This is a genomic window from Streptomyces sp. NPDC032472 (genome assembly GCF_040636955.1).
Taxonomy (GTDB): domain Bacteria; phylum Actinomycetota; class Actinomycetes; order Streptomycetales; family Streptomycetaceae; genus Streptomyces.
Genome location: NZ_JBEZVK010000026.1, coordinates 53,947 through 106,144 on the forward strand (window position 1 = coordinate 53,947; position 52,198 = coordinate 106,144).

Genomic DNA, 52,198 nt, shown 5'->3' on the forward strand with positions numbered 1-52,198 from the left:
TCCTCAACGAGCGCTCCGGCAGCCACGAGGACCGGCTCGACTCCCTGGCCGGCTGGCACCACCACTTCGAGCTGCTGGAAGGCGCCCTCCAGGGCCACCCGGCGGACTGGACCCACTGGACCGACGCCCGCTGGGCGGAGCTGCGCGCGTCCTACGCGGCGTTCTCCCACCGGTAGAGCGGCGGCGGCCCCTGCCGCTCGCCATGCCGCACCCGGCCGACGGGCCTGACCTGGAACAGGACGTACGTCCACGGCGCGCGATCCGCGAAGACCCTGCCGTTCACGCTCAAGGGCAAGGCCGGGACCTGACCGGCTCAGGTCATGACGACCGGTCGTCCTTGTCGCCGCCGTCCCTGCGGTCCTTGTCGTCGCGGTCCCGGTCCTCGCCGAGGGACCGCAGGAACTCCGGGTTGTCGTCGGGCGCCACCCACTGCGTCCGGCGCGCCCTGCCCCCGCCGCCGCCCACCGCGGACCGCTGCCGCCCGGCGAACAGCCACACCACGGGGCCGACGATCGAGAAGAGCAGGATGATCAGCACCCACACCACCTTCGGGAGGTGCTTGACCTCCTCCTCGGGGGTGTTCAGGCAGTCGATGAAGGCGTAGATGGTCAGCGCGATGATCAGCAGGAACGGCAGATAGCGCAGCACGGTGTGGGACCGACTCCCCGGCAGTGGCGGGGGACCCGCGTGGGGCCCCGGTGACACCCACAGGTTAGTCGGTGACGGATACTGGCCCCTATGGCTTACGACGATCTCCGCTCGCTGCTCCGGGCTCTGGAGCGGGAGGGCGACCTCAAGCGCATCAAGGCCGAAGTCGACCCGTACCTGGAGGTCGGGGAGATCGTCGACAGAGTGAACAAGGCCGGCGGCCCGGCCCTGCTCTTCGAGAACGTCAAGGGCTCCTCCATGCCCCTGGCGATGAACGTCTTCGGCACCGACCGCCGCCTGCTGAAGGCCCTCGGCCTGAAGTCGTACGGCGAGATCAGCGAGAAGATCGGCGGCCTGCTCAAGCCGGAGCTGCCGCAGGGCTTCATCGGGGTCCGCGAGGCCTTCGGCAAGCTCGGCTCGATGGTCCACGTGCCGCCGAAGAAGGTGAAGCAGGACGCGGCCCCCGTCCAGGAGGTCGTCCTGACCGGCGACGACGTCGACCTCGACGCGCTGCCCGCGCTGTTCACCTGGCCCAAGGACGGCGGCTCCTTCTTCAACCTGGGCCTGACGCACACCAAGCACCCGGAGACGGGCGTGCGCAACCTCGGCCTGTACCGGCTGCAGCGCCACGACAAGCGCACCATCGGCATGCACTGGCAGATCCACAAGGACAGCCGCAACCACTACGCCGTCGCCGCCGCGCGGGGTGAGCGGCTGCCGGTCGCGATCGCCTTCGGCTGCCCTCCGGCCGTGACCTACGCGTCCACCGCGCCGCTGCCGGGCGACATCGACGAGTACCTGTTCGCCGGGTTCGTGGCGGGCAAGCGGATCGAGATGGTCGACTGCAAGACCGTCCCGCTCCAGGTGCCGGCCAACGCCGAGGTCGTGATCGAGGGCTGGCTGGAGCCCGGGGAGATGCTCCCCGAGGGGCCGTTCGGCGACCACACCGGCTTCTACACGCCGCAGGAGCCGTTCCCCGCGCTGAAGATCGACTGCGTGACGATGCGGAAGCGGCCGCTCCTTCAGTCGATCGTGGTCGGCCGACCGCCGACGGAGGACGGCCCGCTGGGCCGGGCGACGGAACGCTTCTTTCTGCCCCTGCTGAAGATCATCGTCCCGGACATCGTGGACTACCACCTGCCGGAGTCGGGCGGCTTCCACAACTGCGCGATCGTCTCGATCGACAAGAAGTACCCCAAGCACGCCCAGAAGGTCATGCACGCCATCTGGGGCGCCCACATGATGTCGCTGACCAAGCTGATCATCGTGGTGGACAAGGACTGCGACGTCCACGACCTGCACGAGGTGTCCTGGCGGGCGCTGGGCAACACCGACTACTCCCGGGACCTCACCGTCGTCGAGGGCCCGGTCGACCACCTCGACCACGCCTCGTACCAGCAGTTCTGGGGCGGCAAGGCCGGCATCGACGCCACGAAGAAGCTCCCCGAGGAGGGCTACACCCGTGACGGCGGCTGGCCCGACATGGTCGAGTCGGACCCGGCCACGGCCGCCCTCGTGGACCGCCGCTGGAAGGAATACGGACTGTGAGTACCGCAATGGGTGGACCAGGGCTGTTCATCGGTGGCGACACGACGTTCATGCTCCTCGTGCGTCCGCGGCTCGACCCGGCGGACCCGGGTGTCCGGGCGGCGGCCGAGCAGGCCGGAGTCTCGGCGGAGGAGTTCGCGGGACCGGGTGACGTGTGGGCCCTGGTGCTGGACGACGGCTTCGAGGCCGACGGCGGCTTCGAGCTGCCCGGCGTTCGCGATGCCGAGGTCGACGACTTCGCGGAGCGTCTGCAGGCCGCGCTGGGCACCGGCGGGCCGTTCACCGTCGAGGCCGGCTCCGTGCTCCGGCTCGACGCCCGCCCGAAGACCGACGCCCGTGGGGGCGAGGGGTACGAGTTCACGGTGCACGCCACCCCGCCCGAGCCGGAAGGGGCACCCACGGTCTCCCTGACGACGGCTGCCTTGCCCACCGCCGGACTGCTGGCCGACCTCGAAGAGTTCCGCCGGAGCCTCGCATGACGACCGCCGCCGACGGGGTCATCGGCCCCGGGCCCGCGCCGCAGGCCCCCGGCCGGGTGAAGGCGTTCCTGCGACTCGTGATGATCGAGCACTCGGTCTTCGCGCTGCCCTTCGCCTACATCGCCTCGCTGACCGCGATGTACCAGGTCGACCGCACCGTGCACTGGGCCGAGCTGCTGCTCGTCACCGTCTGCATGGTGGGCCTGCGGACCTTCGCGATGGCCGCGAACCGGATCATCGACCGGGAGATCGACGCCCGCAACCCCCGCACCGCGGGCCGCGAGCTGGTCACCGGCGCGGTGTCCGTGCGCTCGGCGTGGACCGGGGCGGGCATCGCGCTGGCGGTGTTCCTCGGGGCGGCGGCGCTGCTGAACCCGCTGTGCCTGGCGCTGGCCCCGGTCGCGGTGGTCCCGATGGTGGTCTACCCGTACGGCAAGCGGTTCACGAACTTCCCGCACGCCATCCTGGGCCTCGCCCAGGCCATGGGCCCGATCGGGGCCTGGCTCGCCGTCACCGGGACCTGGTCCTGGGACGCGGTGATCCTGGGCCTGGCGGTGGGCGTGTGGATCGGCGGATTCGACCTGATCTTCGCCTGCCAGGACGTGGCCGCTGACCGGGCGGACGGGGTCAAGTCGGTCCCGGCCCGCTTCGGCGTCCCGGCGGCCCTGTGGGGCGCCCGCGGCGCACACGTCGTCACCACGGCCCTGCTGGCCTGGTACGCGGTGGCCACGGACGCGGGCGTGCCGTTCTGGATCGGCCTGGTGATCGTGGTGGCCGCGTTCCTGTACGAGCACACCATCGTCACCCCGCACGACCTGTCCCGCCTGAACCGCGCCTTCTTCACGGTGAACGGTTTCATCGGGATCGTCCTCTTCGTCTGCGCCCTGCTGGACCTCGCCCTGCGGGGCCTGTCGCTCTAGCTCGACTCGCCCGACCTGATCGAGCTGGCGGTCGAGGTGGTCTTGCCGAGCAGCATCCGCAACGACTACGAGGTCAAGGACGAGGCGTACGCGCGGCGCGGCATCCCGCACTACCTGATCTTCGACCCGTACAAGGCGCACTGCGTGACCCTGTGGAACCCGGGCCCGGACGGGTACCGGGGCCGGGACACCATCCCGTACGGCGGGACCGTCACGGTCGAGACCGGCATCGGCAAGCTCGCCATCGACACCTCCGGGCTGCCCGTGGACCCCTCCGCCGTCAGCTGATCAGCCGAGGCCCCGCCGGGCGGGTCGGCGCCGGGCGGCGGTGGTGGATCGCGGTGGCGATGCCGGCCGCGAGGCCGCACAGGTGGCCCTGCCAGCTGACGCCCTCGTGGATCGGCAGGACGCCGGTGAGCATGGTGCTGCCCCAGACAGCGGCCACGCCGAGCGACACGGCGACGCCGAGGACCCTGCGCTCCACGAACCCGCGCACCAGCAGGTAGCCGAAGAGGCCGAAGACGACCCCGGAGGCGCCGAGCGTCATCGTGTTCGGCGGCGAGATCAGCCAGGTGCCGATGCCCTCGGCCAGGATGATGATCCCGCACACCGCGAGGAAGCGGCGGATCCCGGACAGGGCCGCGATGAAGCCGAGGACCAGCAGCGGGACGCTGTTGGAGGCGACGTGGTCGAAGCCGAAGTGGAGGAAGGAACCGGTGACGATGCCGGTGAGGCTGTCGGGGTCGCGGGCCACGACACCGTACTGGTCGAGGGCGTGCCCGGTGGCGTAGTCGACCGCCTCCAGGACCCACAGCAGGGCCACCCAGCCCAGCATCAGCTTGGCCGCGGCCTTGGTCCGGTCGCTCTGGCTCCATTCCGGCTCGATCGTGCTGCTGCTCATTGGCTTCGCCCCCTGTGTGTGGTGCACCGTTCCCCCGGGGAACGTCCGGCACCCCTTAACGAGTGCCCGCGCGGCGTGGCCGGATAGTCTCGTAGCCATGACTGAGCGCAAGCGCACCCCCTGGGTGGTGGGGGTTTCCGGGGCTTCCGGGACGCCGTACGCGGCTTCGGTGATCCGAGGGCTGCTGGCGGCGGGCGAGAGTGTGGACCTGGTGGTGAGCCGGGCCTCGCGGCTGACCCTGCTGGACGAGACCGGGATCGCCTTCCGCGACGCGCACTGGCGCGAGGACCTGCGGGAGTGGCTGGCCCGCGGCGCGGACGGCAAGCCGGGGACGTTCCAGGTGCCCGACGGGGACGTCCGGTACTGGGCCGCGGGGGACCTGGCGGCCGGGCCGAGCTCGGGCTCGTACCCCGTCAAGGGGATGCTGATCGTGCCGGCGTCCACGGCCTGCGTGGCCGGGGTGGCGCTCGGGCTGTCGAAGGACCTGCTCCAGCGCGTCGCGAGCGTGACGCTCAAGGAGCGGCGCCGGCTGGTGGTCGCGGTGCGGGAGACCCCGCTGAACGGGCAGACGCTGAAGCACCTGGTGGCGCTGGACGAGGCGGGCGCGGTCGTGCTGCCCGCCTCTCCGGCGTTCTATGCGGGTGCGACGCACATCCAGGATCTGGTGGATTTCGTCGCGGGGCGGGTGCTGGATGCGGCAGGGGTGCCGCACCGGCTGTACCGCCGGTGGGAGGGGGAGCTCGGTGGCTCCCGCCCCCGGGAGGCAAGCGGTGACTAGAGCGAGAGGGAGCGGCGCGACTAGCGCGAGCGCTTCTTCGCCGTGTGCGGCTTGCGGGTCTTGTCGACGCGGTGGGCGGCGGCGGGCTGGTCGGTGCGGGATCGGTTGGCCAGCTCCTGGAGCTGTCGCATGTGCGCGTAGGCCATCTCGATCGTGTACACGGGTGAACCACTCCTGAAGATCGTCATTGATCTGTTGAAAGATTCACAGGGTGTTGACCCTGTGTGCCTTTGATTCTATACGTAAACTTGCGGGATCGCCGAACAATAGAAGGGTCCAGGTAGATGGACGCGGTGGATAGGCAGCTCATCCAGGCACTCCGGGAGAACGGACGCGCCTCGTACGCGGAGCTGGGCCGGCTCGTAGGCCTGTCCGGCCCCAGCGTCACCGACCGGATCAACCGGCTGGAGTCGGCCGGCGTCATCACCGGCTACCGCGCGACCGTCGACGCGGCCTCCCTCGGCCTCGGCGTCACCGCGCTGATCGGCATCTCCCTCTCCGACGCCGCCGACCACGAGGACGTGGCCCGGCGCCTGCGCGACCTCGCGGAGATCGAGGACTGCTGGTTCATCGCGGGCGACGACTCCTACATGCTCAAGGTGCGCGCCAGCGACGTGGACGGCCTGGAGAAGATCATCCGCAAGCTCTCCGGCACCAAGGGCGTCTCCCGCACCCGTACCACCATCGTGCTGTCCACGAAGTGGGAGAACCGGGTCGGCGAACTGCCCGAGGAGCGCTGAGAGTACGGTTGCAGGATCGGGCGCGCCCCGCAGGGCGCCCCGCAGGGCAGAGCTGGACAGCAGGAACCTAAGAGGAGGCGACCGGCCGATGGACGCTGGGCTCAAGCGTGAGCTGGAGGAGAAGGTCCGCTCCGGCGAGCGGCTCACCCGTGAGGACGGCATCGCCCTCTACGAGTCCGACGACCTGGCCTGGCTCGGGGGGCTCGCCCACGAGGTGCGCACCCGCAAGAACGGCGACGTCGTCCACTTCAACGTCAACCGCCACCTCAACATGACGAACGTGTGCACCGCCTCGTGCGCGTACTGCTCGTTCCAGCGCAAGCCGGGCGAGAAGGACGCGTACACGATGCGCATCGAGGAGGCCGTGCGCCTGGCCAAGGCCATGGAGAGCGAGAGCCTCACCGAGCTGCACATCGTCAACGGCCTGCACCCGAGCCTGCCGTGGCGCTACTACCCGCGCTCGCTCTCCGCGCTGAAGGAGGCGCTGCCGAACGTCTCGCTGAAGGCGTTCACGGCGACGGAGATCCACCACTTCGAGACGATCTCCGGTCTCTCGGCGTCCGAGATCCTGGACGAGCTGATCGAGGCCGGCCTGGAGTCGCTCACCGGCGGCGGCGCGGAGATCTTCGACTGGGAGGTCCGCCAGCACATCGTCGACCACAAGACCCACTGGGAGGACTGGTCGCGCATCCACCGCCTCGCGCACGAGAAGGGCCTCAAGACCCCGTGCACGATGCTGTACGGGCACATCGAGGAGCCGCGCCACCGCGTGGACCACGTGCTGCGGCTGCGCGAGCTCCAGGACGAGACCGGAGGCTTCCAGGTCTTCATCCCGCTGCGGTACCAGCACGACTTCGTGGACATGAAGGACGGCAAGGTCCGCAACACCCTCCAGGCGCGCACGACGATGGCCACGGGCGCGGAGGCGCTGAAGACCTTCGCGGTCTCGCGCCTGCTGTTCGACAACGTCCAGCACGTGAAGGTGTTCTGGGTGATGCACGGCGTGCAGACCGCCCAGCTGGCGCTGCAGCACGGTGCGGACGACATGGACGGCTCGGTCGTCGAGTACAAGATCACGCACGACGCGGACAACTACGGCACCCCGAACAAGCTGGGCCGCGACGACCTGCTGGACCTGATCCGCGAGGCGGGCTTCCGGCCGGTGGAGCGCAACACGCGCTACGAGGTCATCCGCGAGTACCCCGGCCCGGACGCGGGCCTGCGCGAGACGCCGCAGGCGATGCGCGTCTGACGGCGACGTCGGCGCCACTGGATGGCTGATGTGGGGAAGGCCCCGGTCCCATGAGGACCGGGGCCTTCTCGCGAATTCCGTTGCCGGACACCGCGTGTAATGGATAACCTCGCCCGGTGCCTCTTACTTTCACCTTCGACCCGGTCGTCGATCCCGCCCTGCGCGAGGGGATGGTCGCGCTCTGGACGGACGTCACCAACGCCGGCGGCGCGGTCGGGTTCGTGGCGCCGGTCACCGCGGACGACATCCGCCCCGAGATGGTCAAGCACCTCGTCGCCATGGCCGAGGGCCGCCACCGCCTGGTCGTCGGCCGGGACGCGGACGGCCGGGTCCGCGCCTGCGCCTTCCTCGCCCTCAACGCGCACCGGCTGATGGCCCACTGGGCCTGGGCCTACACCGTCATGGTCGACCCCGTCCTCCAGGGCCGGGGCGCGGGCCGCGCCCTCATGGAGGCCGTGGCCGACGCCGCGCGCACCGTCGGCGGTATCGAGGCCATCCGGCTCTCCTGCCGCGGAGGCCTCGGCCTGGAGCACTTCTACGCGGCCTGCGGCTACAAGGAGGTCGGCCGCGTCCCCGACGCCGTCCGCGTGGCCCCGGGTGACGACCGCGACGAGATCACGATGCTGCTGCCGCTCCACTGAGGCGGCGGGGCCGTGGCCGTGGGGTGCCCGCACGGTGTCCGATCTGCGGCTCGTGCCCGAGGATGACCCCGGCGGCGCCCGGGGGAGGGCGGTCGTGCTTCACTGGACGGGCACCTGACGCGAGTACCGACGAGAGAGAAGGGGTCACCGTGTCCTTCAAGCCGAGCGCGACGATCCGCTACACCGCGATGCGCCTGGGCATCTTCGTCGGATGCCTCGTCCTCGTGGCCGCCCTCGTCCACGTGGGCTGGGTGCCCGCGGGCCTGGGCGACGCCAACTTCGCCTGGGTCGTGCTGCTCGCGCTGGTGCTCTCCGCGCCGCTGTCCTTCGTACTGCTGCGCAAGCAGCGCGACGAGATGTCCGAGCAGATCGCCGGGCGCGTGGCGGGCGCGAAGCAGAAGCTCGCCGCGAACCGTGCGCAGGAGGACGCGGCCGACGACGCGGCCCGCGCGTAGGACCTGTCGGCCCCGCCCCGATCGGCTCGCTCTGCCCCCGATCGGCCGGTCGGCGGGCGGTTAGCTTCCTCACATATCGAAGCGCCCCAGTACCCGGGAACACCCCGGTGCACTGGGGCGCTTGCGTTGTCCGGGGCCGGTAGCGGGGCTCTTGCGGACCTCTGGCTCAAAGTACGCCTTTGAGGTTCTCAAAGGGAAAGTGTTAGCGTGTTAAACATGTTGACCACAGTTGCGCACGAAATGACCACGAGTGTCCCGCTCGTGGCGCGCCTGCACGTCGACCTCTGCCGCCGCGTGACCGCGGCCTGTTGCGGCTGTCGCTGACCCCGCCTTCTTCTTCCCCCCTGTTTTCCTCTTTGCGCATGACCCCCCGGAGAGTGTCCGTGTCCGCGACCCCTCAGGCCCCGGCTCCCGCCACCGCCAAGGCCTCCTTCAAGTTCCCCTTCTGGGCCCAGATCGTCACCGGCCTCGTGCTCGGCGTCCTGTTCGGCTGGCTCGCCCGCAGCCAGGACGTCAGCTGGCTCGCCACCACCCTGGAGAAGGTCGGCGACATCTTCGTCCAGCTGCTGAAGCTGGCCGTCGCCCCGCTCGTCTTCTTCGCGATCCTGGTGTCCATCACCAACCTGCGGAAGGTCAACAACGCCGCCCGCCTCGCCTCGCGCACGCTGCTCTGGTTCATGATCACGTCGCTGATCGCCGTCGGCATCGGCCTCGCGATCGGCCTGCTCACCAACCCCGGCGCGGGCACCGGCCTGACCCCGCAGGACGGCAAGCTGCCCAAGCGCACCGGCTCCTGGATCGACTTCCTGACCGGCATCGTGCCGAAGGACATCGTCACGCCGTTCACCGAGCTGAACGTGCTCCAGATCGTCTTCCTCGCCGCCGTCGCCGGCATCGCCGCCCTCCAGCTCGGCGCCAAGGCCCAGCCCGTCCTGAACGTGGCCGAGTCCGTCCTCGAACTGCTCCAGAAGGCCCTGTGGTGGGTCATCCGGCTGGCGCCCATCGGCACCGTCGGCCTGATCGGCACCGCGATCGCCTCGTACGGCTGGGAGCTCATCGGCAAGTACGCGACCTTCACCGCCGACGTCTACCTCGGCTCGGCGCTCGTGATGTTCGGTGTGTACCCGCTGCTGCTCGCCACCGTCGCCAAGGTCAACCCGATCCGGTTCTTCAAGGGCGCCTGGCCCGCGATCCAGCTCGCCTTCGTCTCCCGCTCCTCGGTCGGCACCATGCCGGTCACCCAGAAGGTCACCGAGCGGCTCGGCGTCCCGAAGGAATACGCCTCCTTCGCCGTCCCGTTCGGCGCGACGACGAAGATGGACGGCTGCGCCGCCATCTACCCCGCGCTCGCCGCGATCTTTATCGCGCAGATCTTCGACGTGCAGCTGACGGTCACCGACTACCTGCTGATCGCCTTCGTGTCGGTGGTCGGCTCCGCCGCCACCGCCGGCCTGACCGGCGCCACGGTCATGCTGACGCTGACCCTGTCCACGCTGGGCCTCCCCCTGGAGGGCGTCGGCCTGCTGATGGCCATCGACCCGATCCTGGACATGATGCGCACCGCCACCAACGTCGCCGGCCAGTCCCTGGTCCCGGTCGTGGTCGCGGCCCGCGAGGGAATCCTGGACAGGAAGGCGTACGACGCCGCCTCGTCCTCGCCGCTGGACGACCGCGCCCCGGTGGCGGCCGCCGCCTGACAGGCGCACCGCCCACCGGCGCCGCAGCCCCCGCCCCCGTCCGGGCGGGCGCTGCGGCGTTCCCGTGCCGGCCGTCCTGCCGGGTCGTTCGCGTGGCCGCAGGTGATGCATTAACTTGTCTGCTCTCGCGGGAAGTTCACCCGCGAAGGTGCCTCTGAGCGGGAGGAAGCAGGGTGCTGACGGAAGCACTGGAGATGCTGGCTGCGACGGGCGGAACCGCATTGGTGAGCGCGGCCGCGACCGATGCCTGGCAGACGACCCGCTCCGGCTTCACGAAGCTCTTGGGGCGCGGAGACGCGCAGGCCGAACAGACGGCTGCCGGTCGACTCGACCGCGTGGCTGCGGAGGTGAGCCGGGCCGCCGGTTCCCACGAGCTGGAGTCCGTTCGCAGCGACCTCCGGGTGGAATGGCGCGGTCGGCTGAAGGACCTCCTGGAGGAGCAGCCCGAGCTCGCGGCGGAGCTCCGCGAACTGATCGCCCGCGTCCAGGCCGAACTGCCTGCGACCCCGCAGACCTGGGTCCAGAACAACACCGCGCACGAGGGCGGGATCCAGAACATCACCCAGGGCGGCGACATCATCGTCGGTGACGTGACCCGGCGGCCGCGGTGACCGCCGCCGACCGGACCGAGGGCCCGGCCGCTGCCAGTCAGGGCAACGCCGCGCACGACGGCGGCATCCAGAACATCACCCACGGTGGAAACGTCTTCAACACCACCGTGTACCCGCCGGACGCCGGGCGTCGGGCGCGGCGGTTATCCGGCCGCAGTCTCGCCCTCACCATCGCCGCCACCACCGTGATCGCCGTGTCGGCCGCGATCCTCGCCCTCCAGTACGGCCCCCTGAAGACCGCGAACGCCGGCGGCGCCGGTCCTTCTGCGCCCGCCTCGCCCTCCTCCGCACCCCTGGCCCCGCCCGGCGGATCCGCCGCTCCTTCGGCCGCCCAGCCGTCCGGGTCCGTGTCGCCCTCTGCGGAGATTGCCGAGCAGGCAGGCGCCGCCGGTGCCGGCGGGGCGCAGCCGGCACCAGCCACAGGGCCGACACGCCGGTCGGCGACGCCCAGCTCCCCGTACCCGGCGGCCCAGAGCGTGGCCTGCGCCACCAAATGGTTTTCGACCACCATGCAGAACGTCGACATGCAGCCCTGCACCCAGGCGGTGAGCGGGACGGGAGCCGTCCAGTTCGGGGTCATGGTGCGGAACATGTCCACCGCCCAGGCGGTCGTCACGGTGTCCGTGGGGCCCGTGGTGACGGGAGTCCAGGGATCGTGCCCGATGCATCCGGAGCCGTGGCGGGAGGTCGTCATCGACCCGGGCCAGACCTGGTACAGCCAGCTCGGCCAGTGCTCGGTCAGCGAAGGGGTCAAGGGGCACCGGGTTCAGTCCTCGGGCAGGGTCGTCCCCGCCTCCGCCGGTGACACGGAACTCGCGAACGCCACCCTCCGGTACTCGCGCTCCTTCGACATCAGCACGAACGGCACGGCCAAGGCGGCCTACTGAGGCGCCCCCGGAGTGCTCAGCCCAGGGTTTCCCCACAGATGTACGCGATCAGCCCGAGGGCGAGGGGCGGGGCGAACCACCACGGGCCCATGGTCCGGCGCACGCTCGGGATCAGCGTGATCAGCAGCCCGAGCGCGCTCAGGCAGAGGGCGAAGAAGCAGGCGGCGGAGATGTTCGTGGCCCCGCGGTCGTTCACGCCGCCGGTCGGCTGGATGACCAGGGCGCCGTAGCAGCAGTAGCCCGCGAGCAGATAGATGAGCCCGAGCGGCACCCCGAGCACCCACTGCAGGCACCCCCGGTCCTCGGGCAGGTCGATGCTCTCGCGTTGGAAGATCATCGCGGTCTTGTCCCCGTTCTCGCTCTCGGCCCGTGTCGAAGACGCGGAAGGGGATCATGCGGTTCCGATCGCCCCTGGACGGCCTCCCCTATAGTCGATCGCTGTTGATCAACTGACCTTCCATGGAGGACTGGTGACGGTACGGGAGATACGTGCGGCGGCGCAGATGATCGGGCGGCGCAACGCGCTCCGCTACCTGGCCGTCGGGATCGGGGCCTCGCTGGTCGCGGCGTGCGGCGGCAAGGCCGAGGACGCCCTGCCCGGCACACCGTCGGCCCCCGGCGCGGACCCGGCCCCGGGGGGCGCCGCCGCCTCGTCGGCGGCTCCCGCCCCGGCGCCGTCCAAGTCACCGCTCGACCGTGCCTTCGACGCCTTCATCGGGGGCGCCTGGAAGATCGAGTCGACCACGCCGGGCAGCAAGACGGTGCACGGGACGGCCACCGTGACCGCGCCGCCGGGCGGGAACGGGGGCTTCACCATCGTCTGGGACGCAGACGGCACCCCCGTCACCTGGACCGGATCCTGGCTGCTGCGCGGCGGCCACCTGCGGTGCGACGTGTTCGAGGGCGACAAGGAGCTGAAGAAGCTCAGCGGCGGCGAGGCGCTCACCGTCCCGGCGACGGTCGGGCCCACGGTCTCGGTCTCCCTCCCCTGGAAGCCGCCGGGGGTGAAGGGCACGGGCGACGGCCAGCAGTTGAACGTGACCTACAAGGACAACGTCCTGCGGATCGTCCACAACGACGGCCACAACAGCGAGTCGGTGCACGTCTGCACCCGCGTCGGCGCCTGACGGCCGCGCCGCGCCGCACAGCTTCAGAGCAGCGCGGCGCGGATCCAGGCCCACGACGACGTGGGCAGCCGTCTCGATGTCACCGCGCATCCGGTCGTCACCCGGGAAAACGGCTGGAAGGTCTTGGGCCCGGCCGGGGCGCGGGGGGCCGCGATGCGGTGGGCTTAGACGCCAAAACGCCAAGGGACTTGGGTGAGAAACCCACCCAACCCACCCCCACCGGCCCCCGTCGCCCGGATGGGTGAACTGTGCCAACTGGGCTGGATTTGGCGCTGGTTGCCGGGCATATGCTCGGGCCCGACAGCAGAAGAAATGAGACGGCCCCCGACGGGACGGCAATCCCGGGCGAGGGCCTGACCAAGTAGGAAGTAACAGGCTTCCCCATGGCTCTCCAGCACCCTAGCGCGCGTTCGCGCGCAACGTCCCGTGTTCACGCCGGGACCGCCCGATCCGGTGTCGTTCACGTCAACACGAGGCATGCCAGTCACTTCACCGTGGTCGGCAATCACCTCGCCCAGCACCGCGAACTGTCGTACACGGCACGCGGCATCGCCTTGTACATCCAGTCGCTCCCGGCAGGGGCCGCGATCGGCGTCAAGGCGCTCGCCGGGCGGTCCCAGGAGGGCGAGGTCCGGGTCGCCGCGGCCTTGCGGGAGCTGGAGCAGCACGGCTACCTGGAGCGGCGGCGCGAGCGGCTGGCGTCCGGGCGGGTGGTGACCCGTACGTTCTCGTACAACAACCCGGGGGGTGTGGGCGTGGGCGGGGCGGTGCCGGCTCCGTCCTCGGCCTCCTCCCCTGCCTCTTCCCCTGCCTCGGCTCCTCCTGCGCCGCCGCCGGACGAGGATGCCGTACGGGAATCGGCGCCCGAGTCGGAGGCCGAGCCAGAGCCGGAGCCGGAGCGGCAGTTGTCCCCGCCGCCGGTGGCGGAGCCCGGCTCGGGATGCGCCGCCGAAGCGCCCGCCGCGCACTCCGTGCCCGCGGCGCTCGCCGGAGTCGCTGCCCAGCTGCTGGCCGGGCTGCGGCGGTACGACCCGCGGCTGCTGCTGTCCGAGCGGGAGGTGCAGCGGCTCGTGCCCGGGGTGTCGGTCTGGCTGGAGCGCGGGGCCGAGCCCGAGGCCGTCGCGCGGGTGCTGTCCGCGGACCTGCCCGACGGGCTGCGCCACCCCGCGGGCTTGCTCGCGCACCGGCTGGCCGAGCTGCTTCCGCCGTACCTGCCGCCGGTCACGGCCACCGCCCCGGCCGTGCGGCCGTACGTGCCGCCGGACCCTTGGCAGGACTGCGACGGCTGCAAACGCGTCTTCCGCGCCCCCGAACCGGGCGGCCGCTGCCGCGACTGCCGAGAACCCGGCGTTGCGGGGCCCGCCGAAACGGCGGCGTAGTTGCGTCAAGCCGTGTCCGGCGCGCTCGTGGTGCCGAGCAGTCTGTCCACGAGGAGTTGCGGGTAGCCGGAGGCCGGCGGGTCGATGCCGAAGATCGCCCGCAGGTAGAGCGGTGCGATGAGCTGGTCGAGGATCTGCTCCAGGGGCGGCGGGTTCTCGCCGCGGGCTGCGGCCCGCTCGCGGATGCGCTCGATGGAGTGGAGGCGGCGCTGGAAGTGCTGCGCGCGTTCCGCCTGCGCGTGGGAGCTGTTCGGCATGGACAGGGCCACGGCTCGTACGAGGAGGCGGCCCTCGGGCGTGCGGATGCTCGCCACGCCTGCTTCCGCCCAGGCAGTGAGGTCCCCACGCAGGGTGCCGGTGTCGCTCAGTGGCCAGTCGCGTTCGAGGCGGGTGGTGACCACGTCGGCCAGGAGCGCCTCGCGACTGCCCCAGCGCCGGTAAATGCTGGTGTGGTTCACCCCGGCGCGTTGCGCGATCGCCGGGATGGTGAGCTCTGCGCCCTCGGGTGCGGACAGCAGGTCGATGACCGCCTGATGGACGGCCGAGCGGACCTGCTCGGGGCTCTTGCGGATGCGCGCGGGCGGTTGCTTCGAAGTCACCCTCACATCGTAAGCACAGATGTTTGCTTAATGGCGCTCGGCGGGGCTACAGTCCTGCCGTAAGCACAGATCCGTGCTTAACGCCTGAGGAAGGTGCGCGATGAAACCGCTGCTGTTCCCGGACAACCCCCAGTTCTGGTACGAAACCCTGCGCTCGATGAGCCACATCGCCTACGGCGGCGCCGACTTCGGGGAGGTCGTCTCCACCAGCCGGCGCATCGTCGAGGGCGACTACGACAGCTGGCACGCCGAGTGGACCGCCACCGCAGACCGCGTGTCCGACGAGGCTGTGAAGGCGCTGGAAGCCGGCCACCGGGTCAGCGCCCGGGACGGGTTCCTGCGGGCGTCCAACTACTACCGTTCGGCGGAATTCTTCCTGCACGGTCACCCCTGCGACCCCCGCCACGACCACGCCTACGACCGCAGCGTCGCCTGCTTCCGAGCCGCCGCCGCCCTCTACACCCCGCGCATCGAGCCGGTCCGCATTCCCTACGAGGGCACCACGCTGCCGGGCTACCTCTACCGCGCCGACACCACCGGCGCGCCGCGGCCGACCCTGATCATGCACTCCGGTTTCGACGGCACCGCCGAAGAACTCCACTTCAGCGGCGCGCTGGCCGCCGTGGAGCGCGGCTACACCGTTCTGGCCTTCGACGGCCCCGGCCAGCCCGGCCCCCGCCACCACCAGGGCATGGTCTTCCGCCCCGACTGGGAGAACGTCATCACCCCCGTGATCGACTTCGCCGAGACCGTCCCGGAGGTCGACAACAGCCGTATCGCACTGCTCGGTTCCAGCATGGGCGGCGTCCTCGCGCCGCGCGCGGCCGCCTTCGAGTACCGCCTGGCCGCGCTGATAGCCCTCGACGGCGTCTACGACCTCGGCCGGATATCAGTCCGCAGCATCCCCGGCGACCGCGAGGAAGCCGAACGGCTCCTGCGCGCCGACACCGCCCCCGAGCTCGACGCCGCGTTCGAACAGCTCCTCGCCCAGGACGCCACCGCGCGCTGGGCGATCAACCACGGCATGTACGTCATGGGCGTCGACACCCCCCGGGCCTTCAGCGCCTCCTACCTCGACTACACCCTCGGCGGCGGCATCGCCGAGCAGATCCAGTGCCCCACCCTCGTCTGCGACGCCGCCGAGGACGAATTCTTCAAGGGCCAGCCCGAACTGCTCTACGAACACCTCACCTGTCCCAAGACCCTCATGGTGTTCACCGCCGAGGAAGGCGCCGGAGCCCACTGCCACCCCGGCGCCATGCGCCTCTCCCTCGCCCGCATCTACGACTGGCTCGACAGCACCCTCGCCCATGCGGGCGCCTGAGGCCCCGGCCGGCTCACCGCGTACCGCCGCGCATCCCTCTCATCCGAAGCTGCCCGAAGGACTCCTCATGACCCGCACCGGCATCAAGGCTGCTCTCACCGACCTGCTCTTCAACGAGGACGTCACCCTGGAGACGGCCGCCGACCGCCATTTCACCCCCGACTACCGCCAGCGCACCGACGGAGCGTGGGCCGACCGCGCCGAGTTCCTCGACCACATAGCCCACCTGCGCACGCTCGTCGCCGGCGGCGAGGTCGAGGTCCACGAAGAGCTCTACGACGGCAGCAAGTACGCCGACCGGCACACCTGCCACATCACGAAGAAGGACGGCTCCACCGTGAGCATGGAGGTCTACGTGTTCGCCGACCTCGCCCCGGACGGCCGCTTCCGGCGCATCGAGGAGACCACCCTGATGCTCAAGGGGTCCGACGCCGACCGCAATCTCGGCAGCGCCCGCTGACCCGGCCATCCCGGCCCGGGCGGCCTCGATGTCGTCGGGGTACGCGGCGAGGACCTTGCCGAGTTCGGCGCCGTCGAGCATGGCCAGGTTGGCGCCCTCGCCGTTCGGGGCTGCGAGGTGGGCGTCACCGAGCAGGGTCACCCCCCGGCGCCCGGTCCCAGCGGTGCCCGGCCGGCAAGGCGTGGGGGCGCAGTACGGGCGGGAGGTCGGCGGTCGTGATCAACGCGGTGAGCTCCGGCGCCCAGCCTCGAACTCCCGCGCAATGCGCGCGGCTGCGGCGGGGGCATCGGTGAAGTCGATGCGGGCGAACCAGTCCTGCGGCCTGGACAGCGCCACGTACGCGTGCAGGGTGTCACCGCCCTCCCGGTGGGCGAAGATCTCCTTGCCCGGGCGCGGGATCCGGCGCAGCTCCCCTTGCTGCACCTCGGGACGTCCGCCCGTGCCGTAGTCGGCCGTCTCGTGCAGGACGGTCCCGTCCTGCTCGACGAGCCGCATCGTCTGGCGGCCCTCGATGACGATGGCGCGGAACTCGTCCATCAGGCCGGCCGCCTTGAGGGCGAGCCGCCCGTTGTGGGCGTGGATGTCGAGCATCCCGCCTCGGGGCCGACCGCCCGGTGCGCTCCGGCGGCCGTTTCCCGGAAGGCGTCAGCCCCCGCCGACAAGCCGCCGACATGGGTCCGACAGCCCCTGATGGACGACCGGCACCCACGCCACCGCTTATGAACGGAATGGTGCTACCTTCAATGGCATCATGTTGCTGAAGCTGAACACCGCGGACCACCGCCCCCTGCACGAGCAGGTGGCCGGGGCGATCCGGCGGGCCGTCGCCGAGGGGGAGTGCCGTCCCGGCGACCGGCTGCCGCCCGCGCGGGACATCTCGCAGGCGCTGGGGGTGAATGCCAACACCGTCCTGCGCGGGCTGCGCGCCCTGCGCGACGAGGGGCTGCTCGAATTCCGGCGGGGCCGCGGGGTGACCGTGGCCGAGGGGGCGGACCTCAGGTCGGCGCTGGTGGAGCGGGTCCGGGAGCTCGTGGCCGACGGGGCGCGCCTGGGGTACAGCAAGGCGGATCTCATGGAGATGGTCGAGGGGGTGCCGTGAACGGTGTGGTGAAGCGTCGGGTGGTGGCGTTCGGTTGGGGCGCCGGGGTGCTGGCGTTACTCGTGGCGATGCCGGTGGCCGCGAGCGGGCGGCTGCCGGACCGGCTGGCGACCCACTGGAGCGCGACCGCCGGCGAGCCGGACGGGTCCATGCCGCTGTGGGGTGCCGCGCTGTTCCCGGCGGTGATCTGGGCCGTGCTCGCCCTGGGTGTCGCGGTGTTCGTTCGGCACCGGCGCGCCGCCGCCGGTGTGCTGGTCGGGACCGGTGCGCTGCTGCTCGGGGCGCAGGCTTCGGTCGTACGGGCGAATCTGGACCGGGCGGACTGGCGGGATGCCCGCTCGGCGGCGGGCTCGGTGGCGGTGACCCTCGCGGTGGCTGCGGGGGTCGGGCTGCTCGCGGCGCTGGCCGCCCGTGAGGGGCCGGTCCCGGCCGAGGGGCCGGCGTACGAGTCGCCCGGCATGGACATCCCCGCCGGGGAGCGGCGGGTCTGGTTGTCCCGTGCGGCGAACCCCTGGCTCCGCCTGATCGCGGTCGTCGCGGGGGTGGTGGCGACGGGCGGCGCGGTGGTCGCGCTGGGCGGGCTGATGGCTCCGCCGTGGGCGCTGATCGCGCCCTTCGCCCTGGTGTCGGCCTCGGCCTTCGCCTGCTCCTCGGTGCGGGCCCGGGTCACGGGGGAGATGCTGGAGGTGGCCTTCGGGCCGGTGGGGTGGCCCGTACGGCGGTGGGCCGCGCGGGACATCGAGTGGGCCCGCGTGGAGAACCGCACCCCCGCCCAGGTCGGCGGCTGGGGCTACCGGCTGAGCGGGCTGGGTACGACGGTGATGCTGCGCAGTGGTGAGTGCCTGGTCATCAGCTCCGGGGGAAAGGTCTTTGCGGTCAGCGTCGACGACGCCGAGCGCGGTGCGGCGCTGCTCAACACGCTCATCTCGTCCACCAGGTGATCCGGCCGCACTCGGGGCCGTGCCCTGGTCTGTCCCCCGGTCCGTCCCCCGGTCCGTGCCCCGGTCGTGAACGAACCCGTCGGGTTCGGTGAATCGGCCTGGTCGGGGGGTGGCCAGCGGGGTTACCCGTACGTAGATTACCGGCGGTAACTCCCGTACTCCCGTGTCGAGCGGAGGAGAGCGCCGTGGATGCCGAGCCCGAGCCGAAGCTGGTCGAGCCCCTGAAGACCGTCGTCGACGGGGTGGTCCGGGAGGTGGAGGTGCCCGCGCTCGTCGCCCTGCCGGGCAGCGGCTCCCTCGGGGACATCCCCTTCCACAACGCCCGCGAGGCCCCCGGAACGGCCGTCCTCGCCCGCAAGGAGCCCGACGGGACCTGGCGGGACGTCACGGCCGCCGAGTTCGCGGCCGAGGTGCTGGCCGTCGCCAAGGGGCTCATCGCCGAGGGCCTGCGCGAGGGCGACCGGCTGGCCATCATGGCCCGCACCACCTACGAGTGGACCCTGCTGGACTTCGCCGGCTGGGCCGCCGGGCTCGTCACCGTACCCGTCTACCCCACCTCCTCCGCCCTCCAGGCCCGGTGGATCATCCAGGACTCCGGCGCCGTGGCCTGCGCCGTCGAGGACACCGCCCAGGCCCGCCTGATCAGCGCCGAGCGGTCACACCTGCCGGGGCTCGCGCACCTGTGGGAGTTCGACACGGGCGCGCTGGCCCGCCTGGCCAAGGCCGGCGAGCACGTCCCCGACGCCGTCGTGCACGCACGCCGAGCCGCCCGTACGCCCGACTCCGTCGCCACGCTCATCTACACCTCCGGCACCACCGGCGCCCCCAAGGGCTGCGTGATCACCCACGGCAACTTCTTCGCCGAGGCCGACAACGCCGTCGAACTGCTGCACCCCGTCTTCAAGTCCGTCAGCAAGGACCCCGCCTCGACCCTGCTCTTCCTGCCGCTCAGCCACGTCTTCGGCCGCATGGTCGCCGTCGGCTGCCTGCGCGCCCGCGTCAAGCTCGGCCACGCGCCCAGCATCGCCACCGAGGACCTGCTCGCCGACCTGGCCGGCTTCCGGCCCACCTTCCTGCTGGCCATCCCGTACGTCCTGGAGAAGGTGCACAACACCGCCCGCGCCACCGCCGAGCGGATGGGCCGCGCCGCCTCCTTCGACCGGGCCGCGCGCACCGCCCGGCGGTACGGCGAGGTGCTGGAGGGGGGCGGGAGGCCCGGGCTCGGGCTGCGGGCGGCCCGCGCCCTGTACGACCCCCTCGTCTACCGGCGGATCCGGGCCGCGCTCGGCGGGCGCGTGCGGTACGTCATCAGCGGCGGCTCACCGCTGGGCCGGCGGCTCGCCGCCTTCTACGCCGGGGCCGGCATCGAGGTCTTCGAGGGGTACGGGCTCACGGAGACGACCGGAGCCAGCACCGTGACCCCGCCGCAGAAGCCGCGGCTCGGGACGGTGGGCTGGCCGCTGCCGGGCACGGCCGTGCGGATCGCGGAGGACGGGGAGGTGCTGCTGCGCGGGCGGCACGTGTTCGCGGGGTACTGGAACACGCCGACGGTGGCGTATGGGGCTTACGGGGCGCAGGGGGCGCAGGGGGCGTACGGGGCGTACGGGGTGCCGGAAGGCGGTGTCCACGGCGGCGGGAACGGCGGCGGCTGGCTCGCCACCGGGGACATCGGCGAGCTCGACGCCGACGGGTACCTGACGATCACCGGCCGGAAGAAGGACCTGATCATCACCTCCGGCGGCAAGAACGTGGCCCCGGCCCCGCTGGAGGACTGGCTGCGGGCCCACCCGCTGGTCGGCCAGTGCATGGTCGTCGGCGACAACCGGCCGTACGTGGCCGCCCTGATCACCCTCGAACCGGAGGGACTCGCGCACTGGCGGGCGATGCGGAAGAAGGAGGGCGTCCCGATGCGGGAGCTCGTCCACGACCGGGACCTGCTGGCCGACCTCCAGCGCGCCGTGGACGAGGCGAACCGCCTCGTCTCCCGGGCGGAGTCGATCCGCCGCTTCACGGTCCTGCCGGGCGACTTCACGGAAGCCCGCGGCCACCTCACCCCGTCCCTGAAGCTCCGCCGCGCCGCGATAGCCCGGGACCACGAGGCCGACATCGAGGCCCTGTACCGCCGCAGCTGACCTGCCGCCCGTGACCTGCCCCGCCCTGACCTGCCCCGTCTCTGACCCGCCGGACAGTCCCGGTCGGGCGGCGGGGTGGGGCGGGGGCGCTTATGGTGGGCTGACTGGTCCGGGGGGCCGCCCGAGGAGGGTGCTGCCGTGCACCGTTCCCGTTCCTGTGCCCGGTCCCGGTCGGGCTCTCGTGGCGGTGCCGCGGTCGGCGCGGCCTGCCTGCTCGTCCTCGGCTGCATCGCGGGCGCGCCCCGCCTGGTCGGCCTGGGGGGTTCCCCCGTCCCGTCGGGGCCGCGGGGACCGGTCGTGGTCGGCTCCGACCCCGGGGTCCCCCGGATCCGGTGGGGTGCGTGTCCCGAGCAGCCCGTGCCCGACGGGATGCGGTGCGGGAAGCTGACCGTGCCGTTGGACCATGACCATCCCGGCAAGGGCACCATCGACATCGCGCTCGCCCGAATACCCGCCACCGCGCCCCGCGGCCGTCGCCTCGGCTCGCTGGTGCTGAACTTCGGCGGGCCCGGCGGCCCCGGCATCGAGACCCTCGCCGCCGATCCCAAGCCGTACGCCGAGCTCGGCGAGCGCTACGACCTCGTCGCCTTCGACCCCCGAGGCGTCGGCCACAGCGCCCCCGTCAGCTGCGGCGGCTCCCTCGAACCGGATCCCGGAACCGGCACCGGAAGCGGCACCCGTACGGCCACCGCCGACGCCGCGGCCCAGCTCGCCGCCCTCCGGGCCGTCGTCAAGCGCTGCGAGCGCGCCTCCGGCCCGGTCCTCCCGTACGTCGGCACCGTCAACGTCTCGCGCGACATGGAGCTCATACGCCGCGCCCTCGGCGACGACAAGCTCAACTACCTCGGCTTCTCCTACGGCACCCGGCTCGGCGCCGTGTACACCGCCCAATACCCAGGCCGCGTGGGCCGCATGGTCCTCGACGGCGTCGACACCCTCACCGAATCCCTCACCGAGCAGGCCCTCGTCTCCGCGCGCGGCCAGCAGCAGGCCCTCGACAACTTCCTGACCTGGTGCACCCACCGCAAGGAAGGCTGCGTGTACGGCACGAACACCCGCACCGCCAAGAAGGAGACGGCCGCCCTCGTCGCCCACCTCGACGCCCACCCCCTCGTCGACGCCGACGGAGCCCGCTTCACCGGCGAGCACGCCGTCACCGCCATCTCCGCCGCCCTCTACTCCAAGCAGTTGTGGCCCGACCTCGCCCAGGCCCTCGCCGACGTCGAGCGCAAGGGCGACCCGCGCGGGCTGCTCCGCCTCAGCACCCCGGACGGACCGGAGCCGACCGACCCCGGGCCGCCCGGCCCCGTACCCGCCGACAACGGCGAGGCCGCCCTCGCGGCCGTGAACTGCGCCGACGACCCCGACCGCGACTACGACAAGGCCGACCCCGGCGCCATCGAGAAGAAGATCGAGGGCTTGCGCGCGGAGTTCCGCCAGGCCTCGGAGATCTTCGGGCCGCGGCAGCTGATGACCGTGCTCTCCTGCTACGGCCGCCCCGCCGGCACCGACTTCATCCGCCGGATCGACCGGCCCGGCGCGCCGCGCATGCTGCTCGTCGGCACGCGCGGCGACCCGGCCACCCCGTACCAGTGGACGGAGGAGACCGCCGAACGCCTCGGCTCGGCCGTGGTCCTGGACTACAAGGGTGACGGCCACACCGGCTACACCGCCTCCCGCTGCGTGCGCGGCTACGTCACCCGCTTCCTGGTCGACGGCCGGCTGCCGTCCGGGACGCGGTCCTGCCCCGCCGGCGAATGAACGAACGAACGCCGGCGGGGCAATAAGCCACAGCCACAGGCGACGACGGTCAGCAATTGCCGCGCGCCGGGCGCCCCGCGAAGCGGTCGGCGAGCCAGGCCGCAGCCGCCGGGGAGTGGGTGATCACCCCGCTGACGTGCTCACCGACCCAGACCGTGTCCCACTCCACGTCCGCGCCCCGCGCACACCAGTCGGCGCGCAGCTGTCGCCCGACCGCGTACGGGATCAACTCGTCGCCCAGCGCGTGGTACTGGTACACCGGCGCGGCCGGCGCCGTCCGCCCGAGCCGGCTCCGGTCGAGGCGGGCCTGCCAGTCGGGCTGGTCGAGGGGGTTGCGGGTGGTGAGGTCGGAGATCCGCTTGAAGGAGCCGGCGATGGCGTCGATCGCCACGCAGTTCTCCTTCATGCCGGCCACCAGTGCGCGACCCGCCGGGTTGAGGTACGAGTCGAGCTGCAGCTCGGGGAAGGCCGCGTCCTGGCCGGCGGCCGCCATGAAGATCAGGCCGGAGCCGTAGGAGCCGTTGTTGAACGCGGCCACCTTCATCAGGTCCGCCGGGACCCCGCCCGTCGCCGTGCCCTTCACGTTCAGCTCGGGCGCGTACGAGCCCTGCAGCTCGGCGGCCCAGCTGCTGGCCTGGCCGCCCTGCGAGTAGCCCATGATGCCGACCGGGGTGTCGGCGGCAAGGGCCGCCTCCGGCAGCCGGAGCGCGGCGCGGGCCGCGTCGAGGACGGCGTGGCCGGCGGAGGGGCCGACGGTGTACGTGTGCACGCCGGGCGTGCCGAGGCCCTCGTAGTCGGTGACGACCACGGCCCAGCCGCGCAGGGTGAGCTGCTGGATGAGGTTGGCCTCGGTGGCGGTGCCGCGGGGGAGGTTGTTGCTGGGGGCGCAGGAGTCGCCCATGCCGACGGTGCCGACGGCGTACGTGACGAGGGGGCGCGGGCCGGTGCGGCCGTCCTGGGGGACGATCACGGTCCCGGAGACGGTGGTCGGGGCGCCGTCGGCGGTGGTCGAGCGGTAGTGGATCTTCCAGGCCTTGGTGTCGGTGGGCTGGCCGGGGAGGGGGTGGAAGGCGGAGGGCTCGACGCCGAGGAGATCCCCGGGCGCGGCGGCTTCCGCTTCCGCGGCGGCCCCGGACACCCCGGCCCCGAGGGCCAGACCCAGAGCCGCCAGGGCGGCGAGGACGATACGGCGACGGCGATGTTCGATACGCATGGCGGCTCTCCAGCGGCTCGTTCCGTGCGGTGCAGGTGAGGAGACGGTAGTGACGGCCCGCCGACCCGTCGCTGACCCCACAGCTCACCTTTCCTGACCGGAGAAGGCCCGTACCTTTGCGGGGTCCCGGCATGCCCGGCCCGGCCGGCCTCGGCGGCACAGCCCCGGGGGGCCGGATTCCTCGGGGTTCCGCCCCAGACCCCGCGCCTCAATCGCCGGCGGGGCTGGAATACCGACCTTCGGCTCCGAAGGCGGGTGGCGGAGAAGCCCGGGCGGCTCAGCCCGCCAGGAGCCGCGGCCGACCAGTCCGTGCTCGCCCCCGCTGCCGAAACAGGGGTCCGGCAGATTCAGCCTCGCCGGCGTTTGAGGCGCGGGGTCTGGGGCGGCGCCCCAAGGAACCCGGCTCCGCCGGGCACCGGGCTCCGCCCGGACCCTCCCCCGGACTTCGTCCGGGGGGACCCCCACTCAAACGCCGGCGAGGCTGAAAATGCCCCCCGCTTCGAAGGGGGCGGGGGTGCCCGGCCCCCAGGCTCAAGCCACGGTCAAGGGGCGGGCCGGGGTGGGCCCGGGGTCGGGCCCGCGGCCGTGCGGTAGGCGGCCGGGGTGGTGCCCGTCCAGCGGCGGAAGGCCCGGTGGAACGCCGTGTCCTCCGAGAAGCCCAGCCGCGCCGCCAACCCGGCGATAGGCTTACCCCCCTCCGCCAGCGCAGCGATGGCCGCATCGCGCCGCACCTCGTCCTTCAGCCGCTGGAAGGACGTCCCCTCCCCCTGCAGCCGCCGCCGCAGCGTCGCCGGGGACACCGCCAGCCGGGCCGCGACCTCCGCCAGCTCCGGCAGCCGCGGCGACCCCCGCAACTGCCGCGCCAGTGCCCTGCGTACCTGCTCGGCCACCGTCGTCCCGTACTCCGGCCGCGACAGCAGGTCGAACGGCGCCCGCCGCAGCATCGCCTCGAGCGCATCCTCGTCCCGCACCACCGGCGCGGCCAGCCACCGCGCGTCGAACACCGCGCCCGTCCGCTCCGCCCCGAACCGCACCGGGCAGTCGAAGAGGATCCCGTACTCGGCCGCGTGCGGCGGCGGCGGATACGCGAACGCCGCGCCCGCGAGCGGGATCCGGCGCCCGATCAGCCAACTGCTCAGCCGGTGCCAGATCATCAGCACGCACTCGGTCAGGAACCGCTCCTCGTCCCGGTCGAAGTCGTTGCGCACGCTGAAGCGCGCCTGCGCCCCCGCCACGTCGAGCGACAGCTCGGGCCCGCCCGGGAACAGCCCGTAGAACACGGCCGCCCGCTCCACCGCCGCCCCCAGATCCCGGCAGCCCAGCGAGGCATGGCACATCATCGCGAAGGTGCCCGGCCGGCTCGGCACCGCGGACAGCCCGAGGAACTCGTCCTGCGTCGTGCGGTACAGCGCCCGGAACAGCCGCACGAACTGCGCCGGCGTCACCCGCGCCCGGTCGTCGCCGAGCAGCAGCGGCGGGATCTGCGCCTCCTGCAGCAGCGGCACGGTGTCGATGCCGCTGCGCGCCGCCCCCGCGAGCACGGCACGCACATGGTGCACGGTGACCGTCCGCCTCCCCACGGCATCGACGGTAGCCGCGATGAGCGCTGGAGTCAGCGGGGCTGACGCTTCCGGTCATGCCGCTCGGGCTGCCGGGCTGCTTAGCGTCGTCCCCGTACGTACGGACGTGGGCACGCACGAAGGGCAGGCGAGCGATGGCGATGGACGCTGTACGGCCGCGGACGCTGGCGGAGTTCACCGACTGGACCGCGCAGCGGTACGGCGACGGGCCCGCCCTTCGCCACCGCGCGGCCGATGCCGGGGCCGGGGCCGGGGCGGACGGCGGCTGGGTGAGCGTTTCGTACGCCGAACTGCGCACCCGCGTACGGGCCGTCGGCCGCGCCCTGCTCGGCCCGGGGCTCGCGGTGGCCGCCGGCGAGCGGGTGGCGGTGCTCGCGGAGACCCGCCCGGCGTGGACGTACACCCACTTCGGGATCCTGGCGGCGGGCGCGGTCCTCGTCCCGGTGTACCCGACGGCGGGCGAGGAGGAGCTGGCCTGGGTCCTGGCGGACTCGGAGGCGGTGGTCGCGGTCTGCGACGACGCGGCGCAGGCGGCCCGGGTGGAGGCCCTGCGGGCGAAGCTCCCGGCGCTGCGGGCGGTGGTGCGGATGGACGAGCTCGCGGGGAGCTTTGATCCGGCCCTGGCCCCGGACCTGGCCCCGGACCTGGCCCCGGACCTGGACCCCGCCGCCGCACTGTCCGCTCGGGCCGCGGCCGTCGAGCCGTCCGCGGACGCGGCCATCGTGTACACCTCCGGCACGACGGGCCTGCCGAAGGGCTGCCGCCTCACCCACGGCAACCTCGGCGCCGTCCAGGACGCCATCCTCCCGCTGTCGGGCGGCGGAGGCCCGGGGGACTCCACGTACCTCTACCTGCCGCTGGCCCACGTACTGGCGCAGCTCATCCAGTTCACGACCCTGCTCAAGGGCGGCGAGCTGTGCTACTTCGGGGGCCGGATCGAGGACGTGCTGTCCGAGCTGGCCGTGGTGCGGCCGACGCATCTGCCGTCCGTACCGCGCCTGTTCGAGAAGCTGCACGCGGTGGTGCTGTCGATGGCCGAGTCGCAGGAGGGCGGCCGGGAGCGGCTGGAGGAGGCGGTCCGCGTCGGGCTGCTCGCCGCCGAGGGCCGGCTGTCCGAGGCCGACCGGGCGGTGTACGAGGCGGCGGAGGGGCAGCTGTACGCGCTGGTCCGCGGGGCGTTCGGCGGCCGGCTTACGTACGCGCTGACCGGCGCCGCGCCGATCGCCCCGGCGACCCTGGACTTCCTGCGGGCCTGCGGGATCGCCGTGTACGAGGGCTACGGCATGACCGAGTCCGGCGGGGTGCTCTGCGCCAACCACCCGGAGGCGGTGCGCCCCGGCACGGTCGGCCGCCCGGTCGCCGGCTGCGAGATCCGCATCGCGCCGGACGGGGAGGTGCTGGCCCGCGGGCCGATGGTCTTCCCCGGCTACCACGCGAACGCCGCCGCCACGGCGCAGGCCCTGGATGCGGAGGGCTGGCTGCACACCGGTGACCTGGGGGAGCTGGACGCGGACGGGTACCTGCGCATCACGGGCCGGAAGAAGGAGCTGATCATCACCTCGGCGGGGAAGAACATCACCCCGACGGAGGTCGAGTTCGCGGTACAGCGCTCCCGGTACGTGTCCCGCGCCGTGCTCATCGGGGACCGCCGGCCGCATCCGGTCGCGCTGATCACGCTGGACGCGGAGGAGGTCGCGGCCTGGGCGGCCCGGGAGGGCATCGACCCCGGCCCGGAGCCGGGCGCGCACCCGGCGGTGCGGGCGCTGGTGCAGGAGGCGGTCGAGGCGGCCAACGCGGGGGTGTCCCGGCCGGCCCGGATCCGGGCGTTCCATGTGCTGGCGGAGGACTTCAGCGTCGAGGCCGGCACGCTGACCCCGACGCTGAAGCTGCGGCGCGAGGAGGTGGCGAGGCGGTACGCGGCGGAGATCGAGGCGCTGTACGCGTGAGGGTTGGTCCCGAATTCGGTTCGAACGAATGTTCGCATGATCGTGTACGGTGCGACCATGAGCAACTTCGTACTCGTACCCGGCACATGGCTGGGGGCATGGGCCTGGGACGCGGTGGTCGCGGAGCTGCGGGCGGCGGGGCACGGCGCGTACGCGCTGACGCTGTCCGGCCTCGCCGAGCGGGCCGCGGCGGGCGCGTGGGCGGGCCAGCAGACGCACGTACAGGACATCGTGGGCGAGGTGGAGCGCCTGGACCTGCATGACGTGGTCCTGGTCGGCCACAGCTACGCCGGCATCCCGGTCGGCCAGGCGGCGGAGCTGATCGAAGACCACCGCCTGGCCCGGGTGGTCTTCGTCGACGCGAGCGTCCCGGTGGACGGGGAGTCGTTCGTCGCCGGCTGGCCCGAGGGGCGGGCGATGGTCGAGGCGTCGATCCGGGCCGGCGGCGGCTACTGGCCGCCGCCGGGCGCGGAGGAGTACGCGGGCCAGGGACTGGACGATGCCGCGATCGCCCGCATCCTCGCCGACGGCACCCCGCACCCGGGCGCCACCCTGACCGAGCCCGCGATCCTGGCCCGCTCGCTGCGCGAGCTCCCGGCGGTGTACGTGAAGTGCCTGCTGGACGGGGAGGACCCGGGGCGCGTGGTCACCGACCTCCTGCGCAGTGCGAGCTGGACCCTGACCACCCTGAACACGGGCCACTGGCCGATGTTCTCCGCCCCGGAGGCCCTGGCGAAGGTGCTGCTGGAGGCGGGGGAGTAGGGCTACGCAGGGGGCGGGGCCAGCCCTGTTGGGCGGGAGGGTGGAAGGGCTGGGTCACGGTGAGGCCGGGTCGGGGAGTGTCCGGGGGCGTCCCGGCCGCCCATTGTCCTTACGGTGCGGGCCGGCCCGTCAAGGGCGCTCCCTGCGGTCGCGTCGCTACGCGATCGCCTACGGCGACCCTTGACAGACCGACCCACCCCGGAATGCCAAAGAGCTGCCGGGAAGCCCCCGAAGGATGGCCAGGGGGTCATGTCCGGCCTTATCCCTCGTCAGAGAGGGAAGGTCCGGGTCCCGGTGTGCAGAATCCTTCCGCCCGGGACCACCCTCCCCGCCCGGCACCGGGCATCCGGGAAGCCGAGCCGCCAAGACCCGCAAGAGGACTCTCTCCGGAGCCGAGGGGCTCGAACCCGCGCCAAACTTCGACGAGATGGCTGCCAGGAGCGGTGAGCGCCCCAGATCGCTACCCGCTCCTCTCTTTTCGGCGTCCGGCGGCCGTCTTGGGCTGGTAGCGCACAAGATCGCTACGCGGTCCCGCACGTCTCAGCGTCCGACCGCCGTCTGGGCTGATGGGCGCCTCAGATCTCCACGCGGTCTCTCACGTCTCGGCGCCCGACCGCCGTCTGGGCTGATGGGCGCCTCAGATCTCCACGCGGTCTCTCACGTCTCGGCGCCCGACGGCCGTCAGGGGCTGGTAGACGCGACAGATCGCCACCCGCTGCCTCATTTCTCGGCGGCTGCCGACCGTCTTTGGCTGGCAGACGCAATGGACGGCTGGCCGATGGGCGAGAGGGCGGGTGATCGGCGCGCAGGAAGGTTTCTGCGATCGGCTGCGAGTCGAGAGGAGCCCCTCAGGTAGCCGAATGACAACTTTCGTGACGTCAGGCTCCGTCTGGCGCCCCTCCCTCCCTCACTTCGCGGCCAAATGGGTATATAGGGGGCGCTGGTGGGCTCGAAATCACCCACGACGGCCGTCGGCCGCTGAGACGTGAGGGGCCGCGTAGCGATCTGGTGCGCTACCAGCCACGGACGGCGGTCGGCCGCTGAGACGTGCGGGGCCGCGTAGCGATCTGGTGCGCTACCGGCCCAAGACGGCCGCCGGACGCCGAGAAAAGAGGAGCGCGTAGCGATCTGGCGCGTCTCCCCGCTCCTGGCGGTCATCTCAATGACGTCTCGTTCAGGTTGGGGCCCCTTGGCCTCGGAGCGGGCCATTGAAGGGAGGCTTGGGGGGGTCGGCTTCCCGGATGCCCGGGGCCGGGCAGCGGGGGTGGTCCCGGGAGGAATGATTCTGCACATCGGGACCCGGACCTGCCCTCTCCGACGAGAGGCCTCCCTTGTCTTGACCCCCTGGCCATCCTTCGGGGGCTTCCCGGCAGCTCTTTGGCATTCCGGGGTGGGCCGGTCTGTCAAGGGTGGCCGGAGGCCATCGCGAAGCGACGCGACGTAGGAGCGCCCTTGATAGGCCGGTCCGCACCGGAAGGACAATGGGCGGCCGGGACGCCCCCGGACACTCCTCCGACGCCGCTTGCTCGGATTCCGCTAAACCGTTACGCCGTCCAGGAACGCGGTCCAGGCCTCGGGGGCCACCGCCAGCTCCGGGCTCGCCGTCAGCTTCGAGTCCCGGATGTGGACGGTGTGGGCGCAGGTGGCCACCTCGACGCACTGGCCGCCCTCGCCGCTGCTGTAGCTCGACTTCCGCCACGCGTAGGCGACTTCGATGCACTCGCCGCCCTCACCGTCGCTATAGCTGCTCTTGAACCAGGCCAGGTTCTCGGTGTTCATCTTTCTCCCAGCGTCTTCTCAATCAGAGCCAGTGACTCGTCCGGCGAGAGTGCCTGCGCCCGGATGATCCCATAGCGCTCCGTGTAGACCCGTACCTGCTCAGGGTCAGTGATGAGGTGTGGGTGGCCGTAGCTCTCGGTGTAGGCGACCTGTTGGCGGCCCTTGGGATTAAGAAGTGTGAACGCTCCGCCCATGGCCGCGTGTTCACCCTTGTCGAACGGCATCACCTGCAGTTCCACAGTGCGCAGGCGTCCGATCGCCAAGAAGCGGCGGAGCTGTTCGTCATGGGCATCCGGCCCGCCCACCGGCCGCTTCAGCAGACTGTGATCGAGGACGAAGCTGAACGTGGGCGAGGGCCAGCGATCGAAGATCTGTTGGCGGGCTAAGCGGTCAGCTACACGCTTCTCGATCGTCGCCTCGTCCAGGAGGGGCCGGCGTTTCACGAAGATGGCCCGCGCGTGGCTTTCCGTCTGGAGCATGCCTGGCACACCTTGGTGGCCGTAATAGTGCAGCGCCACCGCCGACGCTTCTGCTTCGGCGAACCGCCGGAACCAATCCGGATGCCGAGTCCGCGCCCGCTTCAGCGCGTCCCTCACGTCCGGGATCGCCGCCCGCAGGACCCCGCCCGCCTCCAGGACCCGGTCGGCGTTCTCCAGGAAGTCCGGCTGTGGCGTCCGTACCCCCCGCTCGATCGAGGACACGAGGTCCTCGCCCACGTGCACCAGCGCGGCCAGTTCCTTCTGCTGGAGGCCTGCGCGCTCCCGCAGTACCTTGATGATTTTTCCGAGCGCCTTGAAGAGGTACGCGGTGCCGTCGACCTCCACTGGTCGCTCCGGCTGTTCCTCGCGGTCTGACAGGTCGTTCATCGGCTGAACCGCCCTCGTCCGTACGGGCCGTACACACAGCAGGCGTCGCTCCTACAGCACTCCACCGTAGCGCCGCCGCTTCTGGAAAGCGTACGGCGAACCGGACACGCTCGGTGATGTGACGACTGAAATCAGTGACATTGCATCGCGGCGTGAGAACGGCGAGAAGCGTGAGCCCCGCGAGTTCCGCCAGCTCCTCAGCGCCACCCCCCGCGGCGCCCGCCTCGCCCGGCGCCTCGCCGGGGCGCAGTTGGCCGCCTGGGGGATCCCGTACGGCTGCGCCCTCGCCGAGGACGTCGAGCTCGTCGTCGCCGAGCTCGCCGCCAACGCCGTGGTGCACGGGCTCGTGCCCGGGCGGGACTTCGAGGTCGTGCTGCGGTACGACGGCCGGCGGGTCCGGGTCGAGGTGAGCGACGCCCGCGGCGAACAGGGGCCGCCCGGGGTGCTCGCGCCCGCCGATCCGTGGTCGGCGGAGGGCGGGCGGGGGCTGCTGCTGGTGGAGGCCGTGGCTCGGGAGTGGGGAGTCAGGCCGCGGCCGGCGGGGTATCCGGGGAAGACCGTATGGGCCTGTCTGTGACGGCTGCGGCGGCGGTAGCCGTCCGTGCCGGCTCAGGACTTGAGGCTGAAGCCGCCCTTGATGGCCTTGTCGAACGGTGCCGGGGCCATGCACTTCGACAACGTCATGTCCGCCGGCCCCGACAGCCCGACGCGGGCCGGGCCGCCGCCCTTGCCGGGGACGTAGAAGCTCATGCCCATCCGGACGTGGTCCTTCAGCATCGCCTGGAAGGGGTCGTCCACGGGGAAGTCGGCGTCCTTCGGGTTGTTGCTGGCGGCGACGATCCGGCCGGTCACCGTCGCGTTGAGGCCGCCCTTGGTCACGCAATCGACCTCCATGTCGGCCCAGTACGTACGCGACACGCCGTTCGGGCGGACCATCTTGTGGGACAGGCGCAGGGTCCCCTCGGACTTCACCGGGAACCACGGGCTGTCCTTGGTGTAGGTTCCGCGGGCGTCGACGGTGACCTGGATGTCGTCGGCGGGTTCGGGGTATTCGAGGCGCGCCCACCCCTTGATGTGCGCGGTGGTCTCCGCCGCCGGAGGCGGCGGGGTGGCGGCCGAGGCGCTGGTCACGGGCACGGTCAGGGCGGCGGCCACGGCGAGGAGGGCGGCGATCCGGACGGTCTTGCTGCTGCGTCGCACGGTGGTGCTCCGATCGATGGAAGGAGAAGGCTGTCCCTCGATCCTCGTGAGCGGCGCTCTTCGGTACGTCCTCCGCCGGCAGGAAGTGCCTCCCCCGTACGGGGGGGTCGGCTGCTGCTCAGGGTGTACGCGACCCGCCGGTCAGGACCTCGTCCAGGTGCGCCAGGATCTGGTGCCAGGCCGATTCGTGCCGGTCGCGGGCGGCCTCGTCGTAGAACCCCGCGTGCGTCAGCCGCATGCGCATGCCGATCTGGTGGGGGGCCATCCGGACGGTGACCACCGTCTCCGCGCCCTCCGTGCCGCCGCGCCCCGTCACCCAGGTGAGCTCCACGAGCCGGCTGGGCTCCAGCCGCAGGAAGCGGCCGTAGTGCGGGTGTCGGGTCGGCGGTGTGCCCGGCTCCTGTGCGAACTCCGTTTCGAAGAAGAACGGCGCGTTCACCTCGGCCGTCATGACCACCGAGCCCGGAGCGGCGAACCAGCGGTCGAACTGCTCGGTCCACGCCACGTAGACCGTGTGCGGATCGGTCATCATCACGCGCTCCGCGGTGAGCTGGTGCGGGCGGTCCGACAGGTCGGGGACGCGGATCGGGTCGGTGGGCGCGGTAGGCACGGCACCGCAGCCTAGTGAGCCGGAGGCAGCGGGGGTGGGCACCACGCGGAAGAGCGAGGCGGGCGAGGCAGGCGCGGCGCGCAGGGCGGGGCAGGCGCGGCTGGCGGCGCGCAAGACGGTCCGGTCAGTCAGTACGACTGGAGCTCCCAGAGGTTGCCCTCGGGGTCGCGGACGTGGGCGCTGCGCAGGGTGGGGCCCCACTCCGGGCGGTCCGCGGGCGGGCCGGCCGGGGTGGCGCCGTGGGCCAGGCAGGCGGCGTAGGCGGTGTCGACGTCGGGTACGCGGCTGACCAGCATGGCCCGGTCGTCCGGGCCTGCCCCGGCCCCTGCCCCCGTCCCGTTCAGGGTGACCGTGGCGGCCATCGCCGCGCGGTCGAAGAGGGCCAGTACGCCCTGGCCGTCCACGTCCCAGGAGGCGTACGGGCCTTCGGCGGATCCGCGGGAGCGGGTCGCGCCGAGGAGGGCGGGGAGCAGGGCGTCGTAGAAGCGGAAGGTCTCGCCGAAGCGGCCGACCAGCAGCCGGGTGTGCAGGGCGTCCATGGGGGGCTCCGTTCCGTGGGAGTCGACTCGACATGTGCACGCGTCAGCAATTCATAGGTCGAAACCTATGATTGGTGGCAGCCTACAATGCCCCCATGGCTTCCCCCACCCCCCGACTGGCCGCCCTCACCCCCTACTTGCTCTCCAAGGTGGGCAAGACGGCCCGCACCCTCGTCGGTGAGCGGCTCGCCGCGCGCGGGCTCCGGCTGAGGGACATGGCCGTGCTCGCCGCGCTCGCCGACCGCGGGCCGCAGGCGCAGGCGCAGCGGGAGCTCGCCGGAGCACTCGAACTGCATCCGAGCGACGTGGCCAAGGTGCTCGACGGCCTGGCGCGGCTCGGGCACGTCGACCGCGAGCGCGATCCGGCCGACCGGCGGCGGGTGCTGGTGCGCATCAGCGGGCAGGGCCGCGGCCTGCTCGACGAGCTGACCGCCGAGACCGAGGCCGTACGGGACCACTTGCTGGCCCCCCTCGACGAGGCCGAGCGGGCCACCCTGCACGCGCTCCTGCTGCGCGTGTACGCGGGGACGGCGGCGGGGGCGGCGCCGGAGGCGGCAACCGGGCCGACACCAGGCTGATACCGCCCCGTACCCCCCTCAATCGGGCGTGTAGCGCCGCGCCTTGTGCGTTCGGTCGCAAGACCCGGGTGAAGCCGAGACGAATGGTGTGTCACATCTCCCGGGGCGGCGGTGAGTCGCGTCCGAATACCTGATAGACAGTGGATATTCACGGCTCGACCCGCCGTATGACTTGCCGGCCGCCTTGGGGGGATCGCCGCACTGTGAAGCCGCTTCACCGCCACCTCGTCAACACCTCGCGCAAGGTCCTGTGCACGGCCGCGCTCGCGGCCAGTCTGACGACCGCCGCCGTGGTGACCAACACCTCCACCGCCGACGCGGGCGAGTCGGAGCCGACCCCGGACAGCCCCCAGGCCACCGACCGCGGTGACGCCCGGCTCGACCTGCCGGACAACGTCGCGGACCCCGCCGTCCCGCCGGCCGCCGGTGCGGGCGAGGGGGCCAGCGGCATACCCGCGACCGCCCTCGACGCGTACAAGCGCGCCCAGACCGCGGTGGCCGCCGCGCTGCCGAACTGCAAGCTGCCGTGGGAGCTGCTCGCCGGCATCGGCCGCGTCGAGTCGGTCCACGCCTCCGGCTACGGGCTCAAGGCCGACGGCTACACCGAGCGCCCGATCCGCGGCCCCCAGCTGAACGGCCAGGGCTTCGCCGAGGTCAAGGACACCGACAAGGGAGAGTGGGACGGCGACGCCGTCTACGACAAGGCCGTCGGCCCGATGCAGTTCATCCCCTCCACCTGGGCCACCTGGGGCGCCGACGGCAACGGCGACTCCAAGCGCGACCCGAACAACATCTACGACGCCGCCCTGGGCGCGGGCCTCTACCTCTGCGCGGGCGACCGGAACCTCTCGGACGCGGCCCAGCTCGACAAGGCGATCCTCAGCTACAACAACTCGCGCGAGTACGTGAACACCGTGGTCGGGTTCATGCGCCAGTACCAGAGCGGCGCCACCCAGGTGCCCAACCCGCCGGCCGGGACCTACCAGCCGCCGACCTCCCCGGTGCTGCCGAACCCGCGCACGACGACGCCGACGCACACGACTCCCGGCCGGGGCACCTCACCGACCACCACACCGGGCAAGACCACGAACCCGACCGACCCGGCCAAGCCGACGCCGAAGCCCGAGCCGGAGAAGCCGACGCCGACGCCGACGCCCGCGCGCCTGGCGAAGCTGGAGGCGGTCGGCAGCACCGAGCTCAGGGCCGAGGCCGGCTCCGCGTTCACCGCGGTGCCGCGGATCAAGGCGGTGCTCAGCGACGGCAAGCCGGCGGCGAACCAGTTCATCCTGTTCGCGGTCGAGGACGACACGACGGACGGCACGAACTTCGGCAAGCCGGGCAAGGCCCACCTGGCGGTGCAGACCGACGCGGAGGGTGTGGCCGCCGCGCCCGGCCTGGTTGCGGGTGTGCAGGCGGGTACCTTCACGCTGCGGGCCACCGGGTACGACACCTCCAGCCAGTTCACGGTGAACTTCAAGGGCTTCGTCGCGGCCAAGCCGGCGCCGGCTCCCGCGGATCTGCTGACCCGTAGCGATGCGGGTGCGGCCAAGCCGCTGGAGGTCGTCGCCGGGCAGGCCGTGAAGGGTGTCGAGGTGCAGGCCACGGCGGGCGGCAAGGCCGTCGCCGGTACGCGGGTCACCGCCGGGCTGGTCGAGAAGAACGAGGCCGGACAGTGGGTGCCGGTGGATCCGGCCAAGGCCAAGGGTCCTTGGTTCAAGGGGGCCAAGGACGGCGAGAAGCTGTTCAGTGCGGACCTGGGGCCGTCCGGTGTCGACGGGAAGATCGTGGTGCCGGAGCTGCTGACCGGGGATGTCGCCCCGGGCACGTATCACCTGCGGTTGATCACCAAGGAGAACGTGGTTCTGGTGCTGGACGTTAAGGTCACCGCCGCCCAGGCGTAGTGGTTGTCGTGGCCTGATGCGGTGCCGTCCCGGGGGTCGGGGTGGCACCGCTCCGGCGTTTGCCGGGTCGTTCCGGGCCGGGCCCGGCCGGGCCCGGCCGTTCCGTTTCCGGTCTGGTCCGTGCGGTGCAGGGCCGGGCCCGGTGCGGGGGCGCGGGCGGGTGTGCCGCTGCGCGCAGCAGTTCCCCTCCCCGCCCCTTCCCGAAACCGGGACTCCGCCCCGGACCCCGTTCGCCTCAAACGCCGGCGGGGCTGGGATGGTCCGGCGGGGCTGGAAGACCCGGGCGCTCCGCGCCCGGTGCGCTCAAACGCCGCGCGGGCTGGATTGTGCCGCTGCGCGGCAATTCCAGCCCCGCCGGCGTTTGAGGCGCTGGGGGTCCCCCAGCGGTAGCTGGGGGAGGGTCCGGGGGCGGAGCCCCCGATCTTTGACGGGTCCGGGCGGAGCCCGGGGCGGGGAGGGGACAGGCCCCGCGCAGCGGGACCCGCGCCGCGCCGGCCCGCAGCCGCATCCCGCCCCACCCCCGGCCGGGATCCGGCCGCGGCCCGCGCTAGGCCCCGCGCCCCCCGGAGGGAAAAGGCAGGAGCCCTGCCCCTCCGCGCAAGCGGAGGGGCAGGGCTCCTTGGGTACTGCTTCCAACCGCGACGGTTGGCCCGGGTCGATTAGACCGGGGTGACGTTCTCCGCCTGGGGACCCTTCGGACCCTGCGTGACGTCGAAGTTCACGGTCTGGTTCTCCTCGAGGGAGCGGAAGCCAGACGCGTTGATCGCGGAGTAGTGGACGAAGACATCCGGGCCGCCGCCGTCCTGGGCGATGAAGCCGAAGCCCTTTTCAGCGTTGAACCACTTCACGGTTCCGGTAGCCATGAGCCCTCCTATGGGCCAAAGGGTCGCCCTGCTCCAGAACCTGCTAAGAAGTCTGAAAACTACAAAAGCCTGCGGGTCACATTCTCCGCAGGCTTCGTACTGCAAGGGAAACCAAACTGCAACTTGCCTTGAAGCCTAGCACGCACAGGGTCGCCGAGACCAGAGGGAAAGATCACGTCACCCGGACGTTTGAGACCCGCGGGAAGGCTGACGCAGGGCCTCCGGCTAGTCTCGCGATGTGGACCTCTATCGCAGCCGGCCCCGCGTGGGCCACATTCAGTTCCTGAACTGCCTTCCCCTCTACTGGGGACTGGCCAGAACCGGCACGCTGCTGGACCTGGAGCTGAGCAAGGACACGCCCGAGAAGCTCAGTGAGCAGCTCGTGCGGGGCGAGCTGGACATCGCGCCGGTCACCCTGGTGGAGTTCCTGCGCAATGCCGATCAGCTGGTGGCCTTCCCCGATCTCGCAGTCGGCTGCGACGGCCCGGTGATGTCCTGCGTGATCGTGTCCCAGGTGCCGCTGGACCGTCTCGACGGTGCCCGCGTCGCCCTCGGCTCGACCTCCCGGACCTCCGTACGGCTGGCCCAGCTGCTGCTGTCCGAGCAGTACGGGGTCCGGCCCGACTACTTCTCCTGCCCGCCCGACCTGGGGCTGATGATGCAGGAGGCCGACGCGGCCGTGCTGATCGGCGACGCCGCGCTGCGCGCCTCGCTGCACGATGCGCCCCGGCTCGGCCTGGAGGTGCACGACCTGGGGCTGATGTGGAAGGAGTGGACCGGGCTGCCGTTCGTCTTCGCCGTCTGGGCCACCCGCAAGGAGTACCTGGACCGCGAGCCGGGCGTGGTCCGCGAGGTGCACGGGGCCTTTCTGGAGTCCCGCGACATCTCCCTGGAGGAGGTCGCCAAGGTGGCCGAGCAGGCGGCCCGCTGGGAGGCCTTCGACGCGGCCCTGCTGGAGCGGTACTTCACCACGCTCGACTTCCGCTTCGGGCCGGAACAGCTCGCCGGCGTACGGGAATTCGCGCGTCGTACGGGGTCCGCGACGGGGTATCCGGCGGATGTCCGGGTGGAGCTGCTGACGGCGTCCTGACCGTTTCCGGGGCCGGTTTCGGTGATCGATTGCGTGATCGGTCCGGCGGTCGTCCGCGGTCGGTCCGGCGGTCGGTCCGCGGTCGTGTGATCGGTTTATCGGATGTCGCCGGCGGTCCGGTTTGTTTCCCGCGAATTCCGGATCTTTTCGCATTCCGGATGCCCGGCCGCAAATGAAATGGCGAGGTCCGGACCCGCGGCCCGCCCGCATGCGGAACCCTCGCCCGGGCGACACGGTGTCGTCGGCCCCGACCAGCAGGCTCGGTGCAGATGCCCGCAGGGATCCAGCCCGGCGGAACGGCCCCGACCGGTACCGGAACACCCCTAAGGTGCTGCTGGGCGGTCCGCTCCGGATCACGCCCGCCAGGCGAAGGCACACGCGAGGCACCACGGGGGAGGGGGACGCGATGCAGCCGCTCGAGGCCGACGAACCGCGGACCATCGGCGCATACCGGCTGCTGGGCCGGCTCGGCTCGGGCGGCATGGGGCGCGTGTACCTGGGCCGCAGCGCGGGCGGACGGACGGTGGCCGTCAAGATCGTGCACCCGCATTTCGCGTCCGACACGGAGTTCCGCGAGCGCTTCCGCCGCGAGGTGGATGCCGCGCGGCGGGTCGGCGGCGAGTGGACCGCGCCCGTACTGGACGCCGACCCCGAGGCGCCGGTGCCGTGGGTGGCGACCGGGTACGTGGCAGGGCCGTCCCTGGCCGGGGCGGTGGCCGCGCACGGGCCGCTCCCGCACGGCTCGGTACGGGCCGTCGGCGAGGGCCTGGCCCGCGCCCTGGTGGCCGTGCACGGCCTCGGGCTCGTCCACCGCGACGTGAAGCCCTCGAACGTGATGCTGACCGTCGACGGGCCCCGCCTGATCGACTTCGGGATCGCCCGGGCCACCGACGGCACCGCCTCCCTCACCTCCACCGGGGTCTCCATCGGCTCCCCCGGCTACATGTCGCCCGAGCAGATCCTCGGCAAGGGCGTCACCGCCGCCGCCGACGTGTTCTCCCTCGGCGCGGTGCTGGCCTTCGCGGCGACCGGGCGGCCCCCCTTCACCGGCGACAACTCGGCGACCCTGCTCTACAAGGTCGTCCACGAGGCGCCCGACCTGGACGAGGTTCCCGCTGAGGACGGGCTGCGCGAGCTGGTCGCGGCCTGCCTGGACAAGTCGGCCGCCGCCCGGCCCACCCCGGAGCAGGTCGCGGCGGCCCTCGACGGGGCCCTGCTCGCCCCCGGCCGGCTGCCCGCCCCCGTACTGGAGGAGGCCAGCCGCGCGGCCGTGGCCCTGCTCGACCTGGAGGCCGCCGCGCCCGAGGACGAGCCGAGGCAGGTGCCGTTCGCGACGCCCTCGTACGGGGACCGGGTGCCCGTCGGCGGGCCCGGCATCGGGTCCTTCGGCGCGCCCGACCCCTCCTACGGGGACCCGGCCGGGGCCTCGTACGCCGCGCCGGCGGGGCCGTACGGGACGCCGACGCCCGCGCCGGGGCAGACGCCGACGCAGACCGGCGGCGGTGCGGCCTCCGTGCCGCAGCCGCGGACCGCGCCGGGCCACGCAGGCGCCGGCGACGGCGCCGGGCGCAAGGTCACCGTCACCGCGGCCGGGCGGCGCCTCAGCTGCACGGTGGTGGTCGCCGCGGCCGCCGTACTGGCTGCCCTGTCCGGCGGGCTGTACGGGCTCGGCCTGCTGCCCGGTGGCGGCAGGGACGCGAAGGAGGGGGGAGTGACGGCCACTCCGCCGGCCGCCTCCGAGTCGGACGACACCTCCCCGACGCCCTCGGAGTCGGACTCGGACGAGTCCTCCACGCCGAGTCCGGACGCGAGCGAGAGCGAGGGCGGCGGCGGCAGCTGGGGGACCCGGCACGACGTGCCCAAGGAGATCGTCGGCACCTGGAAGGGCACGGTCACCACCGCCCGGATGGGCGTCAGCACCGAGTTCGAGATCACCATCAAGGCCGGCAAGGTCGGCGAGGTCGTCGGCCGGGACAAGTCGGTCCTCCCGGTCTTCAACACCGACTGCAGCGGCAACTGGAAGCTCGGCGCCGCCACCGACCACTCCGTCATCCTGGACACCACCGGCAACCCCAACCCCGCCCCGGGCATCTGCTCCAAGGGCTCCGACGACGAGCGCTTCACCCTCAAGGCGAACGGAAAGCTCCACTACCGCTCGGGCGACGGCGCCGCCGGCAACCCGGAGGGCGACCTGACCCGCATCCCGTGAAATCCCCGCACGGGCCCTGGCGTAGGCTGGCTCGGTCCGGACCTCTTGACACACCGCCGAAGGGTGACGCACCGGTGACCGACCAGGCCGCTCTCCAGTCTGTCCTCGACCGCGCCGCCGCAGGGGGCCGGATCACCAAGGAGGAGGCGCTCGACCTCTACCGGCACGCCCCGCTGCACGCGCTGGGCCAGGCCGCCGACGCGGTGCGCCGCCGCCGCTACGCCGGCACCGAGCACATCGCCACGTACATCATCGAGCGCAACATCAACTACACCAACGTGTGCGTCACGGCGTGCAAGTTCTGCGCCTTCTACGCGGCCCCGAAGGACACCAAGAAGGGCTGGACCCGCGACCTCGACGACATCCTGCGCCGCTGCGCGGAGACCGTCGAGCTCGGTGGCACGCAGGTGATGTTCCAGGGCGGGCACCACCCCGACTACGGGGTGGAGTACTACGAGGAGCACTTCGCCGCCATCAAGAAGGCCTTCCCGCAGCTGGTCATCCACTCCCTCGGCGCGTCCGAGGTCGAGCACATGGCCCGCATCTCCGGCGTCAGCGCCGAGGAGGCCATCCGCCGCATCCACGCCGCCGGCCTGGACTCCTTCGCGGGCGCCGGCGCCGAACTGCTGCCGGAGCGGCCGCGCAAGGCGATCGCCCCGCTGAAGGAGTCCGGCGAGCGCTGGCTGGAGATCATGGAGCTCGCCCACAACCTGGGCGTGGAGTCCACCTCCACCATGCTGATGGGCACCGGGGAGACCAACGCCGAGCGCATCGAGCACATCGCGATGATCCGGGACGTGCAGGACCGCACGGGCGGCTTCCGCGCGTTCATCCCGTACACGTACCAGCCCGAGAACAACCACCTCAAGGGCCGGACCCAGGCGACGGTCTTCGAGTACCTGCGCATGATCGCGATCGCGCGGCTGTTCCTGGACAACGTCGCCCACATCCAGGGCTCCTGGCTGACCGTCGGCAAGGAGGCCGGGCAGCTCGCCCTGCACTACGGCGCGGACGACCTCGGCTCCATCATGCTCGAGGAGAACGTGGTCTCCTCGGCCGGCGCCAAGCACCGCTCCAACCGCCAGGAGATCATCGACCTGATCCGCAAGGCGGGGCGCGTGCCGGCGCAGCGCGCGACGACGTACGAGCACCTCGTCGTGCACGAGGACCCGGCGAACGACCCGGTCGACGACCGCGTGGTCTCGCACATCTCCTCCACGGCGATCGAGGGCGGCACGGCGCACCCCGAGCTGAAGCTGATCTCGACGCAGTGATCCGGCTGCTGCTGCCACCGCCATGCTGACGCTGCACACCGCGGAGCTGCTGGTCGCCGGGGCCGGGACCGTGCCGGTGCCCGGCGGGGCGGTGCTCGTCGAGGGTGACCGGATCGCCGGGGTCGGGCCGTACGAGGAGCTCGGCGCGGCCCGGCCGCATGCGCGGGTGCGGCGCTGGCCCGGGGTGCTGACGCCGGGGCTGGTGGTGCACGGGGCGCGGGAGCTGCTGGAGGAGACGTACTACCCCGACGAGGCGTACGAGGCTGCCGTCGTCGCCGAGCCGGGGTCTTCCGAGGCCCGGTGGGGCGGTAGTGCGCGGCGGGGGACGCAGAAGCTGCTGGCCCGTGGGGTGGTGGCCGTGACGGGCCGGCTCACCGTGCCGGCGGTCCGCACGGCGGTGGCCCGGTCGGGCCTGGTTTTGCTGCCGCCGGTTGCCTCGGCGGCGGTGCCGGCCTCCCTGGACCCGTTCGCGGGCCGGGCGGCTGCCGAGGAAGCCTTCCTCGGGGGCCTGGAGCCGGGTGCCCCCGCCCGCTTCGCGGTCTTCGCGGTGCCGGGCTTGGCCGAGTTGCCGGCGCTGGGCGCCACCACCTGCGTGGCCACCGTCATCGGCGGCCGCCTCCTCCACCGCCGCCGCTGACCGGCCGTCTCCCGCTGCCGCTGCCGCTGCCGCTGCGCGGAGCCAGTCCCCTCCCCGCCCCTTCCCGAAAGCGGGTCCTGCGGCCCCGGCCCCCGCTCGCCTCAATCGCCGGCGGGGCTGAAGGACCCGGGCGCTCCGCGCCCGGTGCGCTCAACGCCGCGCGGGGTCCGGGCGGAGCCCGGTTTCGGGAAGGGGCGGGGAGGGGAACGGCTCCGCGCAGCGGGAGGTGGTGGGGGCCGGTCCAGCCCGGGCGGCGGCCTGAGAGGATGGACTCCGACCGTCAATCGGAACCCACCGCACCTGAGGGGCCCACGCCAGTGACCCGCGCTTCCCTGGACAAGCAGCCGCACGAAGTCGCCTCCATGTTCGACGGCGTGGCGGCGAACTACGACCTCACCAACGACGTGCTCTCCCTCGGCCAGGCCCGCCTGTGGCGCAAGGAGGTCGCCAAGGCGGTCGCCGCCCGCCCCGGGCACACGGTGCTGGACCTGGCCGCGGGGACCGCGACCTCCTCGCTGCCGTTCGCCGCGACGGGCGCGTACGTCGTGCCGTGCGACTTCTCCCTCGGCATGCTCCGCGAGGGCAAGAAGAAGCACGCCTGGCTCCCCCTGACCGCCGGCGACGCGACGAAGCTGCCGTTCAAGGACGACGTCTTCGACACCGTGACGATCTCCTTCGGCCTGCGCAACGTGCAGGACACCGACGCCGCGCTGCGCGAGCTGTACCGGGTGACCAAGCCCGGCGGCCAGGTCGTCATCTGCGAGTTCTCGCAGCCCACGTGGGGCCCGTTCCGTACGGTGTACATGGAGTACCTGATGCGCGCCCTGCCGCCGGTGGCCCGCGCGGTGTCCTCCAACCCGGAGGCGTACGTGTACCTCGCCGAGTCGATCCGGGAGTGGCCCGAGCAGCCAGCGCTGGCGGCGCTGCTGCAGAAGGCCGGCTGGTCGAAGGTGGCCTGGCGCAACCTCAGCGGCGGCATCGTCGCGCTGCACCGCGGCGTCAAGGCCTGAGCTGCCGTGGGGGTGCACACCGGGCCGCTCGTCCACGCGGGGCTGCTGGAGCAGATCGCCGCGGACGTGGCCCCGCTGGTCGGCAGCGGTACGCCCGCCGAGTACATCCCCGCCCTGGCGACGGTGGACCCGCGCCGGTTCGGGATGGCGGTGGCCGACCTCGACGGGAACGTCTTCGGGGTCGGGGACTGGCAGGTGCCGTTCTCGGCGCAGTCCATCACCAAGGTCTTCGCGCTGGCGCTGGCGCTCGCCGAGGGCGGTGACAGCCTGTGGGAGCGGGTGGGCCGCGAGCCGTCGGGCAACCCGTTCAACTCGCTGGTGCAGCTGGAGTACGAGAACGGCATCCCGCGCAATCCGTTCATCAACGCGGGCGCCCTCGTCGTCACCGACCGGCTGCAGACGCTGACCGGCGACGCGAGCAGTGAGCTGCTGGAGTTCCTGCGCAAGGAGAGCGGCAACCCGGACGTCTGCTTCGACGCCGAGGTCGCCGCCTCCGAGCACGAGCACGGCGACCGCAACGCGGCGCTGGCCCACTTCATGGCCTCGTACGGGAACATCGACAACCCGGTGCCGGCCCTGCTCGACCACTACTTCTGGCAGTGCTCGATCGAGATGAGCTGCGCCGACCTGGCCCGCGCCGGGCTGTTCCTGGCCCGGCACGGGCTGCGTGCCGACGGCTCGCGACTGCTGACGCGCAGCGAGGCCAAGCAGATCAACGCGGTGATGATGACCTGCGGGACGTACGACGCGGCGGGCGAGTTCGCCTACCGCGTCGGCCTGCCCGGCAAGAGCGGGGTCGGCGGCGGCATCGTCGCCGTCGTCCCGGGGCTGTGCTCCCTCGCGGTGTGGAGCCCGGGGCTGGACAGCCGCGGCAACTCGGTGGCGGGCGTGGCGGCCCTGGACCGGTTCACGACCCTGACCGGGCTGTCCGTCTTCTGACTTCCGTCTTCTGACGTCCGACCGGCGCCCTCAGAACGTGAGGGCGTAGCGGCGGCCCCTGCGGGTGCCGCCGGGGAGGGGGAAGGTGTCCTCCAGGGTCATGCCGAGGCGTTCGGCCACCGCCGACGAGCGGACGTTCGCCTCGTCGATCATCGCGACGACGCGGGGGACGCCCGCGGCGCGGACCCGCTCCAGGGTCGCCAGCGCGGCGGCGTACGCGTAGCCCTTGCCCCAGGCGGAGCGGGCCAGGCGCCAGCCGATCTCGATCTCGCCGACGGGGCCCCACGCCTTCTCGGCGGGCCACGGCTGGGCGCCGGTGAAGCCGAGGACCTCGCCGTCGTCGTCCAGCAGCGTCCACAGGCAGTAGCCGAGCTGTGCGTCGTGCATCCGCTGGCGCGCCGTGAACTCCTCGTACGCGGACAGCTCGGCCGGGCCGCCGAGGAACTCCATCACGGCGGGGTCGGCGAAGACGTGGTGCCAGGCGTGCGCGTCCTCGTCGGTGGGCACCCGCAGCTGCACCGCGGGGAGCGGCCGGGTCGACGACGTCGGCGAGGTTGTCATCTGGTAACCCTTCGGATTCGCGATCTCTCTTGCTGCATAGACTGCACATGTCCTGTGCCGCCCGGCACCCTTATTCGAGCCTTCGGGAGACCCCGCAGTGACCGAGCACCTCTCCGAACACTCCGCGGACGTGATCGTCGTCGGGGCCGGGCCCGCCGGCTCGACCACCGCCCACTACCTCGCCAAGGCCGGACTGGACGTCCTGCTGCTGGAGAAGACGGCGTTCCCGCGCGAGAAGGTCTGCGGTGACGGCCTGACGCCGCGGGCGACGAAGCAGCTGGTGGCGATGGGCATCGACATCTCCGAAGAAGCCGGCTGGCTGCGCAACAAGGGCCTGCGGATCATCGGCGGCGGGCAGCGGCTGCAGCTGGACTGGCCGGAACTCGCCTCCTTCCCGGACTACGGACTCGTGCGCAAGCGCGACGACTTCGACGAGACGCTGGCCCGTCAGGCGCAGAAGGCGGGCGCCCGGCTGTACGAGCGGTGCAACGTGGGCGAGCCGGTGCGCGACGCCCGGACCGGGCGCATCACCGGCGTGCACGCCAAGCTGGGCGAGGAGAAGACCCCGGTCACCTTCCACGCCCCGCTGGTCGTCGCGGCCGACGGCAACTCCTCGCGCCTGTCGCTGGCGATGGGCCTGCACCGGCGCGAGGACCGCCCGATGGGCGTCGCGGTGCGTACGTACTTCACCTCGCCGCGGCACGACGACGACTACCTGGAGTCCTGGCTGGAGCTGTGGGACCGGCGCGGCCCGCAGGACCGGCTGCTGCCCGGCTACGGCTGGATCTTCGGCATGGGCGACGGCACGTCGAACGTCGGCCTCGGCATCCTGAACTCCTCCTCCGCCTTCCGGGAGCTGGACTGGCGCGAGGTGCTCAAGGCGTGGTGCGCGTCCATGCCGGAGGACTGGGGCTACACCCCGGAGAACATGACGCAGCCGATCCGCGGTGCGGCGCTGCCGATGGCGTTCAACCGGCAGCCGCACTACACCAAGGGGCTGCTGCTCGTCGGTGACGCGGGCGGGCTCGTCAACCCGTTCAACGGCGAGGGCATCGCCTACGCGATGGAGTCCGGGAAGATCGCGGCGGACGTGATCGTGCAGGCCGTGGCCCGGGCGACGCCGGCGCAGCGGGAGCTGGCGCTGCACAACTACCCGAAGGTGCTCAAGGAGACCTACGGCGGCTACTACTCGCTGGGCCGCGCCTTCGTGAAGCTGATCGGGAACCCGAAGGTCATGAAGGTCGCCACGCAGCGCGGCCTGACGCACCCGGTGCTGATGCGGTTCACGCTGAAGATGCTGGCCAACCTGACCGATCCGGCGGGCGGCGACGCGATGGACCGCATCATCAACGGCCTCTCGAAGGTGGCCCCCCGGGCCTGACGGTGGCCTGCCGGGTCGCGAGGCACGAGGCCGAGCGGCCCGGCGAACGCCGGGGGAACCCTCAGGCGTTGACGATTTTCACCGTCGGCCCGCCGGGGAGTTCCCGGGCAGCCTTGCACAGGGCCGGAATGTGCGACGTGTCGGACGTGACGAGCAGCACCGGAGGTGTGCACAGCGCGGCAGTGGCCACGACGAGTGCATCCACCAGGCATTCGTGTCCGTCGAGGCCCGAAGCGTCCAGCAGCTTCGCCGCGGCGTCCGTCACCGCGTCACTGACCGGCTTGACGTCGAAACGGGACAGCAGGAACTGCAGCCGCTTGGCGGCGTCGCCGGTCCGGCGCACCTCCAAGGGGGTCAAGGCAGACAGGGCTACGCGCCGGCCGCTCTGCTGAGCAACCTCGATGCGCGCCCGCATTCCCTCGTCGCCGTCGACGTGCAGGGAAAGCCCTTGGGCGTCCAGGAAGAGCGTGCCTTCTCTCTTGGGCTTGATCTTGAGGCGCTTGCTCACCACTCCTGTTCCGCCTGCCGCCGTGCTTCGGCGGAGACGGGGCCGAACGCCTTGCGGTCGGCGGCCACGATCTCCCGGAGCTTCTGAGCGGCGAGCCACTCCTCCAAGGCTTCGGCCACGACGGAGGAGAAGCCGTTCTTGCCCGTGCGCTCCTCGACTTCCTTGATCAGCGATTGCGCCAGCGATACGGATCTCTTACCGGCCCGCTCGGTGGGCTGGGGGACTGCATGGCTGCTCATGGTTAAAACGTAACACCGCCGGTAGGAAAAATCGTGGCGGAGGAGTTGCTCAGGCGGGCCAAACCGGGGCATCCCCGGTGCGGGGCGGTTCGTCCAGTGCGGCGGGATCCTGCGGGGCGCCGGGACCGTGGACCGCGCGGATGGAGCGGGTGAGGAGGGTTGCGCCCCACAGCAGCATGGCCAGGGCCACCGTCCAGGTGAGGCCGAGCAGGGCCGGGTGGCCCGGCTTGTGCCACGGGCGGGTGGTGTTCAGCAGCAAGCCGCCGGCGGCGAGGAGGAAGAGACCGGCCGCGGCGGGGGCCGCGGTGGGATCGCCCGGGCCGGGACCGGGGCTGCCGGGGTCCTCGTACGGTCCGGTGTCCACGGGACCACCACCTCCACGGATCCGTACGCTCGACTGCACCCGGCTATCTTCGCAGGGCCTCGGCCGGTTCGACACGGGCCGCCCGCAGCGCGGGGTGAACACCGGCGAGCAGGCCGGTCAGGAGTCCGGCGAGCGGGGCGGCGGCGACCGTCAGCGGGTGGATCACGGGGGTCCAGGCGCGGGCCAAGGCGACGGCGACCACCGTGAGTTCGCCCAGCGAGGTGCCGACCAGGCCGCCCAGGGCGCCCAAAGCGGCCGATTCCAACAGGAATTGCGCCGATATGTGGCGGCCGCGGGCCCCGAGCGCCCGCCGCAGCCCGATCTCCCCGGTCCGCTCCAGCACGGCGACGAGCGTGGTGTTCGCGATCCCGACCGCGCCGATGACCAGGCAGATCCCGGCGAGCAGCAGGAACAGCGCGCTGAGGTCGGAGGTCACGGCCGAGCGCAGCATCCGGGGGTCGGGCGGCGGTACGGCCTTCAGGTGCTCGGGGTGGTCCGGGCGCAGGGCGAGCGGGGCGAGCTCGGCGACCTGCCGGGCGGCGCCGAGCTCGGTGTCGATGAGCATGGTCGCCTGCGCGGGCCCGGGCGGGCCCCACAGCTCCTCGGCGGTGGCCCGGGGCACCAGGACCGACATCAGGTGCTCCGGTTTGCGGCCGACGTCGGCGAGGACGCCCGCGACGGTGAACGGCTCCTGGCCGACGTACACGACGGGCCGGGTGGCCAGGGTGGTGATGCCGAGGCGGTCGGCGACGCCGCTGCCGATGACGGCGACGCGCTGGCGGGTCCGCTCGGCGAAGTCGTCGTAGAGCCGGCCCTGCCCGAGGACCGGGGCGAGGGCGGCGACGGCCCCCGGGGAGGCGGCCACGACGGACACCCCGCCGGTGCCGGCTCCGGCGCCGGTGCCTGCGGCGGGGCCCGCGGACGGGGGCAGGGCCGCGATCGGGGTCGTGGTGTCCAGGCGTACGGTCCACAGCACCCCGGCGTGGGCGATGCCCGCCACCTGCCGCAGCCGGGCCTCGGCGTCCGCGGGGAAGGCCGGGGCCGCGAACTCGTCGTGCTGCCCGGCCACGTCCTCGACGGTGACCTCGGTGGCGGTCAGGGCGGTGAACCGGCCGTCGATCTGGGAGGAGAGGGTGGCGGTCAGCCCCAGCACCGCCACGAAACTGCCGACGCCGAGGACGGTGCCGAGCGCGGTCAGCACCGTCCGGCCGGGGCGGCGCAGCATGCCGGCGACGGCCTCGGACACCGCGTCGCGGACCGACAGCCGGGTCAGGGGGACGGCGGCGCCCGACGGTGCGGGCGGCGTACGGGGCCTCACCCGGACACCCGCCCGTCGCGGATGGCCAGGCTGCGGCGGCCGCGGGCGGCGACCGCCGGATCGTGGGTGATGACCAGGACGGTCATGCCGGCGGCGTGCAGTTCGTCCAGCAGGGCCAGGACCGAGCCGGCGTTGGCCGAGTCGAGGTTGCCGGTGGGCTCGTCGCAGAGCAGCAGCGAGGGCTCGGAGACCAGGGCGCGGGCGATCGCGACCCGCTGGCGCTCGCCGCCGGACAGCCGGCCCGGGACGGCGTCCGCGCGGTGCCCGAGCCCGACCCGGCCGAGGGCGTCGCGGGCCCGTACGAGGCGTTCGGCGCGGGGCACTTCGGTGTACAGCATGGCGAGGGTGACGTTCTCCAGGGCCGAGCGGTGGGGCAGCAGGTGGAAGGACTGGAACACGAACCCGATCCGCCGCCCGCGCAGGGCGGTGCGCTCCCGGTCGGGCAGGGCGGCGGTGTCGATCCCGTCGAGGAGGTACCGGCCGGCGGTGGGCGCGTCGAGCAGCCCGGCGACGTTGAGGAAGGTGGACTTCCCGGAGCCGGAAGGCCCCACGACGGTGATGAACTCCCCCCGCTCCACGGTCAGCCCGCACGGCTGCAGCGCCGCCACGGGAGGCGTCCCGGGGTACGTGAGCCCGACCCCGCGGAACTCGATCACGGGCGGCCGCGTCACCGGCGGGCTTCCTTCCGGGGGCCCGCGGTGGTCCCGACGACCACCCGGGTGCCGGGGGCGAGGGCGCCCTGCCGGGTCGGGGTCACCGAGACGAAGCCGTCGCCCGTGGTGCCGGTGCGGACCTCCACCCGGTGCTGCGCGCTGCCGTCGGGGGCGACGGCGGTGACGACGGTGCGGCCGTCCGCGCCCGCGGAGACCGCGGTGACCGGCACCACCAGGGCCGCGCCGTCGGTGGCGGCGGACTCCACGGTCAGCCGTACGTCCTGCCCGGCCAGGGCCGCCGGCAGCGCCCCCTCGGCGCGGACGACCATCCGGTGGCCGAGGTCCGCCGCGCCGCTCCCGCCGCCGGGGCCGGAGCCGCCGCCCTTGGCGTCCTGGCTGCCGCCGCCCTGGCCCTGTTGCGCGCCCCCGGCCCGCCCGGAGGAGCGCTCGGCGGCCACCAGGGCCACCTTGCCCCGGAGGTCGGTGCCGACGGCCTCGGAGGAGATCACCACCGGCATCCCGGCGCGCAGCAGCTGCTTCTTGTCGTCCTTCAGGTACGCCTCCACCACCAGCTCCCCGGCCGACACGGTCAGGACCGCCCCGGTCACGGGGGCGCCGATCTGCGCCCCGATCGAGCCGACCCGGGCGGGGAAGCCCGAGAGGAACACCGCCTCGGAGGCGGGCAGCATCGGCCCGTCGGCGGCCTCCGCGGCCCGCAGCGCGGCCCGGGCCTCGACGAGGGCCTGGCGGGCCCGGGCCAGCTCCCTCGCGCCTGCGTCGGCCGCCGCCTTGGAGCCGGCGGCCGGCTCGGCCGTGGGGGCGGTGGCGGTGGCGGGCGTGGCCTGGGTCCCGGCGGCGGGCTTGCCGGCGTCCGCCTCTCCGGGCTGCACCCCGCTGCCCTGCGCGCCGGCTCCCTGTGCCCCGCTGCCCTGTGCCCCGGCGGCCTGGGCCTCGGCGTCCTCCACGGCCCACTCGGCCGAGCGGACCGCGTCGCGCGCCGCCTTCAGCGCCGCCCCGCCGTCGGCCACGGCGGGCAGCGGCTCGTAGCCGATGGCCTTGTACCGGTCCCTCAGCGCAGCCTTCGTACCCGGCCCGAAGACGCCCTTGGCGTCCCCGCCCGGGTCGTGGCCGAGCGCACGCAGGGCCTGCTGCAGCTGTGCGACGTCGTCGCCGGTGGCCCCCGGCCGCAGGTCCCGGTACATCGGCAGGCCGCCGTGCAGGGCGAACACCGGCCGCCCGGACACCTCGGCGAGCAGCTGCCCGGCCGTGACGGCGTCCCCGGCCTTCAGCGGCAGCTTGGTCACCACGGCCGCTCCCGCGCCCTCGCCGGAGCGCATGCCCTGCGGGGAGACGGCGACGCTCTGGTCGGCGGTGACGGTGCCGCGCATGACGACCCGGGTGGCGAGGACGCGCTGCTCGACCTCGGCGGTCAGCGGGCGCTGTACGGGCGGCCCGGTCTCGGCGGCGACCTGTGCGGGCGATTTCACCAGCGCGGTGGCCACCAGCCCGCCGACGGCCATCAGCGCGGCCGCGCCGACCACCGCGAGCACGGCGCGGCGCCCCCGGTCGAGTGTGCTCACCTGGCCGGGCGGCACTTCGCCAGGGCCGCGGCGTGCCGGGTCTTGAGTGCGGCCCACTGCTCGGGGGCGGCCTTGGTCTGGTCGACCTCGCCGGTGGCCGGGTCGGGGTCCGGGTACCAGGTGACGCCCTCGGCGCGCAGGCATTCGGACTGCTTGCGTGCGGCGGCCAGTTCCTCCGCGGTGGGCGGGGCCGGTGTCTTCGGTGCCGGGTTCAGGGCGGCGCAGGCCGTGTGCGCGGCTTCGTTCCAGGGCTTGGTCTTGTCCTCGCGCGGCGCCCCGGAATCGGTGTGGACGACGGCGACGCCCTGCTTTTCCAGGCAGTCGAAGTAGGCGATTTCCTGCGCGGTCGGCGGCGGACTGTCGCTCGCCTCGGGTTCCTTGTCGCCGCTGCATGCCGTCAGGGAAAGGGTCAGCAGGAGCAGGGCGGCGATATTGCGTGCGTGCACGGCTTGATTCCCCAGACCGAGAGAAATGGAATTTGCGCGTCCGTGTGCGGAGGGTGTCCGCCGGCGCGCGTCGGCCGATAGTAGGAACTTGTGTTGCGGCAGCACAAGTTACCGATCAGGCAACAGAAATGACTGTCCATCAGGTGAGAAACGCTCTTTCCTGCCGCCCTCCTCGCCTGTTGAATCCCAGGCCGGGCACGCGCGGTCATGCGGCCGTTGCGGCCTGCCGTCGAGACCACCGAGGAATGAGGAGCGCGAAAAATGGACAAGGGAATGCGGAAAATCGCCGTGGGCTGCGCGGCCGTCTTTTCGGCCTGCGCGACGGTTCTGGCCGTCGCAGGCCCGTCGGCCGCTTACGGCAAGGACGGGAACCTGGAAGTCGACGAGTTCGGCCTGTACTGGACGACGAACCGGGGCGGCTGCGTTTTCGATCTGTACGGCGAGGACCTCAACTTCAGCGACGACTACTTCAAGTCCGGCTGCTCCGGCGGCGGCCAGAAGGTCAACGACAACACCGAGTCCTACTGGAACCGGGACGTGTACGCCTGGAAGGTCGGCACCGATGCGGGCCTCGACGGCAATGTCGGCGAAATCCCCAGCAACTACTGGGGCAACGCGTCCACCAACTTCAAGAACAAGATCAGCTCTGCCACCTACACCTTCCACGCCTGATCCGGGCGAAGGAGCCTGACCCGATGCGCACCGCCCGCCGTCCCCGCCCCCGCCGACCGGGCCCGCGCCCGCGCCGGCCCCTCGCACCGGCCGCCGTCCTGCTGGCGGCCGCCCTCCTGGCCGGCTGCTCCGGCGGGGACGGCGGCGGGGCGCAGGGCGAGCCCGAGCTCGGTCCCGTCGCCGTGTCCCCGGCCACCGCCTCGATCGCGCTGCCGATGGACGCGTACACGGACACCGAGGCCGAGTCGGCCCGCATGGGCCGGGTCCAGGAGGGGCTCGTCGCGCGGTGCATGGCCCGGTACGGGTTCACCTACGAGGGCGTCTCCACCGCCGCGCCGACCGGCGGCGGCGCCCCCGAGGACCGGCACCGGTACCTGTTCGGCCTGGCCGACCCGGAGTACGCGGCGGCCCACGGGTACGACAAGACCGCGGGCGCCGGGCGTCCGGCCAAGCCGGCGCCGCCGCAGTTGAGCGACAGCGCGTACACGGTGCTGCACGGCGAGGTCCCGGGCGGCGGGCAGGGCGCGAAGGCACCCGACGCCAAGAGCGAGGAGGAGGCCGCCGGCGTGGACAGCGGGATCGAGGTCGGCGGGATGAAGGTGCCGGCCGGCGGCTGCGGGCGCGAGGGCTACCGGAAGCTGTACGCGCCGACGAAGGACAGCGTGGACCTGCTGTTCGCGTTCGGCCTGGCCTCGGAGGCGCACGAGCGCGCCAAGGGGGACTCCCGGGTCGTGGAGGTCCTCGCCAAGTGGTCGGCCTGTATGGGTTCGTCCGGATACGGCGGGATCCCGACACCGTACGAGCTGGTCGGGAAGCTCGGGTTGGACGGGGACCTGGCCGGGCCGAAGGCCGTCGCGGCCGCCAAGGCCGACGTGGCGTGCAAGCGCGAGGTGAACCTGGTCGGCATCTGGGCCGCGGTCGAGAAGGCCTATCAGGACCGGCTCGTGGAGCAGCACGCCGAGACGCTCGCGCTGTACCAGCGGCAGCGCGAGGCCCGCTTCAAGCTGGCGGCCCGGCTCGGCTGAGCCGCCGCGGCGCTGCAGCACGGCGAAGGGCCGGTACTCCACCCCCGAGCGGGGGAGTACCGGCCCTTCGCCGTGC

The 52,198-nt window shown here is 72.5% G+C and carries 56 protein-coding genes and 1 pseudogene (1 of these 57 cut by a window edge); 35 read left to right on the forward strand and 22 right to left on the reverse strand.

Features of this window, described 5'->3' with window-relative positions; all coding sequences use genetic code 11:
• Positions 1-176, forward strand: partial view of an SRPBCC domain-containing protein gene (locus tag AB0F11_RS19440; RefSeq protein WP_362174953.1) — the 3' end only. The gene continues 328 nt to the left of window position 1, outside the view; the window shows 176 of its 504 coding nt (coding positions 329-504); its start codon lies off the left edge, out of view; its stop codon occupies positions 174-176.
• A gap of 142 nt (positions 177-318) precedes the next feature.
• On the opposite strand, the gene AB0F11_RS19445 is transcribed toward AB0F11_RS19440, so the two are convergent.
• Positions 319-648 carry a PLD nuclease N-terminal domain-containing protein gene (locus tag AB0F11_RS19445; protein WP_362174955.1) on the reverse strand — a complete coding sequence of 110 codons (330 nt, stop codon included), beginning with the start codon at positions 646-648 and terminating at the stop codon, positions 319-321.
• 90 nt (positions 649-738) lie between these two features.
• On the opposite strand from AB0F11_RS19445, the gene AB0F11_RS19450 reads away from it, so the two are divergent.
• From AB0F11_RS19450 to AB0F11_RS19465, 4 genes are read left to right on the forward strand one after another with little or no spacing between them, the layout of a single operon-like run.
• On the forward strand, positions 739-2,196 hold the full coding sequence (locus AB0F11_RS19450; protein ID WP_362174957.1) for a menaquinone biosynthesis decarboxylase: 1,458 nt from the start codon (positions 739-741) through the stop codon (positions 2,194-2,196).
• The gene (locus AB0F11_RS19455; RefSeq protein WP_362174959.1) at positions 2,193-2,675 is read left to right on the forward strand and encodes a hypothetical protein; all 483 of its coding nucleotides are present in this window, start codon (positions 2,193-2,195) and stop codon (positions 2,673-2,675) included. The genes AB0F11_RS19450 and AB0F11_RS19455 overlap by 4 nt, the downstream gene beginning before the upstream one ends.
• Entirely contained in the window at positions 2,672-3,595 is a 924-nt protein-coding gene (gene mqnP, locus AB0F11_RS19460; RefSeq protein ID WP_362174962.1) for a menaquinone biosynthesis prenyltransferase MqnP, read from the forward strand. The genes AB0F11_RS19455 and mqnP overlap by 4 nt, the downstream gene beginning before the upstream one ends.
• 24 nt (positions 3,596-3,619) lie before the next feature.
• Positions 3,620-3,883: a Uma2 family endonuclease gene (locus AB0F11_RS19465; protein WP_362175097.1), complete on the forward strand. Its 264-nt coding sequence runs from the start codon at positions 3,620-3,622 to the stop codon at positions 3,881-3,883.
• Here the strand turns inward: AB0F11_RS19465 and AB0F11_RS19470 are convergent.
• Entirely contained in the window at positions 3,876-4,496 is a 621-nt protein-coding gene (locus AB0F11_RS19470) for a rhomboid family intramembrane serine protease (RefSeq protein ID WP_362174965.1), read from the reverse strand. The two genes, AB0F11_RS19465 and AB0F11_RS19470, sit on opposite strands and share 8 nt — an antisense overlap.
• A gap of 97 nt (positions 4,497-4,593) precedes the next feature.
• Between AB0F11_RS19470 and AB0F11_RS19475 the strand changes: the two genes are divergently transcribed.
• A complete protein-coding gene (locus AB0F11_RS19475) occupies positions 4,594-5,274 on the forward strand; it encodes a UbiX family flavin prenyltransferase (protein ID WP_362174968.1) in 681 nt (226 codons plus the stop codon).
• A 20-nt stretch (positions 5,275-5,294) separates the two neighbouring features.
• On the opposite strand, the gene AB0F11_RS19480 is transcribed toward AB0F11_RS19475, so the two are convergent.
• Complete coding sequence (locus AB0F11_RS19480) at positions 5,295-5,435, reverse strand: hypothetical protein (RefSeq protein WP_361909697.1); 141 nt, start codon at positions 5,433-5,435, stop codon at positions 5,295-5,297.
• Positions 5,436-5,558: 123 nt separating this feature from the next.
• Here AB0F11_RS19480 and AB0F11_RS19485 point away from each other — a divergent pair, with 123 nt between their 5' ends.
• From AB0F11_RS19485 to AB0F11_RS19515, 7 genes are all read left to right on the forward strand, one after another.
• Positions 5,559-6,014 (forward strand): Lrp/AsnC family transcriptional regulator, encoded by a 456-nt coding sequence (locus AB0F11_RS19485; RefSeq protein WP_361909695.1) that lies wholly within the window; start codon positions 5,559-5,561, stop codon positions 6,012-6,014.
• 88 nt (positions 6,015-6,102) lie between these two features.
• Positions 6,103-7,266: an aminofutalosine synthase MqnE gene (gene mqnE / locus AB0F11_RS19490; RefSeq protein ID WP_362174971.1), complete on the forward strand. Its 1,164-nt coding sequence runs from the start codon at positions 6,103-6,105 to the stop codon at positions 7,264-7,266.
• Between the two features lie 116 nt (positions 7,267-7,382).
• A complete protein-coding gene (locus AB0F11_RS19495; protein ID WP_362174974.1) occupies positions 7,383-7,907 on the forward strand; it encodes a GNAT family N-acetyltransferase in 525 nt (174 codons plus the stop codon).
• A 149-nt stretch (positions 7,908-8,056) separates the two neighbouring features.
• Positions 8,057-8,362, forward strand: a complete 306-nt coding sequence (locus AB0F11_RS19500; RefSeq protein ID WP_362174977.1) for a DUF4229 domain-containing protein — start codon at positions 8,057-8,059, stop codon at positions 8,360-8,362.
• A 377-nt stretch (positions 8,363-8,739) separates the two neighbouring features.
• Complete coding sequence (locus tag AB0F11_RS19505; protein ID WP_362175099.1) at positions 8,740-10,059, forward strand: dicarboxylate/amino acid:cation symporter; 1,320 nt, start codon at positions 8,740-8,742, stop codon at positions 10,057-10,059.
• A gap of 173 nt (positions 10,060-10,232) precedes the next feature.
• Complete coding sequence (locus tag AB0F11_RS19510) at positions 10,233-10,670, forward strand: hypothetical protein (protein ID WP_362174980.1); 438 nt, start codon at positions 10,233-10,235, stop codon at positions 10,668-10,670.
• Positions 10,667-11,557: a hypothetical protein gene (locus tag AB0F11_RS19515; RefSeq protein WP_362174982.1), complete on the forward strand. Its 891-nt coding sequence runs from the start codon at positions 10,667-10,669 to the stop codon at positions 11,555-11,557. The genes AB0F11_RS19510 and AB0F11_RS19515 overlap by 4 nt, the downstream gene beginning before the upstream one ends.
• A 16-nt stretch (positions 11,558-11,573) precedes the next feature.
• Here AB0F11_RS19515 and AB0F11_RS19520 read toward each other — a convergent pair whose 3' ends face one another.
• On the reverse strand, positions 11,574-11,894 hold the full coding sequence (locus AB0F11_RS19520; protein WP_362174985.1) for a hypothetical protein: 321 nt from the start codon (positions 11,892-11,894) through the stop codon (positions 11,574-11,576).
• 133 nt (positions 11,895-12,027) lie between these two features.
• On the opposite strand from AB0F11_RS19520, the gene AB0F11_RS19525 reads away from it, so the two are divergent.
• Both AB0F11_RS19525 and AB0F11_RS19530 read left to right on the forward strand, forming a co-directional pair.
• A complete protein-coding gene (locus AB0F11_RS19525; RefSeq protein ID WP_362174988.1) occupies positions 12,028-12,684 on the forward strand; it encodes a hypothetical protein in 657 nt (218 codons plus the stop codon).
• A gap of 494 nt (positions 12,685-13,178) precedes the next feature.
• Entirely contained in the window at positions 13,179-14,063 is an 885-nt protein-coding gene (locus AB0F11_RS19530) for a helix-turn-helix domain-containing protein (protein WP_362174990.1), read from the forward strand.
• 5 nt (positions 14,064-14,068) lie between these two features.
• On the opposite strand, the gene AB0F11_RS19535 is transcribed toward AB0F11_RS19530, so the two are convergent.
• Complete coding sequence (locus tag AB0F11_RS19535; protein ID WP_362174993.1) at positions 14,069-14,662, reverse strand: TetR/AcrR family transcriptional regulator; 594 nt, start codon at positions 14,660-14,662, stop codon at positions 14,069-14,071.
• A gap of 100 nt (positions 14,663-14,762) precedes the next feature.
• On the opposite strand from AB0F11_RS19535, the gene AB0F11_RS19540 reads away from it, so the two are divergent.
• Both AB0F11_RS19540 and AB0F11_RS19545 read left to right on the forward strand, forming a co-directional pair.
• On the forward strand, positions 14,763-15,986 hold the full coding sequence (locus tag AB0F11_RS19540; RefSeq protein WP_362174996.1) for an alpha/beta fold hydrolase: 1,224 nt from the start codon (positions 14,763-14,765) through the stop codon (positions 15,984-15,986).
• A 67-nt stretch (positions 15,987-16,053) separates the two neighbouring features.
• Positions 16,054-16,446: a nuclear transport factor 2 family protein gene (locus AB0F11_RS19545; protein ID WP_362174998.1), complete on the forward strand. Its 393-nt coding sequence runs from the start codon at positions 16,054-16,056 to the stop codon at positions 16,444-16,446.
• Between the two features lie 18 nt (positions 16,447-16,464).
• On the opposite strand, the pseudogene AB0F11_RS19550 reads toward AB0F11_RS19545, so the two are convergent.
• Positions 16,465-17,067: pseudogene (locus AB0F11_RS19550) on the reverse strand (hypothetical protein); the annotation flags it as partial.
• Positions 17,068-17,197: 130 nt separating this feature from the next.
• On the opposite strand from AB0F11_RS19550, the gene AB0F11_RS19555 reads away from it, so the two are divergent.
• The 4 genes from AB0F11_RS19555 (at position 17,198) to AB0F11_RS19570 (ending at position 22,379) form a co-directional block, all read left to right on the forward strand.
• Positions 17,198-17,545: a GntR family transcriptional regulator gene (locus AB0F11_RS19555; protein ID WP_362175000.1), complete on the forward strand. Its 348-nt coding sequence runs from the start codon at positions 17,198-17,200 to the stop codon at positions 17,543-17,545.
• Positions 17,542-18,486, forward strand: coding sequence for a DUF1648 domain-containing protein (locus AB0F11_RS19560; RefSeq protein ID WP_362175003.1), 945 nt, complete (start codon positions 17,542-17,544; stop codon positions 18,484-18,486). Before AB0F11_RS19555 ends, AB0F11_RS19560 begins: the two co-directional genes overlap by 4 nt.
• A gap of 185 nt (positions 18,487-18,671) precedes the next feature.
• Positions 18,672-20,618, forward strand: a complete 1,947-nt coding sequence (locus AB0F11_RS19565) for an AMP-binding protein (protein WP_362175005.1) — start codon at positions 18,672-18,674, stop codon at positions 20,616-20,618.
• Between the two features lie 138 nt (positions 20,619-20,756).
• Positions 20,757-22,379, forward strand: a complete 1,623-nt coding sequence (locus AB0F11_RS19570) for an alpha/beta hydrolase (RefSeq protein WP_362175008.1) — start codon at positions 20,757-20,759, stop codon at positions 22,377-22,379.
• A 49-nt stretch (positions 22,380-22,428) separates the two neighbouring features.
• Here the strand turns inward: AB0F11_RS19570 and AB0F11_RS19575 are convergent, their stop codons facing one another.
• On the reverse strand, positions 22,429-23,592 hold the full coding sequence (locus tag AB0F11_RS19575; RefSeq protein ID WP_362175011.1) for a lipase family protein: 1,164 nt from the start codon (positions 23,590-23,592) through the stop codon (positions 22,429-22,431).
• Positions 23,593-24,134: 542 nt separating this feature from the next.
• Positions 24,135-25,172 carry an AraC family transcriptional regulator gene (locus tag AB0F11_RS19580; RefSeq protein ID WP_362175015.1) on the reverse strand — a complete coding sequence of 346 codons (1,038 nt, stop codon included), beginning with the start codon at positions 25,170-25,172 and terminating at the stop codon, positions 24,135-24,137.
• 140 nt (positions 25,173-25,312) lie between these two features.
• On the opposite strand from AB0F11_RS19580, the gene AB0F11_RS19585 reads away from it, so the two are divergent.
• Positions 25,313-27,118 (forward strand): AMP-dependent synthetase/ligase, encoded by a 1,806-nt coding sequence (locus AB0F11_RS19585; protein ID WP_362175018.1) that lies wholly within the window; start codon positions 25,313-25,315, stop codon positions 27,116-27,118.
• 57 nt (positions 27,119-27,175) lie between these two features.
• Positions 27,176-27,880 carry an alpha/beta hydrolase gene (locus AB0F11_RS19590; RefSeq protein WP_362175021.1) on the forward strand — a complete coding sequence of 235 codons (705 nt, stop codon included), beginning with the start codon at positions 27,176-27,178 and terminating at the stop codon, positions 27,878-27,880.
• Between the two features lie 1,536 nt (positions 27,881-29,416).
• On the opposite strand, the gene AB0F11_RS19595 is transcribed toward AB0F11_RS19590, so the two are convergent.
• A complete protein-coding gene (locus AB0F11_RS19595; RefSeq protein WP_362175024.1) occupies positions 29,417-29,659 on the reverse strand; it encodes a DUF397 domain-containing protein in 243 nt (80 codons plus the stop codon).
• Entirely contained in the window at positions 29,656-30,525 is an 870-nt protein-coding gene (locus tag AB0F11_RS19600; RefSeq protein ID WP_362175027.1) for a helix-turn-helix transcriptional regulator, read from the reverse strand. The genes AB0F11_RS19595 and AB0F11_RS19600 overlap by 4 nt, the downstream gene beginning before the upstream one ends.
• 139 nt (positions 30,526-30,664) lie before the next feature.
• Here AB0F11_RS19600 and AB0F11_RS19605 point away from each other — a divergent pair, with 139 nt between their 5' ends.
• Positions 30,665-31,102 carry an ATP-binding protein gene (locus tag AB0F11_RS19605; RefSeq protein WP_362175101.1) on the forward strand — a complete coding sequence of 146 codons (438 nt, stop codon included), beginning with the start codon at positions 30,665-30,667 and terminating at the stop codon, positions 31,100-31,102.
• Positions 31,103-31,134: 32 nt separating this feature from the next.
• Here the strand turns inward: AB0F11_RS19605 and AB0F11_RS19610 are convergent, their stop codons facing one another.
• From AB0F11_RS19610 to AB0F11_RS19620, 3 genes are all read right to left on the reverse strand, one after another.
• Positions 31,135-31,725, reverse strand: a complete 591-nt coding sequence (locus AB0F11_RS19610) for a hypothetical protein (RefSeq protein WP_362175031.1) — start codon at positions 31,723-31,725, stop codon at positions 31,135-31,137.
• Positions 31,726-31,843: 118 nt separating this feature from the next.
• Positions 31,844-32,335 (reverse strand): SRPBCC domain-containing protein, encoded by a 492-nt coding sequence (locus AB0F11_RS19615; protein WP_362175034.1) that lies wholly within the window; start codon positions 32,333-32,335, stop codon positions 31,844-31,846.
• A gap of 128 nt (positions 32,336-32,463) precedes the next feature.
• Positions 32,464-32,874 carry a VOC family protein gene (locus tag AB0F11_RS19620; protein ID WP_362175037.1) on the reverse strand — a complete coding sequence of 137 codons (411 nt, stop codon included), beginning with the start codon at positions 32,872-32,874 and terminating at the stop codon, positions 32,464-32,466.
• Positions 32,875-32,969: 95 nt separating this feature from the next.
• On the opposite strand from AB0F11_RS19620, the gene AB0F11_RS19625 reads away from it, so the two are divergent.
• Together AB0F11_RS19625 and AB0F11_RS19630 are read left to right on the forward strand one after the other, a co-directional pair.
• Entirely contained in the window at positions 32,970-33,452 is a 483-nt protein-coding gene (locus tag AB0F11_RS19625) for a MarR family transcriptional regulator (RefSeq protein WP_362175040.1), read from the forward strand.
• 203 nt (positions 33,453-33,655) lie between these two features.
• Positions 33,656-35,353: a lytic transglycosylase domain-containing protein gene (locus AB0F11_RS19630; protein WP_362175043.1), complete on the forward strand. Its 1,698-nt coding sequence runs from the start codon at positions 33,656-33,658 to the stop codon at positions 35,351-35,353.
• A gap of 659 nt (positions 35,354-36,012) precedes the next feature.
• Here the strand turns inward: AB0F11_RS19630 and AB0F11_RS19635 are convergent.
• Positions 36,013-36,216, reverse strand: coding sequence for a cold-shock protein (locus AB0F11_RS19635; protein ID WP_019707740.1), 204 nt, complete (start codon positions 36,214-36,216; stop codon positions 36,013-36,015).
• Positions 36,217-36,454: 238 nt separating this feature from the next.
• On the opposite strand from AB0F11_RS19635, the gene AB0F11_RS19640 reads away from it, so the two are divergent.
• The 6 genes from AB0F11_RS19640 to AB0F11_RS19665 all read left to right on the forward strand — a co-directional run bounded on the left by AB0F11_RS19640 (position 36,455) and on the right by AB0F11_RS19665 (position 43,375).
• Entirely contained in the window at positions 36,455-37,306 is an 852-nt protein-coding gene (locus tag AB0F11_RS19640) for a menaquinone biosynthesis protein (RefSeq protein ID WP_362175046.1), read from the forward strand.
• Positions 37,307-37,712: 406 nt separating this feature from the next.
• Positions 37,713-39,515: a protein kinase gene (locus AB0F11_RS19645; RefSeq protein WP_362175049.1), complete on the forward strand. Its 1,803-nt coding sequence runs from the start codon at positions 37,713-37,715 to the stop codon at positions 39,513-39,515.
• Positions 39,516-39,589: 74 nt separating this feature from the next.
• Positions 39,590-40,789: a cyclic dehypoxanthinyl futalosine synthase gene (mqnC, locus tag AB0F11_RS19650; RefSeq protein WP_362175052.1), complete on the forward strand. Its 1,200-nt coding sequence runs from the start codon at positions 39,590-39,592 to the stop codon at positions 40,787-40,789.
• Positions 40,790-40,811: 22 nt separating this feature from the next.
• Positions 40,812-41,426, forward strand: coding sequence for a hypothetical protein (locus tag AB0F11_RS19655; RefSeq protein ID WP_362175055.1), 615 nt, complete (start codon positions 40,812-40,814; stop codon positions 41,424-41,426).
• 317 nt (positions 41,427-41,743) lie between these two features.
• Positions 41,744-42,436: a demethylmenaquinone methyltransferase gene (locus AB0F11_RS19660; protein ID WP_362175058.1), complete on the forward strand. Its 693-nt coding sequence runs from the start codon at positions 41,744-41,746 to the stop codon at positions 42,434-42,436.
• A gap of 6 nt (positions 42,437-42,442) precedes the next feature.
• Positions 42,443-43,375 (forward strand): glutaminase, encoded by a 933-nt coding sequence (locus AB0F11_RS19665; RefSeq protein ID WP_362175061.1) that lies wholly within the window; start codon positions 42,443-42,445, stop codon positions 43,373-43,375.
• A 30-nt stretch (positions 43,376-43,405) separates the two neighbouring features.
• On the opposite strand, the gene AB0F11_RS19670 is transcribed toward AB0F11_RS19665, so the two are convergent.
• Positions 43,406-43,936, reverse strand: coding sequence for a GNAT family N-acetyltransferase (locus AB0F11_RS19670; protein WP_362175064.1), 531 nt, complete (start codon positions 43,934-43,936; stop codon positions 43,406-43,408).
• 97 nt (positions 43,937-44,033) lie between these two features.
• Here AB0F11_RS19670 and AB0F11_RS19675 point away from each other — a divergent pair, with 97 nt between their 5' ends.
• Positions 44,034-45,317: a geranylgeranyl reductase family protein gene (locus tag AB0F11_RS19675; RefSeq protein ID WP_362175067.1), complete on the forward strand. Its 1,284-nt coding sequence runs from the start codon at positions 44,034-44,036 to the stop codon at positions 45,315-45,317.
• Between the two features lie 61 nt (positions 45,318-45,378).
• On the opposite strand, the gene AB0F11_RS19680 is transcribed toward AB0F11_RS19675, so the two are convergent.
• From AB0F11_RS19680 to AB0F11_RS19710, 7 genes are read right to left on the reverse strand one after another with little or no spacing between them, the layout of a single operon-like run.
• On the reverse strand, positions 45,379-45,825 hold the full coding sequence (locus AB0F11_RS19680) for a DNA-binding protein (RefSeq protein WP_362175070.1): 447 nt from the start codon (positions 45,823-45,825) through the stop codon (positions 45,379-45,381).
• Positions 45,822-46,064: a hypothetical protein gene (locus tag AB0F11_RS19685; protein WP_362175072.1), complete on the reverse strand. Its 243-nt coding sequence runs from the start codon at positions 46,062-46,064 to the stop codon at positions 45,822-45,824. Before AB0F11_RS19685 ends, AB0F11_RS19680 begins: the two co-directional genes overlap by 4 nt.
• Before the next feature lie 49 nt (positions 46,065-46,113).
• Positions 46,114-46,428 (reverse strand): hypothetical protein, encoded by a 315-nt coding sequence (locus tag AB0F11_RS19690; protein WP_362175075.1) that lies wholly within the window; start codon positions 46,426-46,428, stop codon positions 46,114-46,116.
• Positions 46,429-46,471: 43 nt separating this feature from the next.
• A complete protein-coding gene (locus AB0F11_RS19695; RefSeq protein ID WP_362175078.1) occupies positions 46,472-47,746 on the reverse strand; it encodes an ABC transporter permease in 1,275 nt (424 codons plus the stop codon).
• Positions 47,743-48,417, reverse strand: a complete 675-nt coding sequence (locus AB0F11_RS19700) for an ABC transporter ATP-binding protein (protein WP_362175081.1) — start codon at positions 48,415-48,417, stop codon at positions 47,743-47,745. The genes AB0F11_RS19695 and AB0F11_RS19700 overlap by 4 nt, the downstream gene beginning before the upstream one ends.
• On the reverse strand, positions 48,414-49,979 hold the full coding sequence (locus AB0F11_RS19705) for a peptidoglycan-binding domain-containing protein (RefSeq protein ID WP_362175083.1): 1,566 nt from the start codon (positions 49,977-49,979) through the stop codon (positions 48,414-48,416). Before AB0F11_RS19705 ends, AB0F11_RS19700 begins: the two co-directional genes overlap by 4 nt.
• Positions 49,976-50,425: a hypothetical protein gene (locus tag AB0F11_RS19710; protein ID WP_362175086.1), complete on the reverse strand. Its 450-nt coding sequence runs from the start codon at positions 50,423-50,425 to the stop codon at positions 49,976-49,978. Before AB0F11_RS19710 ends, AB0F11_RS19705 begins: the two co-directional genes overlap by 4 nt.
• Before the next feature lie 261 nt (positions 50,426-50,686).
• On the opposite strand from AB0F11_RS19710, the gene AB0F11_RS19715 reads away from it, so the two are divergent.
• Together AB0F11_RS19715 and AB0F11_RS19720 are read left to right on the forward strand one after the other, a co-directional pair.
• On the forward strand, positions 50,687-51,097 hold the full coding sequence (locus tag AB0F11_RS19715; protein ID WP_362175089.1) for a hypothetical protein: 411 nt from the start codon (positions 50,687-50,689) through the stop codon (positions 51,095-51,097).
• A 23-nt stretch (positions 51,098-51,120) separates the two neighbouring features.
• Positions 51,121-52,122: a hypothetical protein gene (locus AB0F11_RS19720; protein ID WP_362175092.1), complete on the forward strand. Its 1,002-nt coding sequence runs from the start codon at positions 51,121-51,123 to the stop codon at positions 52,120-52,122.
• Positions 52,123-52,198 lie beyond the last annotated feature (76 nt).

Excerpts from the sequence above, each read along its gene's own strand:
- AB0F11_RS19685 (WP_362175072.1), bottom strand. The coding sequence starts at position 46,064 with ATGAGCAGCCATGCAGTCCCCCAGCCCACCGAGCGGGCCGGTAAGAGA.
- AB0F11_RS19470 (WP_362174965.1), bottom strand. The coding sequence starts at position 4,496 with ATGAGCAGCAGCACGATCGAGCCGGAATGGAGCCAGAGCGACCGGACC.
- mqnE (WP_362174971.1), top strand. The coding sequence starts at position 6,103 with ATGGACGCTGGGCTCAAGCGTGAGCTGGAGGAGAAGGTCCGCTCCGGC.
- AB0F11_RS19595 (WP_362175024.1), bottom strand. The coding sequence starts at position 29,659 with ATGAACACCGAGAACCTGGCCTGGTTCAAGAGCAGCTATAGCGACGGT.
- AB0F11_RS19645 (WP_362175049.1), top strand. The coding sequence starts at position 37,713 with ATGCAGCCGCTCGAGGCCGACGAACCGCGGACCATCGGCGCATACCGG.
- AB0F11_RS19670 (WP_362175064.1), bottom strand. The coding sequence starts at position 43,936 with ATGACAACCTCGCCGACGTCGTCGACCCGGCCGCTCCCCGCGGTGCAG.
- AB0F11_RS19545 (WP_362174998.1), top strand. The coding sequence starts at position 16,054 with ATGACCCGCACCGGCATCAAGGCTGCTCTCACCGACCTGCTCTTCAAC.
- AB0F11_RS19600 (WP_362175027.1), bottom strand. The coding sequence starts at position 30,525 with ATGAACGACCTGTCAGACCGCGAGGAACAGCCGGAGCGACCAGTGGAG.
- AB0F11_RS19520 (WP_362174985.1), bottom strand. The coding sequence starts at position 11,894 with ATGATCTTCCAACGCGAGAGCATCGACCTGCCCGAGGACCGGGGGTGC.
- AB0F11_RS19720 (WP_362175092.1), top strand. The coding sequence starts at position 51,121 with ATGCGCACCGCCCGCCGTCCCCGCCCCCGCCGACCGGGCCCGCGCCCG.
- mqnP (WP_362174962.1), top strand. The coding sequence starts at position 2,672 with ATGACGACCGCCGCCGACGGGGTCATCGGCCCCGGGCCCGCGCCGCAG.
- AB0F11_RS19575 (WP_362175011.1), bottom strand. The coding sequence starts at position 23,592 with ATGCGTATCGAACATCGCCGTCGCCGTATCGTCCTCGCCGCCCTGGCG.
- AB0F11_RS19655 (WP_362175055.1), top strand. The coding sequence starts at position 40,812 with ATGCTGACGCTGCACACCGCGGAGCTGCTGGTCGCCGGGGCCGGGACC.
- AB0F11_RS19620 (WP_362175037.1), bottom strand. The coding sequence starts at position 32,874 with ATGGACGCCCTGCACACCCGGCTGCTGGTCGGCCGCTTCGGCGAGACC.
- AB0F11_RS19590 (WP_362175021.1), top strand. The coding sequence starts at position 27,176 with ATGAGCAACTTCGTACTCGTACCCGGCACATGGCTGGGGGCATGGGCC.
- AB0F11_RS19715 (WP_362175089.1), top strand. The coding sequence starts at position 50,687 with ATGGACAAGGGAATGCGGAAAATCGCCGTGGGCTGCGCGGCCGTCTTT.
- AB0F11_RS19555 (WP_362175000.1), top strand. The coding sequence starts at position 17,198 with ATGTTGCTGAAGCTGAACACCGCGGACCACCGCCCCCTGCACGAGCAG.
- AB0F11_RS19635 (WP_019707740.1), bottom strand. The coding sequence starts at position 36,216 with ATGGCTACCGGAACCGTGAAGTGGTTCAACGCTGAAAAGGGCTTCGGC.
- AB0F11_RS19540 (WP_362174996.1), top strand. The coding sequence starts at position 14,763 with ATGAAACCGCTGCTGTTCCCGGACAACCCCCAGTTCTGGTACGAAACC.
- AB0F11_RS19475 (WP_362174968.1), top strand. The coding sequence starts at position 4,594 with ATGACTGAGCGCAAGCGCACCCCCTGGGTGGTGGGGGTTTCCGGGGCT.
- AB0F11_RS19450 (WP_362174957.1), top strand. The coding sequence starts at position 739 with ATGGCTTACGACGATCTCCGCTCGCTGCTCCGGGCTCTGGAGCGGGAG.
- AB0F11_RS19625 (WP_362175040.1), top strand. The coding sequence starts at position 32,970 with ATGGCTTCCCCCACCCCCCGACTGGCCGCCCTCACCCCCTACTTGCTC.
- AB0F11_RS19585 (WP_362175018.1), top strand. The coding sequence starts at position 25,313 with ATGGACGCTGTACGGCCGCGGACGCTGGCGGAGTTCACCGACTGGACC.
- AB0F11_RS19485 (WP_361909695.1), top strand. The coding sequence starts at position 5,559 with ATGGACGCGGTGGATAGGCAGCTCATCCAGGCACTCCGGGAGAACGGA.